The sequence below is a fragment of the Roseateles sp. T103 genome, from assembly GCF_057219915.1.
Genome location: NZ_JBXVVS010000007.1, coordinates 114,914 through 170,340, shown reverse-complemented (window position 1 = coordinate 170,340; position 55,427 = coordinate 114,914). Strand labels below are relative to the sequence as shown.

At 68.1% G+C, this 55,427-nt stretch carries 52 protein-coding genes (2 of these 52 running past the window's edge); 33 read left to right on the top strand and 19 right to left on the bottom strand.

The window, feature by feature from the left end; all coding sequences use genetic code 11:
* The 3 genes from AC2EBS_RS17755 to AC2EBS_RS17745 form a co-directional block, all read left to right on the top strand.
* On the top strand, positions 1–793 hold the 3' portion of the coding sequence (locus AC2EBS_RS17755) for an ATP-binding protein (RefSeq protein ID WP_484729786.1). The gene continues 590 nt to the left of window position 1, outside the view; only the last 793 of its 1,383 coding nucleotides appear in the window; its start codon lies off the left edge, out of view; the stop codon is at positions 791–793.
* Between the two features lie 88 nt (positions 794–881).
* Entirely contained in the window at positions 882–1,646 is a 765-nt protein-coding gene (locus AC2EBS_RS17750; protein WP_484729785.1) for a substrate-binding periplasmic protein, read from the top strand.
* A 137-nt stretch (positions 1,647–1,783) separates the two neighbouring features.
* Complete coding sequence (locus tag AC2EBS_RS17745; RefSeq protein ID WP_484729784.1) at positions 1,784–3,373, top strand: thioredoxin family protein; 1,590 nt, start codon at positions 1,784–1,786, stop codon at positions 3,371–3,373.
* 79 nt (positions 3,374–3,452) lie between these two features.
* Here AC2EBS_RS17745 and AC2EBS_RS17740 read toward each other — a convergent pair whose 3' ends face one another.
* From AC2EBS_RS17740 to AC2EBS_RS17720, 5 genes are all read right to left on the bottom strand, one after another.
* Positions 3,453–5,666, bottom strand: coding sequence for a putative bifunctional diguanylate cyclase/phosphodiesterase (locus AC2EBS_RS17740; protein WP_484729783.1), 2,214 nt, complete (start codon positions 5,664–5,666; stop codon positions 3,453–3,455).
* Between the two features lie 190 nt (positions 5,667–5,856).
* A complete protein-coding gene (locus AC2EBS_RS17735) occupies positions 5,857–7,596 on the bottom strand; it encodes a putative bifunctional diguanylate cyclase/phosphodiesterase (RefSeq protein ID WP_484729782.1) in 1,740 nt (579 codons plus the stop codon).
* Entirely contained in the window at positions 7,589–9,142 is a 1,554-nt protein-coding gene (locus AC2EBS_RS17730) for a methyl-accepting chemotaxis protein (RefSeq protein ID WP_484729781.1), read from the bottom strand. Before AC2EBS_RS17730 ends, AC2EBS_RS17735 begins: the two co-directional genes overlap by 8 nt.
* A 177-nt stretch (positions 9,143–9,319) precedes the next feature.
* Positions 9,320–10,171, bottom strand: coding sequence for a Crp/Fnr family transcriptional regulator (locus tag AC2EBS_RS17725; RefSeq protein ID WP_484729780.1), 852 nt, complete (start codon positions 10,169–10,171; stop codon positions 9,320–9,322).
* A gap of 121 nt (positions 10,172–10,292) precedes the next feature.
* Entirely contained in the window at positions 10,293–10,655 is a 363-nt protein-coding gene (locus tag AC2EBS_RS17720; protein WP_484729779.1) for a hypothetical protein, read from the bottom strand.
* 236 nt (positions 10,656–10,891) lie between these two features.
* Between AC2EBS_RS17720 and AC2EBS_RS17715 the strand changes: the two genes are divergently transcribed.
* The 8 genes from AC2EBS_RS17715 (at position 10,892) to AC2EBS_RS17680 (ending at position 18,630) form a co-directional block, all read left to right on the top strand.
* Positions 10,892–12,232 (top strand): DUF1800 domain-containing protein, encoded by a 1,341-nt coding sequence (locus tag AC2EBS_RS17715; protein ID WP_484729778.1) that lies wholly within the window; start codon positions 10,892–10,894, stop codon positions 12,230–12,232.
* 5 nt (positions 12,233–12,237) lie between these two features.
* Positions 12,238–13,431: a DUF1501 domain-containing protein gene (locus AC2EBS_RS17710; RefSeq protein ID WP_484729777.1), complete on the top strand. Its 1,194-nt coding sequence runs from the start codon at positions 12,238–12,240 to the stop codon at positions 13,429–13,431.
* Between the two features lie 36 nt (positions 13,432–13,467).
* On the top strand, positions 13,468–13,950 hold the full coding sequence (locus AC2EBS_RS17705; protein WP_484729776.1) for a DUF3106 domain-containing protein: 483 nt from the start codon (positions 13,468–13,470) through the stop codon (positions 13,948–13,950).
* Between the two features lie 5 nt (positions 13,951–13,955).
* Positions 13,956–14,609 (top strand): RNA polymerase sigma factor, encoded by a 654-nt coding sequence (locus AC2EBS_RS17700; RefSeq protein ID WP_484729775.1) that lies wholly within the window; start codon positions 13,956–13,958, stop codon positions 14,607–14,609.
* On the top strand, positions 14,606–14,944 hold the full coding sequence (locus tag AC2EBS_RS17695) for a hypothetical protein (protein ID WP_484729774.1): 339 nt from the start codon (positions 14,606–14,608) through the stop codon (positions 14,942–14,944). The genes AC2EBS_RS17700 and AC2EBS_RS17695 overlap by 4 nt, the downstream gene beginning before the upstream one ends.
* Before the next feature lie 133 nt (positions 14,945–15,077).
* The gene (locus tag AC2EBS_RS17690; protein ID WP_484729773.1) at positions 15,078–16,628 is read left to right on the top strand and encodes an alpha/beta fold hydrolase; all 1,551 of its coding nucleotides are present in this window, start codon (positions 15,078–15,080) and stop codon (positions 16,626–16,628) included.
* Positions 16,625–17,449 (top strand): ABC transporter ATP-binding protein, encoded by an 825-nt coding sequence (locus AC2EBS_RS17685; RefSeq protein ID WP_484729772.1) that lies wholly within the window; start codon positions 16,625–16,627, stop codon positions 17,447–17,449. The genes AC2EBS_RS17690 and AC2EBS_RS17685 overlap by 4 nt, the downstream gene beginning before the upstream one ends.
* Positions 17,446–18,630, top strand: a complete 1,185-nt coding sequence (locus tag AC2EBS_RS17680) for an ABC transporter permease (RefSeq protein ID WP_484729771.1) — start codon at positions 17,446–17,448, stop codon at positions 18,628–18,630. Before AC2EBS_RS17685 ends, AC2EBS_RS17680 begins: the two co-directional genes overlap by 4 nt.
* A 266-nt stretch (positions 18,631–18,896) precedes the next feature.
* Here AC2EBS_RS17680 and AC2EBS_RS17675 read toward each other — a convergent pair whose 3' ends face one another.
* Positions 18,897–19,187 carry a hypothetical protein gene (locus AC2EBS_RS17675; RefSeq protein WP_484729770.1) on the bottom strand — a complete coding sequence of 97 codons (291 nt, stop codon included), beginning with the start codon at positions 19,185–19,187 and terminating at the stop codon, positions 18,897–18,899.
* A gap of 293 nt (positions 19,188–19,480) precedes the next feature.
* On the opposite strand from AC2EBS_RS17675, the gene AC2EBS_RS17670 reads away from it, so the two are divergent.
* The 5 genes from AC2EBS_RS17670 to AC2EBS_RS17650 all read left to right on the top strand — a co-directional run bounded on the left by AC2EBS_RS17670 (position 19,481) and on the right by AC2EBS_RS17650 (position 24,310).
* Entirely contained in the window at positions 19,481–20,203 is a 723-nt protein-coding gene (locus AC2EBS_RS17670; protein ID WP_484729769.1) for a helix-turn-helix transcriptional regulator, read from the top strand.
* A 116-nt stretch (positions 20,204–20,319) separates the two neighbouring features.
* Positions 20,320–20,472, top strand: a complete 153-nt coding sequence (locus AC2EBS_RS17665; RefSeq protein WP_484729768.1) for a hypothetical protein — start codon at positions 20,320–20,322, stop codon at positions 20,470–20,472.
* Between the two features lie 25 nt (positions 20,473–20,497).
* On the top strand, positions 20,498–21,751 hold the full coding sequence (locus AC2EBS_RS17660; protein ID WP_484729767.1) for an HlyD family secretion protein: 1,254 nt from the start codon (positions 20,498–20,500) through the stop codon (positions 21,749–21,751).
* Entirely contained in the window at positions 21,744–23,966 is a 2,223-nt protein-coding gene (locus tag AC2EBS_RS17655) for a peptidase domain-containing ABC transporter (protein WP_484729766.1), read from the top strand. Before AC2EBS_RS17660 ends, AC2EBS_RS17655 begins: the two co-directional genes overlap by 8 nt.
* A 104-nt stretch (positions 23,967–24,070) precedes the next feature.
* Positions 24,071–24,310 carry a DUF2061 domain-containing protein gene (locus AC2EBS_RS17650; RefSeq protein WP_484729765.1) on the top strand — a complete coding sequence of 80 codons (240 nt, stop codon included), beginning with the start codon at positions 24,071–24,073 and terminating at the stop codon, positions 24,308–24,310.
* A 26-nt stretch (positions 24,311–24,336) separates the two neighbouring features.
* On the opposite strand, the gene AC2EBS_RS17645 is transcribed toward AC2EBS_RS17650, so the two are convergent.
* Positions 24,337–24,603 (bottom strand): YkgJ family cysteine cluster protein, encoded by a 267-nt coding sequence (locus AC2EBS_RS17645; RefSeq protein WP_484729804.1) that lies wholly within the window; start codon positions 24,601–24,603, stop codon positions 24,337–24,339.
* A gap of 150 nt (positions 24,604–24,753) precedes the next feature.
* Between AC2EBS_RS17645 and mnmG the strand changes: the two genes are divergently transcribed.
* The 4 genes from mnmG to AC2EBS_RS17625 all read left to right on the top strand — a co-directional run bounded on the left by mnmG (position 24,754) and on the right by AC2EBS_RS17625 (position 29,235).
* Positions 24,754–26,742: a tRNA uridine-5-carboxymethylaminomethyl(34) synthesis enzyme MnmG gene (gene mnmG / locus AC2EBS_RS17640; RefSeq protein WP_484729764.1), complete on the top strand. Its 1,989-nt coding sequence runs from the start codon at positions 24,754–24,756 to the stop codon at positions 26,740–26,742.
* A 14-nt stretch (positions 26,743–26,756) separates the two neighbouring features.
* Positions 26,757–27,413 (top strand): 16S rRNA (guanine(527)-N(7))-methyltransferase RsmG, encoded by a 657-nt coding sequence (gene rsmG / locus AC2EBS_RS17635; RefSeq protein WP_484729803.1) that lies wholly within the window; start codon positions 26,757–26,759, stop codon positions 27,411–27,413.
* A gap of 231 nt (positions 27,414–27,644) precedes the next feature.
* Positions 27,645–28,415 carry a ParA family protein gene (locus AC2EBS_RS17630; RefSeq protein ID WP_484729763.1) on the top strand — a complete coding sequence of 257 codons (771 nt, stop codon included), beginning with the start codon at positions 27,645–27,647 and terminating at the stop codon, positions 28,413–28,415.
* A 31-nt stretch (positions 28,416–28,446) separates the two neighbouring features.
* Positions 28,447–29,235 (top strand): GNAT family N-acetyltransferase, encoded by a 789-nt coding sequence (locus AC2EBS_RS17625; RefSeq protein ID WP_484729762.1) that lies wholly within the window; start codon positions 28,447–28,449, stop codon positions 29,233–29,235.
* Between the two features lie 27 nt (positions 29,236–29,262).
* Here the strand turns inward: AC2EBS_RS17625 and AC2EBS_RS17620 are convergent, their stop codons facing one another.
* Positions 29,263–29,697 carry a GNAT family N-acetyltransferase gene (locus tag AC2EBS_RS17620; protein WP_484729761.1) on the bottom strand — a complete coding sequence of 145 codons (435 nt, stop codon included), beginning with the start codon at positions 29,695–29,697 and terminating at the stop codon, positions 29,263–29,265.
* Positions 29,697–30,638: an N-acetyl-gamma-glutamyl-phosphate reductase gene (gene argC / locus AC2EBS_RS17615; RefSeq protein WP_484729760.1), complete on the bottom strand. Its 942-nt coding sequence runs from the start codon at positions 30,636–30,638 to the stop codon at positions 29,697–29,699. Before argC ends, AC2EBS_RS17620 begins: the two co-directional genes overlap by 1 nt.
* 67 nt (positions 30,639–30,705) lie before the next feature.
* Between argC and AC2EBS_RS17610 the strand changes: the two genes are divergently transcribed.
* From AC2EBS_RS17610 to AC2EBS_RS17585, 6 genes are all read left to right on the top strand, one after another.
* Positions 30,706–31,272 (top strand): RBBP9/YdeN family alpha/beta hydrolase, encoded by a 567-nt coding sequence (locus AC2EBS_RS17610; RefSeq protein ID WP_484729759.1) that lies wholly within the window; start codon positions 30,706–30,708, stop codon positions 31,270–31,272.
* 15 nt (positions 31,273–31,287) lie between these two features.
* Entirely contained in the window at positions 31,288–32,202 is a 915-nt protein-coding gene (locus AC2EBS_RS17605) for a ParB/RepB/Spo0J family partition protein (protein ID WP_484729758.1), read from the top strand.
* Between the two features lie 487 nt (positions 32,203–32,689).
* Positions 32,690–34,612 (top strand): PrkA family serine protein kinase, encoded by a 1,923-nt coding sequence (locus AC2EBS_RS17600; RefSeq protein WP_484729757.1) that lies wholly within the window; start codon positions 32,690–32,692, stop codon positions 34,610–34,612.
* A 16-nt stretch (positions 34,613–34,628) separates the two neighbouring features.
* The gene (locus AC2EBS_RS17595; protein ID WP_484729756.1) at positions 34,629–35,912 is read left to right on the top strand and encodes a YeaH/YhbH family protein; all 1,284 of its coding nucleotides are present in this window, start codon (positions 34,629–34,631) and stop codon (positions 35,910–35,912) included.
* A gap of 134 nt (positions 35,913–36,046) precedes the next feature.
* Complete coding sequence (locus AC2EBS_RS17590) at positions 36,047–37,561, top strand: SpoVR family protein (protein ID WP_484729802.1); 1,515 nt, start codon at positions 36,047–36,049, stop codon at positions 37,559–37,561.
* Positions 37,562–37,664: 103 nt separating this feature from the next.
* Positions 37,665–38,486 (top strand): PEP-CTERM sorting domain-containing protein, encoded by an 822-nt coding sequence (locus AC2EBS_RS17585; protein ID WP_484729755.1) that lies wholly within the window; start codon positions 37,665–37,667, stop codon positions 38,484–38,486.
* On the opposite strand, the gene AC2EBS_RS17580 is transcribed toward AC2EBS_RS17585, so the two are convergent.
* The gene (locus AC2EBS_RS17580; RefSeq protein ID WP_484729754.1) at positions 38,455–39,876 is read right to left on the bottom strand and encodes an FAD-binding oxidoreductase; all 1,422 of its coding nucleotides are present in this window, start codon (positions 39,874–39,876) and stop codon (positions 38,455–38,457) included. The two genes, AC2EBS_RS17585 and AC2EBS_RS17580, sit on opposite strands and share 32 nt — an antisense overlap.
* A gap of 197 nt (positions 39,877–40,073) precedes the next feature.
* Here AC2EBS_RS17580 and AC2EBS_RS17575 point away from each other — a divergent pair, with 197 nt between their 5' ends.
* A complete protein-coding gene (locus tag AC2EBS_RS17575; protein WP_484729753.1) occupies positions 40,074–41,228 on the top strand; it encodes a hypothetical protein in 1,155 nt (384 codons plus the stop codon).
* Between the two features lie 72 nt (positions 41,229–41,300).
* Here the strand turns inward: AC2EBS_RS17575 and AC2EBS_RS17570 are convergent, their stop codons facing one another.
* A complete protein-coding gene (locus AC2EBS_RS17570; protein ID WP_484729752.1) occupies positions 41,301–43,772 on the bottom strand; it encodes a penicillin acylase family protein in 2,472 nt (823 codons plus the stop codon).
* A gap of 166 nt (positions 43,773–43,938) precedes the next feature.
* On the opposite strand from AC2EBS_RS17570, the gene AC2EBS_RS17565 reads away from it, so the two are divergent.
* The 3 genes from AC2EBS_RS17565 to AC2EBS_RS17555 all read left to right on the top strand — a co-directional run bounded on the left by AC2EBS_RS17565 (position 43,939) and on the right by AC2EBS_RS17555 (position 46,516).
* Entirely contained in the window at positions 43,939–45,441 is a 1,503-nt protein-coding gene (locus AC2EBS_RS17565) for an OmpP1/FadL family transporter (protein WP_484729751.1), read from the top strand.
* A gap of 148 nt (positions 45,442–45,589) precedes the next feature.
* Positions 45,590–45,844 (top strand): hypothetical protein, encoded by a 255-nt coding sequence (locus AC2EBS_RS17560; protein WP_484729750.1) that lies wholly within the window; start codon positions 45,590–45,592, stop codon positions 45,842–45,844.
* Between the two features lie 96 nt (positions 45,845–45,940).
* Positions 45,941–46,516, top strand: a complete 576-nt coding sequence (locus AC2EBS_RS17555; protein ID WP_484729749.1) for a cob(I)yrinic acid a,c-diamide adenosyltransferase — start codon at positions 45,941–45,943, stop codon at positions 46,514–46,516.
* On the opposite strand, the gene AC2EBS_RS17550 is transcribed toward AC2EBS_RS17555, so the two are convergent.
* Positions 46,513–47,502 carry a helix-turn-helix transcriptional regulator gene (locus AC2EBS_RS17550; RefSeq protein WP_484729748.1) on the bottom strand — a complete coding sequence of 330 codons (990 nt, stop codon included), beginning with the start codon at positions 47,500–47,502 and terminating at the stop codon, positions 46,513–46,515. The genes AC2EBS_RS17555 and AC2EBS_RS17550 overlap by 4 nt on opposite strands.
* Positions 47,503–47,644: 142 nt before the next feature.
* On the opposite strand from AC2EBS_RS17550, the gene AC2EBS_RS17545 reads away from it, so the two are divergent.
* Positions 47,645–48,745, top strand: coding sequence for a hypothetical protein (locus AC2EBS_RS17545; RefSeq protein ID WP_484729747.1), 1,101 nt, complete (start codon positions 47,645–47,647; stop codon positions 48,743–48,745).
* Between the two features lie 39 nt (positions 48,746–48,784).
* Here the strand turns inward: AC2EBS_RS17545 and AC2EBS_RS17540 are convergent, their stop codons facing one another.
* The 3 genes from AC2EBS_RS17540 to AC2EBS_RS17530 form a co-directional block, all read right to left on the bottom strand.
* Entirely contained in the window at positions 48,785–49,006 is a 222-nt protein-coding gene (locus AC2EBS_RS17540; protein WP_484729746.1) for a hypothetical protein, read from the bottom strand.
* A 149-nt stretch (positions 49,007–49,155) separates the two neighbouring features.
* Positions 49,156–49,674: a GNAT family N-acetyltransferase gene (locus AC2EBS_RS17535; RefSeq protein WP_484729745.1), complete on the bottom strand. Its 519-nt coding sequence runs from the start codon at positions 49,672–49,674 to the stop codon at positions 49,156–49,158.
* A gap of 167 nt (positions 49,675–49,841) precedes the next feature.
* Positions 49,842–50,156 carry a nucleotide pyrophosphohydrolase gene (locus tag AC2EBS_RS17530; RefSeq protein WP_484729744.1) on the bottom strand — a complete coding sequence of 105 codons (315 nt, stop codon included), beginning with the start codon at positions 50,154–50,156 and terminating at the stop codon, positions 49,842–49,844.
* Between the two features lie 174 nt (positions 50,157–50,330).
* Between AC2EBS_RS17530 and AC2EBS_RS17525 the strand changes: the two genes are divergently transcribed.
* On the top strand, positions 50,331–51,452 hold the full coding sequence (locus AC2EBS_RS17525; RefSeq protein ID WP_484729801.1) for an SGNH/GDSL hydrolase family protein: 1,122 nt from the start codon (positions 50,331–50,333) through the stop codon (positions 51,450–51,452).
* A 32-nt stretch (positions 51,453–51,484) separates the two neighbouring features.
* A complete protein-coding gene (locus AC2EBS_RS17520; protein WP_484729743.1) occupies positions 51,485–52,189 on the top strand; it encodes an OmpW/AlkL family protein in 705 nt (234 codons plus the stop codon).
* A gap of 82 nt (positions 52,190–52,271) precedes the next feature.
* Here the strand turns inward: AC2EBS_RS17520 and queE are convergent, their stop codons facing one another.
* The 4 genes from queE to AC2EBS_RS17500 form a co-directional block, all read right to left on the bottom strand.
* A complete protein-coding gene (gene queE / locus AC2EBS_RS17515) occupies positions 52,272–52,919 on the bottom strand; it encodes a 7-carboxy-7-deazaguanine synthase (protein WP_484729742.1) in 648 nt (215 codons plus the stop codon).
* A gap of 94 nt (positions 52,920–53,013) precedes the next feature.
* Positions 53,014–54,144 carry a 6-pyruvoyl trahydropterin synthase family protein gene (locus tag AC2EBS_RS17510; protein WP_484729741.1) on the bottom strand — a complete coding sequence of 377 codons (1,131 nt, stop codon included), beginning with the start codon at positions 54,142–54,144 and terminating at the stop codon, positions 53,014–53,016.
* A 430-nt stretch (positions 54,145–54,574) separates the two neighbouring features.
* Positions 54,575–55,093: a pilin gene (locus AC2EBS_RS17505; protein ID WP_484729740.1), complete on the bottom strand. Its 519-nt coding sequence runs from the start codon at positions 55,091–55,093 to the stop codon at positions 54,575–54,577.
* A gap of 93 nt (positions 55,094–55,186) precedes the next feature.
* Positions 55,187–55,427, bottom strand: partial view of a fused MFS/spermidine synthase gene (locus tag AC2EBS_RS17500; protein ID WP_484729739.1) — the 3' end only. The gene runs 2,843 nt beyond the window's last position; 241 of the gene's 3,084 nt are visible here — the last part of the coding sequence; its start codon lies off the right edge, out of view — the gene reads right to left on this strand; its stop codon occupies positions 55,187–55,189.

The following is a 55,427-nucleotide window of genomic DNA, read 5'->3' as shown; positions in this document are numbered from 1 at the left end:
GCTGCAGCCGGTCGCGCTGGCCGACGTGCCGGCCGAGATGGCGCCGCTGCTGGAGGCGCTCAATGCGCTGTTCGCGCGCATCGCCGCGCTGCTGGAGTCGGAGCGCCGCTTCACCGCCGACGCGGCGCACGAGCTGCGCACGCCAATCGCCGCGATCCGCGCCCAGGCCCAGGTGGCGCTGGGCGAAAGCGACGACGCGCAGCGCCGCCACGCGCTGCAGGCCACGCTGCAGGGCTGCGACCGCGCCGCGCGCCTGGTCGAGCAGCTGCTGACGCTGGCGCGGCTGGAGTCGGGCCCTCAGACAGGACAGCCGGCGCTGGCACCGGTGGACCTGCGCGCGCTGGCGCAGCGCGTGCTGGCCGAGCTGGTGCCACAGGCGCTGGCACGCGGCCAGCAGCTGACGCTGGACGCCGACGCATCGGCCGCACCGCTGCGCGTGGCCGGCAACGAGACGCTGCTCGCCGTGCTGCTGCGCAATCTGGTCGACAACGCACTGCGCTACAGCCCGGCGAACGCGCAGATCGAGGTGCGCCTGGCTCGCGACGGCGAGCGCGTGCTGCTGCAGGTGGCCGACAGCGGCCCTGGCCTGGCCGACGAGCATCTGCAGCGCCTGGGCGAGCGCTTCTTCCGCGTACTCGATGCGCAGCAAAGCAGCGCGCAGAGCGGCAGCGGCCTGGGCTGGTCCATCGTGCGCCGCATCGCCGCCGCGCATGGCGCCGACGTGCAGCTGGTACGCAGTGCCGCGCTGGGCGGGCTGGAGGTGCGCATCAGCTTTTCCGCAGCTGGGCCCTGAGCCGGGGACAGGGTCGGCTTGCCCGCCGAAAGCCTGGACGGCTAAGCTTCGTCACCGCGCGTGTCAGGGCGCGCAAGGAGCACAAGGATTGCGTCGTCGGGAAATCATGGTTTGGGGCGTGGCGTTGCCCGCACTGCAGGCACGCCCGTCGGCGGCCGCGGGGCCTGCCGAACTGCGCCTGGTCACTGCCGATCTGCCGCCCTTTGCGATCGAGGACGGCGCCGGGCAACGGCGCGGCGCGCTGGTTGAGCTCAGCGAAGCGCTGCTGGCACGTGCCGGCCTGCCGGTGCGCGCCGAGTTCTTCCCCTGGGCCCGCTCGCAGCTGATCACCACGCTGGCACCGCGCGTGCTGATCGTGCCGCTGTCGCGTACGGCCGAGCGCGAGGCGCGCTTCCAGTGGCTGATCAAGCTCCACACCCTGCATCTGGTCTTTCTGACCCGCGTCGCTGATCCGGCCGTGCGGCACATCGAGCAGGCGCGCCGCCTGCGCATCGGCGTGCTGCGCGGCACGCCGGATCTGCGGCAGCTGCAGGCCCAGGGCTTCGAGCCCGAGCAGCTGACCCTGGGTGCGAGTCCGGAGGACGTGCTGCGCCTGCTGGAGCGCAGCCATGTCGACACGATCTTCGGCAGCGATGTGATGTATGGCGCCAAAGCGCAGAGCCGACCCGGGCTGAGCCTGCGTACCGGTCTGAAGCTGGCGTCCAACGACATCTGGCTGGCGGCCAGCGGCGGCATCGAGACCGACGAACGCCGCCGCCTGGAGGAGGCCCACGCCGCGCTGCTCAAGGACGGCAGCATCGAGCGCATCATGCGGCGCTACGGCCTGCGTGCCACCCCGGACGAGCCACGCTGAGCCGCCCGCGCGCAGCGCAAGCACATGCAAACCCGATCTAGGCGCGGGTTTGCGCTTGCAGGGAGAATCCCGGCCATCGTCAACACCGTCTTGACGACGGGGATCTCACAAGGATCAACGTCGGCACGCCTCCACGCATGAAACACGTCCACCGCACACAGCCGCTGCTCGGCGCCCTCGCCCTGGCCATCGCCCTGCTGGTCCAGGCCGGCCCCGTGCAGGCGACAGCGCCGGCTGCTGCCAGCGTCGCCTGGCTGCCCGCCGCCGCCGATGCCGACATCGAACGCGCCTTCGCGCAGGCTCGCGCCGAAAAGAAGCCGGTGCTGCTGTACTGGGGCGCCAAGTGGTGCCCGCCCTGCAACCAGCTCAAGGCCACGCTGTTCAACCGCCAGGACTTCATCGAGCAGTCGCGCGCCTTTGTCGCGGTCAACATCGACGGCGACCTGCCCGGAGCGCAGAAGCTGGGCGCGCGCTTCAAGGTGCGCGGCTACCCGACGCTGATCCTGTTCAGCGCCGAGGGCCAGGAGATCACCCGCCTGCCCGGCGAGGCCGATGCGCCGCGGGTGCTGGCGCTGCTGCAGGCCGGCATGGCCGGCGGCCGACCGGTCAAGGCCGTGCTGGCCGACGCGCGCGCCGGCGGCAAGAAGCTCTCGGCCAACGAATGGCGTCTGCTGGGCTTCTATTCCTGGGAGACCGACGAGCAGCAGCTGGTGCCCGCCAACGAGCGCCCCGGCCTGCTGGCGCAGCTGGCGCTGGCGAGCCAGGGCGTCGATAACGAGACGACGACGCGTCTGTGGCTGAAGGCCCTGGGCGCCAGCAACGAGAGCCAGGGCCTGAAGCCCGACGCTGCGCTGCGTGAGCGCGTGCGCACGGTGCTGAGCGATGCGAAAGCCACGCGCAGCCATGCCGACGTGCTGGGCAACGAAGCGCGCGACATCGTCGTGGCGCTGACGCCCGAGCCCGGCGCCGAGCGCAATGCGCTGGTCGCCGAGTACGACGCGGCGCTCAGGCGCCTGCAGGCCGATGCCACGCTGTCGCGCGCCGACCGCACGCAGGCGCTGATCGCCCGCGTGGCGCTGGCGCGCATCGACCAGCCCAAGGATGCGCTGCAACCGAAGATCAGCCCGGCGCTGCAGCAGGAGCTGCGCGAGCATGCCGCGCGCGCCGACCGCGAGATCCGCGACGGCTACGAGCGCCAGGCAGTGATCACCGCGGCGGCCTATCTGCTCGGCCAGGGCGGGCTGTGGAAGGAGTCCGACGAGCTGCTGAAGGCCAACCTCGCCAAGAGCCACTCGCCCTACTACCTGATGAGCCAGCTCGGCGGCAATGCGCGCCGGCAGGGCCGCCACGACGAGGCGCTGCGCTGGTACGAGGAGTCCTTCGCGAAGAGCGAGGGCCCGGCCACGCGCCTGCAGTGGGGCGCCGGCTATCTGACCGCGCTGGTGGATCTGGCGCCGCAGGACGCGGCGCGCATCGAGAAGACCGCCGCCCAGCTCTTCGCCGAGGCAGCCAAGGACAAGGGCGCCTTCTACGAGCGCAGCGCCCGCTCGCTGCAGCGCGTCGGTGCCAAGCTGGCGAGCTGGAACGCCGACGGCAGCCACCAGGCCGCGATGAACCGGCTGCGCCAGCAGCTCGACGGCATCTGCGCCAAGGTGGACACCGCCGACAAGCAGCGCGCCACCTGCGAGGCGCTGATCGTTGCCAAGCCGGCCGCGCAGAAATCCTGAACGGCAGCGCGCGCTGCGGCGACGCCGGCCCTTGCCGAAGCCGAGGCAGACGCCAAGTTCTCGTCTGCGCTGAATGTGCCTAGGTCCTGGCCCGCAGCCAGGCCTCGAAGTCGGCAGCGGCCATGGGCCGGGCGAACAGGTAGCCCTGCGCCTCGGCACAGCGGTTCGCGCGCAGGAAGTCGAGTTGCGCCTCGGTCTCGACGCCCTCGGCAACCACCGTCCACCCCAGGCCCTGTGCCAGGCCGATGACCGCGCACACGATGGGCGCACTGCCGTCCGCGTCGAGCACCTCGCGGATGAAGGACTGGTCGATCTTCAGCTTCGTCGCCCTGAAGCGGCGTACATAGGACAGGCTGGAATAGCCGGTGCCGAAGTCGTCAATCGCCAGGCTGACACCCAGGCTGGCGAGCCGGCCGAGACACTCCAGCACCTTGTCGGGTTCGACCATCAGCACCGACTCGGTGATCTCCAGCTCCAGGTCCCGCGGCAGCAGGCCCGCACTGCGCAGCGCATTCAGCACCTGGTGCTCGAGGTCGCCATGCCTGAACTGCCGCACCGACAGGTTGACTGCAATGCGCGGCAGCTCGAGCCCGGCGCGGCGCCAGGCAGCGAGCTGCCGGCAGGCCTCCTGCATCACCCAGCGGCCGATGTCCACGATCAGACCGCTGTCCTCGGCCAAGGGGATGAACACCGCCGGCGACACCGTGCCCAGCTCGGCGGACTGCCAGCGCAGCAGCGCTTCGACGCCACTGACGCGGCCGCTGGCGAGCTCGACCTGCGGCTGCCAGTGCAGGAACAGCTCGCCCCGCTCCAGCGCCAGGGCAAGCTGGCTGCGCACACGCATGCGCTCGGCCGCCTCGGCATCCATGCGCGCGTCATAGAAACGGTAGGCGCCTCGCCCGGCCGCCTTGGCGCGGTACATGGCGGTGTCCGCGCAGCGCAGCAGACTGGCAAAGTCGCCGGCGTCGTCCGGATAGAGCGCCACGCCTACCGACATCGACAAGGACAGCTCCTGGCCGGCGATGCGCAGCGGCTGGCGCGACGCCGCCATCACCTTCTCGGCGACCTGCTCCACATCCGACAGCGAGCCCACCTCGCCGAGCACGATGCTGAACTCGTCGCCCCCTTGCCGGCTGACCGTGTCACCAGAACGTAGCAGGCCCTGCAGGCGCTGCGCGACCTCGCACAGCAGCGCGTCGCCCGCCGCATGGCCCAGGCTGTCGTTGACCTCCTTGAAGTGGTCGAGGTCGACGAACATCAGGGCGATCTTGTGGCCATGCCGTTTGGCGACACCAATTTCGTGCTCGACACGATCGCGCAGCAGCGCGAGGTTGGGCAGGCCCGTCAGGGCGTCGTGATGCGCCATGTGCGCCAGTCGCGCCTGGCTCTCGGCCACCACGCGCTCGGCCGCCAAGAGCCGGTCGCGCTCGCCCAGCAGTTGCGTCTGCCGCAGCACGGCGAAGAGCAGCACGATCATGCCCGCGGCGATCAGGGGCTGGCGCGCGGCCGCCGGCATCGTGCCGCCCAGCAGCAGCAAGCCCACGGCCACGGAGCCCATCACCACCATGACCAGCGGCAACTGGCGCAGCACGCCCTCGCAGAGGCGATCGAAGCTGGCGCTGGTGTCAGCCTGGGGCGACCAGCCGATGAATCCCCAGGCCAGCAGCAGGGCCAGCAAGGAGAACGCCAGCCCCACCAGCGAGCCCGGTTCGATGCGCTCGGACAGCACCATCAGGTTCCACAGCATCCAGGTCAGCCCGAAGCCCAGCAGACCCAGCCAGATCGCGTTCCAGCGCCAGGTCCAGCGCTGGCGCAGATGCAGCTGCATCATCAGTCCGGCAACCGCCGCTGTCAGGTAGAGCACAGGATAAGCGCACAGCACCAGCAGCTGCCAGATGCTGCTCTGCGCGGCCCGGGGCAGGTAGAGCGTCAAGGTAAGGGCCGAGGCCGCGAGCGCGAAGCCGCCGATGTCCAGCAGCACCGCACGACGACTCGACACCTGCAGTTGCGCGCGCATCTTGACCCAGAAGGCCGCCAGCACCAGCGGCGCCACCGGCAGGAAGAACAGGTCCGATGGCGAGGGAAAGGGCGTCCAGTCGAGGTAGGCCTGCAGATTCCAGACCAGCTGACCGAGCGCGAGGCTGCTCAGAGCCATCGCCAGCAGGCGACGCACGGACACCATGGCGCGCTCGCCCACATGGATCGCGCGCCAGGCCAGCAAGGCGGCCAACGAAAAGGCCAGGGTCCAGTGGACGTTGTCGAGCAGCGTGGCGCGTTGCGGCGAGCCGCTCAACGTCGCGTCTATCCAGCAGGCCAGCGCTGCAATGGCTCCCGCCAACAGCAGTCCCGTGCTGGTTTGCGGTGAGCAGTGCTGCAGCCTAGCCACCGGATCATTCTAGGAAGCTGGTGCATTTGCCTTCTAGGGGCCCGCGCTAGCCTTACCGGCCCCGCCCGACACCGCCGCCGCTGCGCTGCGCAGCATGTCAGTACATGCTGGCCAGCCAGTCCTGGTGTGCTTGGTCTTCCAGCCGCTGCAGCAAGGCCGGCACCGCCTCGCCCGGCACGGCACGGGCAAACAACCAGCCTTGCAGCTCGTCGCAGCCCTCGCGTTGCAGGAAGGCGCATTGCGCCTCTTCCTCCACGCCCTCGGCGACAACCGCCTTGCCCAGGGTCTTGCCCAAGGCGATCACTGCGCGCGTCAGCACCGCATCCTCTTCCGACAGGGTCACCCCTTGCACGAAGCTGCGGTCCACCTTGAGCCGGCTCACCGGCAGCTGGCGCAGCTGGCCCAGCGAGGAGTAGCCCATGCCGAAGTCGTCCAGCGCCAGCTTCACGCCCAGCGCGGCGATCTGCTGCAGCAGCGCTCGTGCCTGCTCGCCGTTGCTCATCGCCGCGCTTTCGGTGATCTCCAGCTCCAGCAGCTCGGGCGGCACCTGCCAGCGCCCCAGGCATTGCTGCAGCCGCTCGGCGAAATCGGCCTGGCGCAGCTGGTGCACCGAGATGTTGACCGCCACGCGCAGTGCCAGCCCCTGGGCCAGCCAGGCGGCGATCTGCTCGCAGGCACGGTCCAGCACCCAGTCGCCCAGCGGGCGGATCAGACCGCAGCCCTCGGCCACCGCGATGAAGCGCGCCGGCGCGATCTCGCCCAGTTCGGCGTCGTACCAGCGCAGCAGCGCTTCCACGCCGACGACGCGGCCGCTGCGCGCGCTGATCTGCGGCTGGTAATGCAGGCTCAGTGCGACGGCCTGATGCTGCAGAGCGCGCTTGAGCCGCGCCTGCAGGCGCACGCGCTCCTCGATCTGCTGCGCCATGTCCTCGTCGTAGCAGAGAAAGGTGCCGCGGCCGGCGTCCTTGGCACGGTACATGGCCATGTCGGCGCGGCGCAGCAGCAGGTCGCCGTTGGCGCCGTCGCTGGGCGCGAAGACCACGCCAATGCTCGCGCCCGGCGAGATCTCATGATGGCCCAGGCGCCAGGGCTGGCCGATCGCGGCGAGCAGCTTCTCCACCACGGCACGCGTGGCCAGTGCGTCGCCCTGCTCGCGCAGCAGCACGGCGAATTCATCGCCGCCCAGGCGCGCCAGCACGTCGCCAGCGCGCAGCGCCGCGCGCATGCGCTGCGCCATCTCGCGCAGCAGCTGGTCGCCGACCTGATGGCCGTGGCCATCGTTGACCGACTTGAAGTCGTCCAGGTCGATCAACAGCAGCGCCAGCGGCTGGCCACCGCGCAGCGTCTGCGTGACCGCCTGCGCGAGCAGCTCGGTGAACATCGAGCGGCTGTACAGGCCGGTGAGCTCGTCGTGCATCGCCAGGTACTCGTTGCGCGCGTGCAGGGCCTTGATCTCGCTGATGTCGCGCACCACGGCCAGCGCCATGCGCTCGCCGCCGAGACGGAACACGCCCAGCGAGATGTCCACCGGTACCGGCATGCCGTCGCGGTGCTGCAGCGCCAGGTTGGGCACACGGCCCATGGGTCGCAGCTGCGGTGCGCCGAAGAAGCGGGCCAGGTGCTGCTCGTGGCGCACGCGCACATCGGGCGGTAGCAGCGCGGCGAGCGGCTGGCCGACGATCGCAGCGCCGTCGTGGCCGCTCAGGCTCTGGATGGCGCTGTTGGCGCAGACCACCTGGCCCTGCTCGTCCACCACCAGCACACCGTCCGGCACCAGGTCCACCCAGCGGACCAATTGCTCCCACGAATCCGGCGCCCCCGGAAGAACCTCAACCATTGCGGAATACGCCCACGGCCTTGCCCAGCCAGTCCACCTGGCCGCGCATGCTCTGCGCGGCGGCGACCGACTGCTCGGCCATGGCGGCGTTCTGCTGCGTCATCCGGTCCAGCGATTCCACCTGCTCATGCACCTGTTCGATGCCGCGCGCCTGCTCGGCGGTGGCATCGCTGATCTCGCCGATCAGGCGCGTGACCTGCTGCACCTGCCCGACCAGACCTTCCATGGCCTGGCGCGAGCCCTGCACCAGCTCGACGCCGGCGCGCACACGCGCGCCGCTGTCACCGATCAGCGCCTTGATCTCGCGCGCCGCCTCCTGGCTGCGCTGCGCCAGGCGCCGCACCTCGGCGGCGACGACGGCGAAGCCGCGGCCCTGCTCGCCGGCACGCGCCGCCTCCACCGCCGCGTTGAGCGCCAGCAGATTGGTCTGGAAAGCGATGCCATCGATCACGCCGATGATCTCGCCCACCTGGCTGCTGGAGCGACTGATCTGCTCCATGTTCTGCGCCACCTCGCCGACCAGGCCGCTGGCATCGCCGACCGCGCGGTCCATCGCTGCGGCGGAGCTGGCGGCCTCGGTGGCGGCCTGCGCGTTCTGGCCCACGCTGGCGGTCAGCTCGGTCAGCGCGGCGGCGGCCTCGGCCAGGCTCTGCGAGGTCTGGCCGGTGCGCTCGCCCAGCTCCTGATTGGCCACCTCGACCTGCCCGGCGGCGGACTGCAGGCCGGCAATCTGCTGGTTGACGTCGGCCACCAGCGCGCGCACGTTCAGGCCCGCCTGGTTGATGGAGCGCAGCATGCAGCCGATCGCATCGACACGGTCCAGCCGCACATTGGCGTCGAAATGCCCGGCTGCCACATCGGCCGCCTGGCGCGCCACCAGCTCCAGCGGCGCGGCCAGCTGGCGCTGCAACCAGAAGTCCAGCAGGCCGATGGCCACCGCGCTGCCCAGCGCCAGCGGCCACAGCGCCGGCAGCGCCAGACCGGCAAAAGCGCCCAGGGCCACGGTGAGCGGCCACAGCGGCCACAGACCCAAGCGGATGCGCGCCGCCACCGACAGGGTCTTGAGCTTGTCGCGCCAGGCCTGCAGGCCGCGGCGCAGCACCAGGCCGCGGTGGAAGGAAAGACCATGGGCCAGGCCTTCGCGGAAGCGCCGGTACAGCGCCTCGGCCTCCTGCACCTCCTCGCGCGTGGGCTGGGTGCGCACCGAGATGTAGCCACGCACCTTGCCGTGGCGCACCATGGGCGAGACATTGGCGCGCACCCAGTAGTGGTCGCCGTCGAGGCGGCGGTTCTTCACCAGGCCGGTCCAGGCCTGCCCCTGGCGCAGCGTGGCCCACATGTCGGCGAAGGCCTGCTTGGGCATGTCGGGATGGCGCACCAGCTTGTGCGCCTGCCCCATCAGGGCGTCGGGCGTGTAGCCGCTGACCTCGACGAAGGCGGAGTTGGCATATTCGATGTGGCTGTGCACATCGGTGGTCGACATCAGCGTTGCTTCAGGGGGGTAGTTGAACTCGCGCTGGGTCACTACCGACGGTTCGCCACTCATCGTGTCAATCTCCCTCGAATCCGGAATCTGCCCGCTGGTCTGCCGCTGCCAGAAAAGGTTTGCGGCCTCCATCGGCGTCAAGCTTCGGGGCAGGTGGCGCGAGGGAACAAGTGCATCTGACGGAAATCAAACAGGCCTGTGAGCCAGCTCACAGGCACGACGAAGGCGTCCCCGCGCTCAGTCGCGCTGCGCCGACAGATGCCTGAGCGCCTGCATGTCCAGATCCACGGTGTGGCGGTGGCGTCGGCGCACGAGGCCGCGCGCTTCGAAGGCCTTCCATTCGCGGTTGATGCTTTCGCGCGTCACGCACAGCAGCTCCGCGAGCATGGACTGGTTGGGCAGCTGGATCTGGCCAGGCGGCTGCATCTCCGCCAGCAGGCGCAGCGCCTGAGCCAGCCGCTGGCGCAGCCCCGCAATGCGGACCACCGCGCTCCAGTCCGCCAGGGTACGGATCACCTGCCGGGTATGTTGGTTCAGTACGGCTGCGCAGGTCGCCGACTGTCGCAGTTCTTGAAGCGGCGCCTTTGCGGCGAACTCGCAGACCGACACCGGCGTCAACGCCTCAACGGTGAATATCGAAGGCTGGGCAATGGCCGCGGACTGCCCGAGCAGATTGCCCGGACCGAAGACCGCAATCGCGCGCTCATCACCTTCACTGCCGGTCTGGCGCACGGCCAACAGACCAAACTTGACGAACTTCAGGCTACTCGCACTTTCGCCCTCGCGCTGCAGACGCGTGTTGACGCGATAGTTGCGCGTGACGGCAAGCTCGCTGTCGCGCGATGCACTGCAGCCGCTGAGCACATCGACCGGACACCGATCGGCCAGCACACAATGGCTGCAAGGCGGCGACGCCGGCTGCCGGCGCGCCGTCTCAGACCTTCCCTCGGATTCCATCAGTCCCTCTGCACGAGCCCCAACAGGCCAAGTCGCGTCATCGCGCTCGGCTCTGCTCTTTGCCTCCGCCAACCCTGATCCAAAAAACGGCCGATTCTGGGCCAGATCCCGACCACCAGCTGTGATCCACATCACAACGCCGAGATCATGCGCCGGGCCTGTCAGGGCCCGAGGCGTGCGGGGCCGGCACAAGCCCTTGGCCCCGGCCTTTCATTGCTGCCGGCGGACTCGGCAGAGGGAGATCACCCGGCCTTCAGGGCCGCTGCTGCGGATCGTGCTTCTGGCGCCGGATGGCGCGGCTGTTGTGGTCCTGCTGGTGTTCCATGCGGGCAGCTTCCCTGCGCGTCACCACGCCATCGGCCTCGGCACGCTGCTCCATGCGCGCCGTCATGGCTTGCTGGCGCTGCAGACGGCGCTGCTCGCGCGGGGTCAGCTCGCCGCTGGCGGCACCAGAGGCGATGCGCTCGGCCTGGCGGGCCTGGCGATTGTCGACACGCTGCTCCTGCGGCGTGGTGGCGGGGTCGGTCTGCGCCATGGCCTGGGCCGTCATCACCACATAGCCGGTCACCGCAACGACGAAAGTCAGCGCAACGGTCTTGATCAGGGTCTTGTTCATGCGGGCTCCTTGGAGGGCTGCGGCGCAGTCGCGTGCAGCCGTTCAGTCGATGGGACAGTGGGCGGGACCGGCGCGCCGGGCGACGCCGCGCGACGGTCTGGCCCTTGAACCCGGCGGCGGGGTCGGGCTTATGCGCCGCCGAGCGGCACGGTCGGATTTGCCGCCGCCGCGTAAGACGCCGGCGGCTCGCCGGTTCAAGCCGCAACACCACCCCGCGCTTGCGCCCTCTGCCCACCATGCATGCCGCCGCCCTTGCCGCCCATCGTTTTGGCTACGCCGAGACCAGCCTGCGCGCCCTGCAGCCCGATCCGCAGGGCTGGGTGCTGGCGCAGTTCCCGCTCAGCGGACCCGCAAGCAACGCCTTCGATGCCCGCGGCCTGGCCGACAGCGCCGAAGCGGTGCGCGTCACCCGCCAAGTGCTGAATGCAGCGCTGCGCCCCCTGGACAGCGAAGAGAAGCAGCGCCGCGAAGCACGCCAAGCGCTGCGCCAGCTGAACCAGCAGGGGCTGCAGCGCCGCTGGCAGCACATCGTCAGCACCGAGGCGCCGGTGGCGGAGCGCTGGCTGCAGTTCTGGGCCAACCACTTCTGCGTGGCGGCCACCAAGGGCAGCGTGCTGGGCCTAGTCTGGCCGCATGAGAACGAGGCGATCCGCCCGCATGCCCAGGGCCGCTTCGTCGATCTGCTCAAGGCCTCGACGCTGCACCCGGCGATGCTGCTCTATCTGGACAACGCGCAGTCCATCGGCCCCGACTCGCGCGCCGGCCGGCGACGCCAGCGGGGCCTCAACGAGAACCTGGCGCGCGAGCTGCTGGAGCTGCACACCCTCGGCGTCAATGGCGGCTACACGCAGGCCGACGTCACCGAGACCGCGCGGCTGCTGACCGGCTGGACCGTGCGTTTCGGCGGCGACGGCAAGGCCGGCTTCCAGGCCCCGCTGCATCAGCCAGGGCCGAAGACCATCCTCGGCAAGCGCTATGCGGAAGGCCCGCAGGCGCTGGACGAGCTGCTCGAGGATCTGAGCCGCCATCCCGCCACCGCGCGCCACATCGCCACCAAGCTGGCACGGCACTTCGTCACCGACGATCCACCTCAGGCACTGGTGGACGCGGTGGCGACGCGCTTTCGCGCCAGCGATGGCGATCTGCGCGCCACGGCGCGCGCGCTGTTTGAGCATCCGCTGGCCTGGAGTCCCGACCATGCACCCAAGTTCAAGCGTCCGGAAGAGCTGCTGCTGTCGGCGCACCGCATGCTGAAGCTGCCCTTCGGCGAAGCCCAGCTGCAGGCCGGCGCCCAGGCGGTGCAGGCGATGGGGCAAAGCCTGGGCCGCGCGCCGTCGCCGCAGGGCTGGCCCGATCGCAGCGAGGACTGGCTGTCGCCGGACGCGCTGTTCAAGCGCGTGCAGTGGGCCGAGCGCTTCGCCGCCAGCCATGCGGACAAGGCCGATGCGCGCCTGCTGGCCCGGCTGGCCCTGGGCGAGGACCTGAGCGAATCGACCCAGCAACAGATCGAGCGCGCCGAGAGCGGCGCTCAAGCGCTGGCCCTGTGGCTGGCCAGTCCCGAATTCCAGCGGAGGTGAGCACGATGCACCCGTTCGACAAGCTGCCGCGACGCGCGGCCCTGCAATGGCTGGCGGCCGGCCTGGGCGCCGCCGCCCTGCCCGCCCGTCTGGCGCTGGCCGCCAGCAGCAGCCAGGCCGAGGCACCGCGCCTGGTGGTGGTGATGCTGCGCGGCGCGCTCGATGGTCTGGCCGCCGTGCCGGCGCCGGGCGACCCGGCCTGGGCCGCACTGCGCGGCCAGGAAGCGCCGCCGGCCGGTGGCGCCGCCGCGCGGCCGCTGGACGGCACGATGTTCGCGATGCACCCGGCGCTGGAGTCGCTGCACCGCTGGTGGGGCGAGCGCCAGCTGCTGGTGCTGCACGCCATTGCCAGCCCCTATCGCGAGCGTTCGCACTTCGACGCCCAGCAGCTGCTGGAGAGCGGCGGCGAGCGGCCGTTCGCGCTGTCGACCGGCTGGCTGGGCCGGGCGCTGGAAGCCGTCGGCCAGCCGGCGGTGGTGCTGAGCCCGGCGATGCCGGTGGCGCTGCGCGGCTCGGACAAGGCCAGTACCTGGACACCCAACCGGCGCGGTGTCGGCGACGAGGACACGCTGGCGCGCATCGCCCGGCTCTATGGCAATGACAGGCAGCTGGCCGAGGTGTGGGCCAAGGCCCTGGCGCAGCAGGGCATGGCGCGCGAGGCGGGCATGCCCGAGATGGCCGGCGCCGGCAATGCCAACGGCTTCGCCGCACTGGCGCGGCAGGCCGGCAGCTTCCTGTCCGCCGAACGCGGCCCGCGCGTGGCCTGGCTGGAAACCGGCGGCTGGGACACGCATTCGCAACAGGCCAACCGCCTGCAGCGCCAGCTGGCCGGCCTGGACGAAGGTCTGGCCGCGCTGCGCGAATCGCTGGGCGCGCATTGGGCGCGCAGCACGGTGCTGGTGATGACGGAGTTCGGCCGCACTGCGGTGCTCAACGGCAGCGGCGGCACCGACCATGGCAGCGGCGGCGTGGCCCTGTTGGCCGGCGGTGCAGTGGCCGGCGGCCGCGTGCTGGCCGACTGGCCGGGGCTGGCGCCAGCGCAGCTGCTGGACGGCCGCGATCTGCGCCCGACGCTGGACATCCGCAGCGTGATCGGCGCGGTGCTGCAGCGCCAGTTCAGCCTGTCGAACGCGCAGCTGCAGGCCGGCGTGCTGCCCGGTGCGCCCGCGGCCGAGCGGCTCGCGCTTTGGCGCGCCTGAGCCCAGGCTGGCATCATGAATCAACGAAGTGCTGACATGACCATGTGCAAACGCCCTGTCGCCCATCACCCGCTTGCCCATCGCCCCCTGCGTGCCGCGCTGCTGCTGGGTCTGGCCGGCCTGATGGCATTCGGCGCATCGGCCAACCCCATCGAGGTGCCCGACCCCAAGGCCTGGGCCGCGCTGACGCCTGAGCAGCAGGAGCAGCGCCGGGCCGAGCTGCGCCGGCAGATGCAGCAGGCCACGCCGGAGCAGCGGCAGGCCTTCCGCCAGCAGCTGCGCCAGCGCCTGGAGACGCTGAGCCCCGAGGAACGCAAGGCGCTGGCTGCGCAGACCCGCGAGCGCTGGGAGGCGATGACGCCCGAGCAGCGGCAGCGCCGCATCGAGGAGCGCCGGGCGCAGGTCAAGGCCATGACACCCGAGCAGCGCCGCGAGCTGGTGCTAGAGCGTCGCGCCATGCTCGACAAGCTCAGTCCCGAGGAACGCCGCGCGCTGCGCGAGAAGCTGCCGCAGGACTGAACGCGATGTTCGATCCCGCCACCGAGACCGCCGCGCTCGATGCCACCCTGCCGGTGACCGCCAAGGCCACGGCGCGCGGCCGGCTGAAGCGCTGGCTGGGTCGGCTCGCACCGCCCGGCGACGACTGGCGCCTGTGGCAGCGCTCCTGCGCCGGCGACGCCGAGGCCGCCACCGCGCTGGTCCGGCAGCTCACGCCCCAGGCCCTGGGCCTGGCCCTGCAGCTGCTGCGCCAGCGCGCCGATGCCGAGGACGTGGTGCAGGAGTCCTTCCTGCGCCTGTGGAGCAGCCGCCCCAGCGACAGCCATGGCGCCACGCTGGCGACCTACTTCAACACCATCGTCATCAACCGCTGCAAGACGCTGCTGACGCAGCGCCGCGAGCTGACCGTCGAGCCCGAAGCGCTGACCGAGCTGGCCGATGCGCAGCAGCCCGACCCGCGCGGCGAGACCGGAGACGGCCCGCCTGCCGAGCGCCTGCGCGACGCCCTGCAAACCCTGCCGGCGCGCCAGCGCATGGCGCTGGCGATGTGGGCCTATGCCGACGCCTCGGTCCCCGAGATCGCCGCCGCACTGGAGATCGACAGCAATGCCGCACACCAGCTGCTGCACCGGGCCAAGCAGGCCATGAAGCTGCGCCTGGCCGTGGGAGAGAAACCATGAACCGCAACACCGAGCCGACCCCTATCGACGACGCCGAGCTGCTGCAGGCGCTGCGCCGCGCGCAGCCTGCCGCTGGCGGCACCGACGAGCTGCAGCAGCGCGTGCTGGCGCAGTGGCAGCAGCGCCATGCACGCCAGTCCGTCGATCAGCCGACGCTGCTGAGCCATGGCCCGGCGCTGCTGCTGGGCCTGACGCGCCGCCAACGCCTCGCGCGCGGCCTGCTGCTGCTCGCGCTAGGCCTGGCCGCGACCGCCTGGTGGCTGCGGCCGGACCCGACGCTCAACGAGCTGCTGCAGCCGGACGTGCTGTCGCAGATGGCGCTGGGCGAGTTCTGATCGGCGGCGGGCACACCGCCGGACGCCGCAGGCTTGCTGCCGTCCATCCGCTGCAGCTGCCATTCATGACACCGCGGCTGGACGCGCACTCGGCTGCATAGAGAATCCGCCCGTCTTCTGAAAGGACGGATGGATGCCCATGAAGCCAGTCTCCACCTTGCATGCCCGTGCCGGCCGGTGGCCGCGACGGAGCAGGCCCGCAGCGCCCGCCATCGCGGCGGCCCTGCTGCTGACCACGACGATAGCCCTTGCCGACCCGGTGCGCGCGGCCGCGCCCACCGCGCCGGCGGAGCCGACCCGGCCTTGCCGCATCGAGGGCTGGCCCAACGAGCTGCGCTGCGGCCAGGTCGAGCGGCCGCTGAACCCGGCCGAGCCGCAGGGCCGCAAGATCAGCGTGCACTACCTGCTGGTGCCGGCCAAGTCGCGCAGCAAGCTGCCGGACCCGGTGCTGTTCTTTGCCGGCGGCCCCGGGCAGAGCGCGGTACGCATCGCGCCGAAGATGATCACGGCCCTATCCAGCCTGAACAACCGGCGGGACCTGATCTTCATCGACCAGCGCGGCACCGGCCAGTCTGCGCCGCTGCAATGCCCGGATTCGCGCGCTCTGCCGATGGCCGAGGTGCTCAGCAGCGACGGCATGCAGCGCTTTCTGCAACGCTGCCTGGCGGAGCTGCAGCAGCTGCCGCATGGCGATCTGCGCTTCTACACGACCACGGTGGCGATGCAGGACTTCGATGCGGTGCGCCAGCAGCTCGGCATCGAGCGCTGGAATCTGATCGGCGCCTCGTACGGCACGCGGGCCGCGCTCGAGTACCAGCGCCAGTTTCCGCAGGCGGTGCGGCGCACCCTGCTTGACGGTCTGGCGCCACCGGACCAGGCGCTGCCGGCATCGATGGCGGTGGACTCACAGGCTGCACTGGAGCAGGTTTTCAAGGACTGCGAGCAGGACGCGCTGTGCCGGCAGACCTATCCGCGGCTGCGCGAGCGCTGGGAGGCGCTGCTGGGCAGTCTGCCGCGCGAGGTGGTGCTGCCCCATCCGCTGAGCGGCATCGGCGAGCGGGTACGGCTGGAGCGCGACGCGCTGCTGCGCGCGGTGCGCATGCCCCTGTACGTGCCGGCACTGACCGCCGCTGTCCCTGCGGCCATAGACGCGGCCACGCGAGGACGCTTCGATGGCCTGGCCGGTCTGGCTTCTGGCCTGGGTCTGGCGGGCCGCGACCGCATGTTCGAGGGCATGAACTTCTCCGTGGTCTGCGCCGAGGATCTGCCGCGCATGGGCGACGACAGCGCCGAGTCGGGCGAGGCGGGCCTGTATCGGCGCATCTGCGCGAGCTGGCCGCGCGGCCAGGTGCCGCCCGAGTTCTATCGCATCCCCGCTGCGCAGACCCCGGTGCTGCTGCTCAGCGGCGGCGCCGACCCGGTCACGCCGCCGCGCCACGGCGAGCGCGTCGCCGCTGCGCTGGGGGCCAAGGCCCTGCATCTGGTCGCACCCAGTGCCGGCCATGGGGTGATGCGCACCGCCTGCCTGCGCATGCCGCTGCTGCGCTTCTTCAACGCGCAGAGCGACGCCGAGGCCCTGGACATCAAGGCCGACTGTCTGCAGCAGCTGCCGCGCGCGCTGCCCTTCTACCCGCCGGGCACGCCAAGGCCCGCCCAGACCGCCGCTTCGGAGGTGGCACGATGATCGAGATCGACAAGCTTTCCAAGCGCTTCACCAGCAAGGGCCAGGCAGAGCGCATGTCGCTGTGGCGACGCCAGCCAGCCAAGCAGGTGCAGGCGGTGCAGGCGCTGAGCCTGCGCGCACCGGACGGGCAGATCACCGGCCTGCTGGGCCCCAATGGCGCGGGCAAGACGACCACGCTGCGCATGCTGGCTGGCATGTTCGCGCCGGACGAAGGCAGCATCCGGGTGGACGGCATCGACGTGCTGTCCCGGCCGCGCGAGGCCCTGGCGCGCATGGGAATCCTGGCCGATGCGCACGGCCTGTACCCGCGACTGACGGCACGCGAGAACGTCGTCTACTTCGGACGCCTGCAGGGCATGAGCGAGGCGCAGGCGCAGGCACGCGCCGAAACGCTGGCCGAGCTGCTGGACATGCGTGGCATCCTGGACCGCCGCGCCGAAGGCTTCAGCCAGGGCGAGCGCATGAAGACCTCGCTGGCGCGCGCGCTGGTGCATGACCCCAGCCATGTGATCCTGGACGAGCCGACCAACGGCCTGGACGTGCTGGCCACGCGCAGCCTGCGCGAGGTGCTGCGCCATCTGAAGAGCCCGGCCGGCGGCGGCAAATGCATCCTCTTCTCCAGCCACATCATGCAGGAGGTGGAGCAGCTCTGCGACCACGTGCTGGTTGTCGCGCACGGCCGCGTGGTGGCCGAGGGCAGCGTGGACGAGTTGCTCGCGCAGACCGGCCAGCAGCGCTTCGAGGACGCCTTCGTGCAGCTCGCGTTCGTCGAGCCGCCGCCACATCAGCAACAACGCAGCGCCATGGAGGCCCGGGCATGAGCCAGACCAAGTCATTCGCCCATTACCTGGGCCTGGTGTTCCGCAAGGAACTGATAGACGCGCTGCGCGATCGCCGCACGCTGCTGCGCACGCTGCTGCCCATGCTATTCCTGGGCCCGCTGATGATCTTCGGCCTCTCGGCCTTCATCGGCTCGCTGGAGGAGCGGGCCGAGCGACGCGAGATCCTCGTCGAGGGCATTGCTGCCGCACCCAGCCTGCAGAACTACCTGCAGCGCCAGGGCTACACGATCAAGGCGCCTCCGGCCGACTACGAGCAGCGTCTGCGCAAGACCCTGCTGCTCGAGGCGGTGGTGCGCGTGCCGGCAGCGTTCGAGGTGCAGCTGCAGAGCGGCGAGCGGCCGGTGCTGCAGATCGTCAGCGACAGCAGCAACCAGCGCGCCGAGATCAGCGCCCGGCAGGCGAGCCGCGTGCTCAGCGGCTTCGGCCAGGAGCGCGCCTCGCTGAACCTGATGCTGCGTGGCATCGCGCCGGATCTGCTGAACCCGGTGGAGATCGACGAGGTCAACCTCGCCGGCCAGCAGGCCCGCGGCGCGCAGCTGACCGCGATGATCCCGATGCTGATCATCATGGCCGTGCTGATGGGCGCGCTGACCGCCGCGCTGGACAGCACGGCGGGCGAGCGCGAGCGCGGCTCGCTGGAGCCGCTGCTGATGAACCCGGTGCCCGGCTTTGCGCTGGTGGCCGGCAAATGGGCGGCGGTGGCACTGCTGGGTGTGGCGGTGGCGCTGGTGGCGATCTTCAGCTTCGTGCCCTCGCAGCTGCTGATCCGCAACGACCAGCTGCAGGCCCTGTTCCAGTTCGGCATCGGCGAGGCCTGGCGCAGCTGGCTGCTGCTGCTGCCGCTGAGCGCCAGCTGCGCCGCGATGCTGATGGCCCTGGCTATCCGCACCAAGAGCTTCAAGGAAGCCCAGGCCAGCGCCGGCCTGCTGGTCAGCCTGTTCGGCCTGACACCGCTGATCGCGCTGCTCAACCCCGGCGGCGAGCAGGGCTGGTACCTCTGGGTGCCCGGCCTCGCCCAGACCACGCTGATGAACATGGTCATCAAGGGCGATCCGCTGCTGTGGAGCAAGGTGGCCCCTTCGCTGGCGGTCAGCCTGCTGCTGACGCTGGCATCACTGGCCCTGGTGGCGCGCTCGATGAAGCAGGCCGTGGCGCGCTGAGTGGCGAAGACGGCGGCACCGAGTCCGCAGGGACTGAGCCCGGACGGAGGCAGTCCTGAGGACTGTCCCTGCCTGGCAAAGGCCGGGACCGTCCCGGTCCCGGCTCGGCTCGGTCCAGCCTCAGCCTCGCCGCTGGCAGGCGACGCGTCCTTCGGCAGGCGTCACCGAGTCCGCTGGGACTGAGCCCGGACAGAGACAGTCCTGAGGACTGTCTCTGCCTGGCGAAGGACGGGACCGGCCCGGTCCCGGCTCGGCTCGGTCCAGCCTCAGTGCCGCTGTGCCAGCGCGCGCTGCACCTCGCCCTGCCAGGGCAGGGCGTGCACGATCTCGTTGAGACGGCGCACCAGTTCCAGCGGCGCGAGCACGCCGCCTTCGGTATCGACCAACTGCAGATTGGTGATCATTGCCATCGGGTCGGCGATCGCCACCACGCCATAGGGCAGGGACACCCAGTCCCAGGCCACGCCAGCGGCACCCGACTCGAATTCGCCACACCAAAGGGTTTGCCCTGAGGCGGGCCGTTCATGATCGCCGGCGACCAGCACCTTCGTGCTCATGTGCGCAAAATGCAGTCGCGGAATACCATCCGCCTTGCACAAAACTCGCGGCCATGCGTAGACAATCCAGGCAGGAGTCATCTTTTGAGATGAAGTTGAGGGAATTGGACCTGTAGCGGTCGCTTGACAGGAGTTTCGGCACAGACACGGCGTGTCGCTAGCTGTAAACCTTGTCAGGGATACTCGCAGGCCGAGGAGAAATCCACACCAGCGCCGATTTCATGGCGCACAGGTGACGGGTTAGTCGATACCAAGCTGTCAGACAAGCACATAACCGGATACGGTCGACGACGATGCTGCAAGGTGGCTACCAATCCGTGCTCGAAGCCCGCAGCCGCGAGGAGTTTCGCGGGGAGGTGGTCAAGTTCGCTCAAGAGCTGGGCTTTGACACGGTCTCAGCCACAGCAGTACAGGACGAAACACCGGGGCGCTCGCATTTCGAAGGTGTCGACAACATTCCGCAAAGCTTCGTCGACAAATTCGAAGACACCAGCATCTGGCATGTCGATCCTGTAGCACAACACTGCAAGCGCAGCAGCGTTCCCATCGTGTGGGACCAATCCACCTACCAGAGTCGGGGATTGGCGAACCAGTGGGAGGAGCAGGCCAGCTTTGGTCTATGCACCGGTATCGCTGTTGCGCTTCATATGCCAGAGGGTAGGCACTTCGTCATTGGCGTCGACCGCAAGGAGTCTCTGCCAAGTGACCGTTCAGTCTTGACCCGTGTGGTCGCTGACCTTCAGTTGTTCGCCGTGCATGCCCAAGAGGCAGCGTGGCGACTTCTCTTGCCGCACCACTTTGACTCCCAATCGCAACCGAAGACGAACCTCACCCCGCGCGAACTTGAGTGCCTGCGCTGGACAATGGATGGAAAGACTGCGTGGGAGGTTGGCACCATCCTAGGCATCACCGAGCGGACCGCGGTACTCCACATCAATAACGCCATGCACAAGCTGGATTGCACTAGCAAGCACCAAGCAGTGCTTAAAGCATTGCGCCTGGGCCTAATTCGCTGAACCGCGCTGGCGGCTTGCCGTTACTCCCTGTAAGAGTTGACAGTTACTTGGGCAGGGGTCCGACTGCTCCAATTTGATCAACGTAACTCGTACGTTGCATCAAACAGGAGCAAGCAATGGAAACCACCAACCAGAAGTTCGCTGTCACCAACCACGACTCGCACGAAGTCTTTGATGCGGATGAGCTGCAGGTGCTTCCACTTGAACAACTGGAGCACGTTGCGGGCGGCGATCTCGGTTCGACAGAAATGCCCACAAAGGGCTGGTGACAACCTGCCGCGCGCCTACCAATAGATGCTATTCCGATCCGAGGCGCGTTACCGATTTGACCAAGCACGCCTCGGCACCATCCAACTCCACCGCCCGCTGTCGCTGCACGTCCTGACGATCGCGGCGGTGGCGGCGGTGGCGGCGGTCGGAGTGTTTCTGTGCACGGCCGAATACACGCGCAAAGCGCGGGTGAGCGGCTATCTGGTGCCGGATCGCGGCGTGCTGCGCATCACACCGCCGCAGGCCGCGACGGTGGTGGCGCGACAGGTCAGCGAAGGTCAGCGCGTCAAGGCTGGCGACGTGCTGTTCGTGCTGGCGCTGGACGCCGGCAACGATCAGCTGGGCGACGGTATCGCGCGCAGCCTGGCCGAGCGGCAGCGCTCGCTGAGCGACGCGGCCGGCCAGCAGCAGCAGCTGGTGCGCAGCCAGGCGCAGGCGCTGGACTCGCGCATCGCCGCGCTGCAGCGCGAGCTGGAGCAGCTGGATGCCGAAGCGCGGCTGCATGCCGAGCGCACGGCGCTGGCGCAACAGTCGCTGTCAAGGCTCGAGGCCCTGGGTCGAGACCAGTTCGTCTCGAACGCGCAGGTGCAGCTCAAACGGGAGGAGCTTCTAGGCTTGCAGGCACAGCATCAGTCGCTCGCGCGTCAGCGCGAGGGGCTGCACAGGGAGGTGCTGGCACTGCAAGCCCAGCGGCGTGAGCTGCCCCTGCGCGGCGAGGTGCAACTGGGCGAGATCGCCAGGGATCTGGCGGGGCTGCAAGCCCAGGGCCTCGAGGCCGAGGCGCGGCGCCGCCTGGTGTTGCGCTCGCCCAGCGACGGCATCGTCAGCACGGTGCTGGCAGAGCCGGGCCAGCCGGTGACGGCCGGCATGGCTCTGGCCAATGTGCTGCCCGCCGATACGCAGATGCAGGCCCATCTGTATGCGCCGTCCAGCGCGGTGGGCTTTCTGCGCGCCGAGCAGGCGGTGCAGCTGCGTTACCAGGCTTTCCCGTACCAGAGGTTCGGGCAGCAGCAGGGCCGCGTGCTGCGCATCGCGCGCACGCCGCTGACCGCGACCGAGCTGGCTACACTGGCCCTGCCGGGCACGCTGACGCAGGGCCCGGCCAGCGAGCCGCTCTACCGCATCACCGTCACGCTGGACAGGCAGAGCGTCGCGGCCTACGGGGAGCAGCATGCGCTGACCGCCGGCATGCAGCTCGACGCCGATGTGCTGCTGGAGCGCCGCAAGCTGATCGAATGGATCTTCGAGCCATTGCTGAGCCTGGCCCACCGTGTCTGAACAGCCGCCCTCCTCGCCCCGGCACGCTTCTCCTGCTGGCGCACCTGCTGCCTCCTCTTCACCGTCAGCGTCGGCGTCGCTGCTGGCGCGCCTGGACCTGGGTCTGGGCCGTCGGCGCAAGGCACCGCTGGTGCTGCAGAGCGAAGCTGCCGAATGCGGGCTGGCCTGCCTGGCCATGCTTGCGGGCCATCATGGCCAGCACTGGACGCTGGCCGAGCTGAGGGAGCGCTTCGCCGTCTCGCTCAAGGGCGTGCGCATGTCCGGCATCGTGCGCATGGCCGAACAGCTGGGCCTGGTCAGCCGCGCGCTGCGCGCCGAACCTCAGCATCTGGCGCGGCTGGAGCTGCCCTGCATCCTGCACTGGGATTTCAACCACTTCGTCGTGCTCACGCGCGTGCGCGGCGACGAGGTGACGCTGCACGACCCGGCCCGTGGCGAGCGCCGCATGTCGCTGGCCGAGCTGTCCAAGCATTTCACCGGCGTGGCGCTGGAGCTGCGCCCGGGCGCCGATTTCACGGCCAAGGCCGCCGCGCCACGGGTGAGCTGGCGCCAGTTGCTGGGCCAGATCACCGGGCTGAAGCGTTCGATGGCGCAGATCCTCGCGCTGGCGCTGGCGCTGGAGCTGCTCGCCCTGCTCGCACCCTTCCTGCTTCAGTGGGTGGTCGACGGCGTGATCGTCAGCGCCGACCGCGACCTGCTGGTGACGCTGGGCATAGGCTTCGGCTTGCTGGTGCTGATCTCGGCCGGCATCGGCGCGCTGCGCTCGTGGGCGGTGCTGTATCTGTCAGCTTCGCTGAACCTGCAGTGGCTGGGCAATGTATTCGCGCACCTGATGCGCCTGCCGCTGGCCTGGTTCGAGAAGCGCCACATGGGCGACATCTGGTCGCGCTTTGCCAGCGTGCAGGAAATCCAGAAGACGCTGACCGGCCCCTTCATCGAGGCGATGCTGGACGGCGTGATGGTGCTGATCACGCTGGCGATGATGCTGGTCTACAGCCCGCGACTCACCGCGGTGGCGGCACTGGCGGTGGGCGGCTACGCGCTCTTGCGCTGGGCGATGTTCCGGCCGCTGCGCGAAGCCACCGAGGAGACCTTGATCCACGAGGCGCGGCAGAACAGCCATTTCCTCGAATCGCTGCGCGGCGCGCAGGCGATCAAGCTGTTCAGCGCTCAGGCGGACCGCGGCTCGCGCTTTGCCAATCTGGTGGTCGAGCAGATGAACGCCAGCCTGGTCGGCCGCAAGCTCGAGCTGTGGATGGGCGTGGGCAACAAGCTTCTGTTCGGGCTGGAGCGCGTGGCCATCGTCTGGCTGGGCGCGCTGCTGGTGCTGGACCGCGAGCTCTCGGTGGGCATGCTGTTCGCCTTCCTTGCCTACAAGGAGCAGTTCAGCCTGCGCCTGAGCGCGCTGATCGACAAGGGCGTGCAGCTGAAGATGCTGCGCGTGCAGGGCGAGCGTCTGGCCGACATCGTGCTGACCGCGCCGGAAGACCCGGGGCAGACCGGCGTCCAGGCCCTGCCGCTGCGGCCCACGTTGACGCTGGCCGACGTGCATTTCCGCTATGCCGAGGGCGAGGCGCCGGTACTGGCCGGCTGCAGCATCAGCATCGAGCCTGGCGAGTCGGTCGCCATCGTCGGCCCCTCGGGCAGCGGCAAGACCACCTTGCTCAAGCTCTTGCTTGGGATCCACCAGCCGCAGTCGGGCGAGATCCGCATTGGCGGCCAGCCTTTGGCACAGCTGGGCCTGCAGACCTGGCGAGCCTGCGTCGGCACGGTCATGCAGGACGACCAGCTCTTTGCCGGCAGCATCGCCGACAACATCAGCTTCTTCGATGCCGAGGCCGACGTCGCGTGGATCGAAGAGTGCGCCAAGCTGGCCTGCGTGCACGAGGACATCGTCGCCATGCCCATGGGCTACCAGACCCTGATCGGCGATATGGGCTCCAGCCTGTCAGGTGGCCAGCGCCAGCGGGTGCTGCTGGCGCGTGCGCTGTACAAGCGGCCGCAGTTCCTCTTCCTGGACGAAGCGACCAGTGCGCTGGACGTGGACCGCGAGCGCCAGGTGAATGCCTCGCTACGCCAGCTGCCGCTCACCAGGATAGTGATCGCTCACCGGCCTGAGACCATCGCTGCCGCTCAGCGGGTCATCACGCTGCAGCAGGGCCGGGTGGCGCAGGACCTGCGCAGCGTCGGCACCTCGCCCAGCCAGGCAGGCTGAGCCCCGCCGGCTATGGCGGCAATGGCCAGATTCAAATGGCCGCGAGCCTCGTAGAAGATTAGTATTTGGCTATCGAGAATCTGTACCGATAGCAAGGAGCCCTCATGGCCAAGACCGCCAGCTTCGGAGTGATGCACCTCGTCACCGCGTTCGGCGTGAGCTATGTGCTGACCGGCGATGTCGCCATCGCCGGCGCGATCACCTTCGTCGAGCCGGCCGTGAACACGGTGATGCACTACTTCCATGACAAGCACTGGCACCGCATCGCCGGCATGTTCAAGAGCGAGCCGCCAGCGGATCGCCTGAATGGCGGGGCGGCCGAACCTGCCCCTGCCGGGAGCTGAACGGGCCGCGCATCGCCGTCACCGCTTCAGGGCGCCGTCTGCTCTTCCATCCAGCCCAGCCAGCGCATCGCCTGCTCACGGCTCTCACCGCACATCAACTCGCTGGGCTGCAGCGAGCTGCAGACGGCTGGCCGCTCGGGCCGGCCGAAGATCTTGCAGCGATCCTGTTCGTCCAGCTGGATGCAACGCACGCCGGCCGGCTTGCTGACGCCATTGACGACGGGCATGCCGGGAATGGGCGAGCTGATCGAAGGCGCGATGCAGCAAGCGGCGCAGTGCGGGCGGCAGGCCATCGTCGACGTCTTGCTCATGATGCCCCGATTGTCGGCCAGCCCTGGCGCGAGCGCCGTGACTTGTCCACAGCCCCCCGCTAAAATCGGCCCCTCCCCCAATGCTTGTCCGCCCAGCGCCGCGATGATCTGCGCGCCCGGCCGGCTCCCGCCATGCTTTATCCGAAAGAGTTCGACGTCATCGTGGTCGGTGGTGGCCATGCCGGCACCGAGGCCGCCCTGGCCGCGGCACGCATGGGTGTGCAGACGCTGCTGCTGACCCACAACATCGAGACCCTGGGGCAGATGAGCTGCAACCCCTCGATCGGCGGCATCGGCAAGGGCCATCTGGTCAAGGAGGTCGATGCATTGGGTGGCGCGATGGCGGCAGCCACCGACGAGGGTGGCATCCAGTTCCGCATCCTCAACAGCTCCAAGGGCCCGGCCGTGCGCGCCACTCGCGCCCAAGCGGACCGCATCCTCTACAAGGCGGCGATCCGCCGCCGGCTGGAAAATCAGCCGAACCTGATGCTGTTCCAGCAGGCGGTCGACGACCTGATGGTGGAGGGCGACCGGGTCGTCGGCGCGGTCACGCAAAGCGGCATCCAGTTCCGCGCCCGTGCCGTCGTGCTGACCGCCGGCACCTTCCTCGATGGCCGCGTGCACATCGGCCTGCAGAACTTCAGCGCCGGCCGCGCCGGCGATCCGCCGGCGATCAGCCTGTCGGCCCGGCTCAAGGAGCTGAAGCTGCCACAAGGCCGGCTCAAGACCGGCACACCGCCGCGCATCGATGGCCGCACGATCGACTTCAGCCGCTGCATCGAGCAACCCGGCGACCTGGATCCGGTGCCGGTATTCAGCTTCATGGGCGACGCCTCGCAGCACCCGCAGCAGCTGCCCTGCTGGATCACGCACACCAACGAGCGCACGCACGAGATCATCCGTTCCGGCTTCGACCGCAGCCCGATGTTCACCGGCGTGATCGAAGGCGTGGGGCCGCGCTACTGCCCGTCGATCGAGGACAAGGTCAACCGCTTTGCCGACAAGGACAGCCACCAGATCTTCCTCGAGCCCGAAGGCCTGACGACGCACGAGTTCTACCCGAACGGCATCTCCACCTCCCTGCCCTTCGACATCCAGCTCGCCGCGGTGCGCTCGATGCCCGGGCTGGAGAATGCCCATATCCTGCGGCCCGGTTACGCGATCGAGTATGACTACTTCGACCCGCGCGAGCTGAAGAGCAGCTTCGAGACCAAGGCCATCGCCGGCCTGTTCTTCGCCGGCCAGATCAACGGCACAACCGGCTATGAGGAGGCCGCAGCACAAGGCCTGTTCGCCGGCATGAATGCGGCGCTACAGGTGAAGGATCAAGGCCCCTGGCTGCCAGGCCGCGACCAAGCCTATCTGGGCGTTCTGGTCGACGACCTGATCACCAAGGGCGTCACCGAGCCCTACCGCATGTTCACCAGCCGCGCCGAATTCCGCCTGCAGCTGCGCGAAGACAACGCCGACATGCGCCTGACTGAAGTCGGTCGACAGCTCGGTCTGGTCGATGACGCCCGCTGGGATGCCTTCAACCGCAAGCGCGATGCAGTTTCACGTGAAACAGAGAAGCTCAAGTCGACCTGGGTGCATCCCGGCATCCTGCCCGCGGCCGATGCCGAGCGCCTGGTCGGCAAGGCTCTGGAACGCGAGTACAACCTGCAGGATTTGCTGCGGCGGCCGGGCGTCGGCTTCGACACCGTCGCCGAAATCACCCGGATCGCCCGGCCGGACACTGCTGTTTCACGTGAAACGCTGGCGGCCGAACTGGGCCAGACCCTCGCCGATGCGGTGATCGAGCAGCTCGAGACCAGCGTCAAATACGCCGGCTACATCAACAAGCAGGTCGAGGACGTGGCGCGCGCCGCCCACTTCGAGCATCTGAAGCTGCCCGCCGAACTGGACTACAGCCAGGTCAGCGCGCTGTCCTTCGAGGTGCGGCAGAAGCTGGCCAAGCACCGCCCCGAGACCTTGGGCCAGGCCTCACGCCTCTCCGGCGTGACGCCGGCGGCAATCTCTTTGCTGCTGGTGCATCTGAAGAAGGGGCGCTTCAAGGGCTTCGAGGGCGACCCCCCGTCCGCCCCGATCAACAATGAAGCCGCGAGCGACGCCGCGGCATGAGCAGCACCACCCGCATGCCTGACCACGCCGGCAGCCTCCGCACCGAACTCGCCGCCGCCGCCGGACAACTCGGCCTGGCCCTCAGCGACGCACAGCTGGAGAAGTTGCTCGCCTACCTGGGTCTGATCCAGAAGTGGAACAAGGTCTACAACCTCACCGCGGTGCGCGAGCCGCGAGCCATGCTCACCCAGCACCTGGTGGACAGCCTCAGTCTGCTGCCGGCACTGCTTCGGCACGCCGGCAACGCACCGCTGCGGCTGATGGATGTAGGCAGCGGCGGCGGACTGCCGGGCGTGGTGGTGGCGATCTGCGCGCCGCAGATCGACGTCACCTGCGTGGACGCGGTGGCCAAGAAGGCCAGCTTCATCAAGCAGGTGGCCGCCGAACTCGGCCTGAAGAACCTGCATGGTGAACACAGCCGGGTCGAGGAACTGGCCACGCCGCCCTTCGACCTCATCACTTCGCGCGCCTTCGCGTCGCTGCTGGATTTCACCTCCCTAACCCGCCAGCACCTGAAGGCAGCCGGCATCTGGTTGGCAATGAAGGGCCAGCATCCCGCCGATGAACTCGCCGCCCTGCCCCCGGATCTCGACGTGTTTCACGTGGAACAGCTGCAAGTGCCCGGCCTGGACGCCCAACGCTGTCTCGTCTGGATCAAACCGCGCCATTGAGGCGCTGATCTTCTATCTTCCCGGGTACGATTGCCCGCCTAACACTCAAACCCTCGCAGCGAAGAAAACACCGCGCGGAGTCCGAGGATCCGGCTTTGCCAGGCCTGCGGACTCGCCCCCTCGAGGGGGCTTTGCTCGGACACAAGTAGTCCTAAGAACTGCTTGTGCCTAGCGATGGCCAAGGCCTCTGTGCCTTGGCGCGCGAAGCGCGTAGGGGGTGGACCTATCCATATGGCCAAGATCTTCTGCGTTGCCAATCAAAAGGGCGGGGTCGGCAAGACCACCACCACGGTCAACCTCGCCGCCGGCCTGGCCCTGGTCGGCCAGCGTGTGCTGGTGATCGACCTCGACCCGCAGGGCAACGCGACCATGGGTTCGGGCATCGACAAGCGCCAGCTGCCGCTGAGCGTCTACGACGTGCTGCTTGAATCGGCCTCCATCGCCGAGGCGCGCCAGCGCAGCGAGAAAGGCGGCTACGACGTGCTCGGTGCCAACCGCGAACTGGCCGGCGCCGAGGTCGAACTGGTCGAGCTGGAGCGCAGGGAAAAGCGCCTGAAGACAGCCATCAAGGAAGCCGAAGCCGACTACGACTTCGTGCTGATCGACTGCCCGCCTTCGCTGTCGATGCTGACGCTCAACGGCCTGTGCTCGGCTCACGGCGTGGTCGTCCCGATGCAGTGCGAGTACTTCGCGCTGGAGGGCCTGTCGGACCTGGTCAACACGATCAAGCAGGTGCATGCCAACCTGAACCCGGACCTGCAGATCATCGGCCTGCTGCGGGTGATGTTCGATCCGCGCATCACGCTGCAACAGCAGGTCAGCGACCAGCTCAAGGCGCACTTCGGCGAGAAGGTGTTCGATACCGTCATCCCGCGCAATGTCCGCCTGGCCGAAGCACCGAGCTACGGCCTGCCTGGCGTCGTGTTCGACCCGGCGTCCAAGGGCGCGCAGGCCTTTGTCGAGTTCGCGCGCGAGATGGTCAAGCGCGTGAAGGCGATGTAGCCGGCTGCTCGCCGTCTCCCCTCCCCCTGACATGGCCCAGGCGCCCGATGCAGACGAAGCGCTCGCGCGCCGCGCCGAGGAGGCCGGCCTCAACGCCAGCGCACCGCCCCAGCAGGCGCAGATCGATGGCTGGCTGATCCGCCTCTCCCCCGGCAAGGCCAAGCGCTCGCGCTGCATCAATGCGCTGGCCACCGGCACGCTGCCGCTGCCGGACCTGCTGGCCCAGTGCCGCCGCGCCTTCGACGCCGCCGACCTGCCGCTGATCCTGCGCATCACACCCTTCAGCCAGCCGGCCGACCTCGACGACCAGCTGGCCGCAATGGGCTGGACGGCCTTCGACGCCGCCGATGTGATGGTCCGTGCGTCGCTGGAGGATCTGCCCGCAGCTGCTGCATTGCCGGCGGACTTGCGCTTCGAGGCACGGCCCGCTGCCGACTATGCCGAGACCGTCGGCCGGCTGCGGGGCTCGACCCGACGCGAGATCGATGCCCACATCGAGCGCCTTGGCGCCTCGCCGGTACCCTACCAGGGCTTCGTGCTGATGCGTGGACCGACGCTGCTGGCCTGCGGGCAGTTCGCCCAGGAAGGCGACATCGCCGGCCTCTTCGACATCTTCACGCCGCCCGAGCAGCGCGGCCACGGCCATGCCGCCCGGCTCTGCACCGAACTGCTGCGTGCCGCCGCTGCCCAGGGCGTGCAGCAGGCCTATCTGCAGGTCGGCACCGATAACGCCGTCGCTCAGCGCCTCTACAAGCGCCTGGGCTTTGCTTTTGCCTACCGCTACCACTACCGCAGCGACGACCCGCGCGCCTGGGCCTGAGCCGGTCGCGCTGGCTTCGGTGAAGGCTCAGCGAGGCTGCCAGACCTTCAGCAAGGTATGGCGCGTCAACCCCGGCACATAGTCGTGCACATGGGCCACGCAGACATAGCCCATGTGTTCGGCAATGTCGGCCGCCTCATCGTTCAAGGTCTCGATCAGCGCATCGACGCAGCCGCGCTTCAGCGCCAGCGCCTCGATGCGCCGCAGGCACTCTGCCCCCAGTCCCTGGCCGCGATGCGCGGGCGCCACCCACCAGGCGGCGACATAGAGACGCTGGAACTCGGTACGGCCCCAGACGCCGGCGATCAGCTCATCGTCGTCGTACAGCGCGCAGGCAATGTCCTGCGCGTCGCTGCCCTGGGTCAGCTGCCGCGCCTGCAGCGCGACGCCCTGACGGATGGTCTCCCGCGCTGCCGGCGGCACCTGCTCATCGAGCAGCCATTGCCGCGTCGGCGCGACCATCAGAGGCCGAGTGCCTCGTCGACGCCCAGGTGCACATTCATGCTCTGCACCGCCGCACCGCTGGCGCCCTTGCCCAGGTTGTCCAGGCGCGCCATCACAAGGATCTGTGTATCGCTGCCAAAGACGAACAGGTCCACGCGGTTCGTGTCGTTGCAGGCCTGCACGTCGAAGAAGCCTTCTTCCAGCGTGGCGGCATCGCGCAGCGGCATCACGCGGATGAAGCGCTCGCCGGCGTAGTGCGCCTCCAGCGCCTGTTGCACGTCCTCGCCGCGGGCGCCGGCGCGCAGCTGATGCAGGTGCAGCGGCACGCTCACCGCCAGGCCCTTGTAGAAGTTGCCGACGATGGGCATGAACACCGGCGCAGTCCGCAGTCCGGTGTGCGCCATCATCTCGGGCAGATGCTTGTGCTTGAGGCCCAGCGCATAGGGGCGCGGCGACTCCAGCTTGGCGTCGCCGCCAGCCTGGTACTGCGCGATCATGCTCTTGCCGCCGCCCGAGTAGCCGGTGATCGAGGTCGCGCTGATCAGCGCGTCGGGGCCCAGCAGCCCGGCATCCACCAGCGGACGCACCGCCAGGATGAAGGCGCTGGCATGGCAGCCGGGGTTGGCGATGCGCTTGGCCTTGCGGATCGCGTCGCGCTGGCCCTTGCACAGCTCGGGCAGGCCGAAGGTCCAGCCCGGCACGGTGCGGTGCGCGGTGCTGGCGTCGATCAGGCAGGTGTTGGGGTTGCTGACCATCGCAGCCGCCTCGCGCGATGCCGCATCGGGCAGGCACAGGAAGGCCACGTCGGCCGCGTTGAGCAGGCGTGCGCGCTCGGCCGGGTCCTTGCGCTTGTCGGCGTCGATGCGCAGCACCTCGATGTCGCGACGCGCAGCCAGATACTCGTGAATGCGCAGGCCCGTCGTGCCCTCTTGTCCATCCACAAACACTGCGTACGTCATGACCTCTTCTCCAGCACAATCGACCGCCCGCCGACAGGCGAGCAAGCAAGGAAGCGAAGCATAAGGCATGACAAGCACCGCGTCCCCCGACACACCCATGGCGCAGCCCCGCGTGCTGCTGCTGCCGGGCTGGCTGAACTCCGACCCCGAGCACTGGCAGAGCCGCTGGGAGCGGCTGTTCGGCTACCAGCGTGTCGAACAGGCGGAATGGGTCTGGCCGCGCCGCGGCGACTGGATGGCCCGGCTGGACGAGGTGCTGCTCGCAGCCGAACGCCCGGCCCTGCTCGTCGCCCATTCGCTGGGTTGCCAGCTGGTGGCCAGCTGGGCCGAGCACTCGCAGCACACCGCGCGGGTCAGGGGCGCCTTGCTGGTCGCGCCGCCCGATACCGAGGCCGACAGCGCGCCGCCGCAGCTGCACAACTGGAAGCCGATACGCCGCAGCCGCCTGCCTTTTCCCGCAATCGCCGTGGTCAGCAGTGACGACCCGCACTGCGCCACCGAGCGCGCCGTCGCGATGGTGGCCGACTGGGGTGCCCAGCTGGTGATGGCCGGGCCGCGCGGTCACCTGAACACTGCATCCAATCTGGGCGACTGGCCCGAGGGTCAGGCCCTGCTGGCTCAACTCATCGGCTAAGAGACAATCGCGGCCATGGTCACCAAGAAACCCAAGGGCCTGGGCATGGGCCTCGAAGCCCTGCTCGGCCCCAAAGTCGCCGAAACGCCCACCACCGCGCGCGAAGGCGAACTCCCCAGCACACTGCGCCTGGAACAGCTGCAGGCCGGCAAGTACCAGCCGCGCACGCGCATGGACGAGGGCTCGCTGTACGAGCTGGCCGAGAGCATCAAGGGCCAGGGCATCATGCAGCCCATCCTCGTGCGCCCGATCGGCGCCGAGCAGAGCAAGGACGGCACGGCCCGCTACGAGATCATTGCCGGCGAACGGCGCTTCCGTGCCGCCAAGCTGGCCGGTCTGCGCGAGGTGCCGGTGCTGGTCAAGCCGGTGCCCGACGAGGCCGCGGCCGCGATGGCGCTGATCGAGAACATCCAGCGCGAAGACCTCAATCCGCTCGAAGAGGCGCAGGGCCTGAAGCGCCTGACCGAGGAGTTCGGCCTCACGCATGAACAGGCCGCGCAGGCCGTCGGCCGCTCGCGCAGCGCCGCCAGCAATCTGCTGCGACTGCTGCATCTGGCCGAGCCGGTGCAGAACATGCTGATGGCCGGCGACATCGACATGGGCCATGCGCGTGCGCTCTTGCCCCTGGACGGTGCGCACCAGATCACCTGCGCCACCGAGATCGCCGCCAAGAAGCTCAGCGTGCGCGAAGCCGAGAAGCTGGTGCAGCGCCAGGGCGCCGGCCGCCAGGCGCCACTGCTGCGCGTGAAGAACGGCAAGAGCCGCGACGTGCTGCGTCTCGAGGAAGAGCTGTCGGACTTGTTGACTGCGGCGGTGGAGATCCGCGTGAAGAAGCGCACCAAGCGCGGCGAGCAGGGCGAACTGGCGATCCAGTTCGGCTCGCTCGATGAGCTGAACGGCCTGATCGAGAAGCTGCGCGGCCCGCAATAGCCGCTGATCCTCGCTCAAGCGGCAGCGTCCTGCCGATGAAGCACCGAAGGCCGTGAACGATTCACGGCCTTTTTTGTGCCCGCCTCGCAAGCTGGCACGCGCCATGCAAGATGCTTCGCAAGCGCATCGCGCCGCATCGCACGGGGTCAGGTCTTGCTACCCAAGTGGGGGGTCGCCGCCCATCGGCGCCGCGGGTCTTGCGCGCAGGAATGCACGTACGGCGCTGCTCTGTGTCAACGAAGCCGCAGCGCGGCTTGTTAAAGGGGTCAAGACAGTCTTATTCTTGGTTTCACGTCACAGGCCTTTGCGCCACTCTGAAGCTCAGCAAGCAACAGCAGCACTTGCGACAACGCTGAACCTCGGAAAGCTCTGATGACGCCTCGGTCCTTGAGGGGGCGCCATCAGAACTTCCCAGACGACGACGTCGGATGCGGTCTCTCGATCGATCACGCGCGCCTCAGTCTGGTGTCGGACACAGGAGGCCAGCATGGACGTGATCAGCCATTTCGCCGCTCGCTACGAGCGCACTCGTGTCGAAGAGCTCTCGCTCGAAGAGTATCTGGCCGAGTGCAAGCGCAATCCCCTCGCCTACGCCACCGCCGCCGAGCGCATGCTCCAGGCCATCGGCGAGCCGCAGATGATCGATACGCGCAACGACCCGCGGCTGTCGCGCATCTTCGCGAACAAGACCATCAAGATCTACCCCGCCTTCGCCGAGTTCTACGGCATGGAAGAGGCGATCGAGCAGGTCGTCTCCTACTTCCGCCATGCCGCGCAAGGCCTGGAGGAGAAGAAGCAGATCCTCTATCTGCTCGGCCCGGTGGGCGGCGGCAAGAGCTCGATCGCCGAGCGGCTGAAGTACCTGATGGAGCAGGTGCCCTTCTACGCACTGTCCGGCTCGCCGGTGAACGAGTCCCCGCTGGGCTTGTTCAATGCCGCCGAGGACGGGCCCCTGCTGGAGAAGGAATACGGCATCCCGCAGCGCTACCTGAACCGCATCATGAGCCCCTGGGCGGTGAAGCGGCTCGAGGAGTTCGGCGGCGACATTCGCAAGTTCAAGGTCGTCAAGCGCTACCCCAGTGTGCTGCGCCAGATCGGCGTGGCGAAGACCGAGCCGGGCGACGAGAACAACCAGGACATCTCCTCGCTGGTCGGCAAGGTCGACATCCGCAAGCTCGAGACCTATGCGCAGGACGACCCCGATGCCTACAGCTACAGCGGCGGCCTGTGCCTGGCCAACCAGGGCCTGCTCGAGTTCGTCGAGATGTTCAAGGCGCCGATCAAGGTGCTGCACCCGCTGCTGACCGCCACGCAGGAAGGCAACTTCAAGGGCACCGAAGGCTTCGGCGCCATTCCCTTCGACGGCATCGTGCTGGCGCACAGCAACGAGAGCGAGTGGAAGACCTTCCGCAACAACAAGAACAACGAGGCCTTCCTCGACCGCATCTACATCGTCAAGGTGCCTTACTGCCTGCGCGTCAGCGAGGAGATCAAGATCTACGAGAAGCTGATCCGCGGCTCCTCGCTCGCCGAGGCCAAGTGCGCCCCGGGCACGCTGAAGATGATGGCGCAGTTCGCCGTGCTGACACGGCTGAAGGAGCCGGAGAACTCGTCGCTGTTCTCCAAGATGCTGGTCTACGACGGCGAGAACCTAAAGGACACCGACCCGCGCGCCAAGAGCATCCAGGAGTACCGCGACTACGCCGGCGTCGACGAGGGCATGAACGGCATCAGCACGCGCTTCGCCTACAAGATCATCTCCAAGGTCTTCAACTTCGATGCCAGCGAGGTGGCCGCCAACCCGGTGCACCTGATGTACGTGCTGGAACAGCAGATCGAGCGCGAGCAGTTCCCCGCCGAGCTGGAGCAGAAGTACGTCGGCCTGATCAAGGAGCAGCTGGCGCCGCGCTATGCCGAGTTCATCGGCAAGGAGATCCAGACCGCGTACCTGGAAAGTTATTCGGAATACGGCCAGAACATCTTCGACCGCTACGTCACCTATGCCGACTACTGGATCCAGGATCAGGAATACCGCGACCAGGACACCGGCGAGGTCTTCGACCGCGCCGCGCTGAACGCCGAGCTGGAGAAGATCGAGAAGCCCGCGGGCATCAGCAACCCCAAGGACTTCCGCAACGAGATCGTCAACTTCGTGCTGCGCGCACGCGCCAACAACCAGGGCAAGAACCCGGCCTGGACCAGCTACGAGAAGCTGCGCACGGTGATCGAGAAGAAGATGTTCTCCAACACCGAAGAGCTGCTGCCGGTGATCAGCTTCAACGCCAAGGCCAGCGCCGACGAGGCCAAGAAGCACGAGAACTTCGTGCAGCGCATGGTCGACAAGGGCTACACCGCCAAGCAGGTGCGGCTGCTCTGCGAGTGGTACCTCCGGGTGAGGAAGTCCAGCTGAGAAAGCAGGTGGCGCGATGTCGCTCCAGCAAATCATTGACCGCAGGCTCTCGGGCAAGAACAAGTCCGTGGGCAACCGCGAGCGCTTCCTGCGCCGCCACAAGGAGCAGATCCGCGAGGCGGTGCGGCGTGCGGTGGACGGCCGCGGCATCCGCGACATCGAGCGCGGCGAGGACGTGCACATCCCCAAGAAGGACCTGAGCGAGCCGGTCTTCGGCCATGGCGAGGGCGGCGTGCGTGAGGTGGTGCGGCCGGGCAACACCGAGCATGTGAAGGGCGACCGCATCCCCAAGCCCAAGGGCGGCGGACAGGGCCAGGGCGGCAAGCAGGCCAGCGACTCCGGCGAGGGCGAGGACGACTTCGTCTTCCACCTCAGCAAGGAAGAGTTCATGCAGGTCTTCTTCGATGACCTGGCCTTGCCCAATCTGGCTCGCACCACGCTGGCCGACACGCCGGAATGGAAGAGCCACCGCGCCGGTTTCGTCAGCGACGGCACGCCGACCAATCTGCATGTGGTGCGCTCGATGCGCGGTGCACTGGGCCGGCGCATCGCTCTGGGCATGGGCAAGCGCCGCGAGCTGCGCGAACTCGAAGAACGTCTGGTGCTGCTCAAGCGCGAGGACGGCAGCAAGCCCGAAGCGCAGGCGCTGATCAAGGAGACCGAGGCGCGCATCGCCGAGCTGCGCCGCCGTCTGGGTGCGATTCCCTTCCTCGACCCCATCGACCTGCGCTACCGCAACCGCGTGCGCGTGCCGGTGCCGACCACGCGCGCGGTGATGTTCTGCCTGATGGACGTCAGCGGCTCGATGGACGAGGCGCGCAAGGACCTGGCCAAGCGTTTCTTCATCCTGCTTTATCTCTTCCTGACCCGGCACTACGAGAAGATCGACGTGGTCTTCATCCGCCACCACACGCAGGCGCAGGAGGTGGACGAGCAGAACTTCTTCCACGCCACCGAGACCGGCGGCACGGTGGTGTCCTCGGCCCTGGTGCTGATGGAAGAGATCATCCGCGAGCGCTACTCGCCGAGCGAGTGGAACATCTACGGCGCGCAGGCCAGCGATGGCGACAACTGGCACCACGACAGCAGCCGCTGCCGCGAGATCCTGGCCGACAAGATCCTGCCGCTGTGCCGCTACTTCGCCTATGTGCAGGTGGCCGAGGCCGAGCAGAACCTGTGGGAAGAGTACGAACAGCTGGCCGAGGAGGTGCCGCACTTCGCGATGCGCAAGGCGGTCGAGGCCTCGCAGATCTATCCGGTCTTCCGCGAGCTGTTCAAGAAGGAAGGGGCACCCGCATGAGCAGCCCGCTGAGCACCGACGCCACCAGCCTGATGACAGCGCCGACCACCAGTGGCGACAACCGTCGCCATCTGGGCCTGGGTGCCGACCGCAACGAATATGGCGGCCGCCGCCACCAGCCGCCGCTGCAGGAAATGAAGCCGTTGAAGCAGCGCCCCGACCAGCCGCTGCCCTCGCCCAGCGACTGGAGCTTCGAGCTGATCGACCAGTACCACGAGGTGATCCGCCAGACGGCCGAGCGCTACGGGCTGGACACCTATCCGAACCAGCTCGAGGTCATCACCGCCGAACAGATGATGGACGCCTACGCCTCGGTGGGGATGCCGGTGAACTACCGGCACTGGAGCTACGGCAAGGAATTCATCGCCACCGAGCGCAGCTACAAGCGCGGCCAGATGGGCCTGGCCTACGAGATCGTCATCAACTCCGATCCCTGCATCGCCTACCTGATGGAAGAGAACACCATGGCCATGCAGGCCCTGGTGATCGCGCATGCGAGCTACGGCCACAACAGCTTCTTCAAGGGCAACTACCTGTTCCGCATGTGGACCGACGCGTCGAGCATCATCGACTACCTGGTCTATGCGAAGAACTACGTCGCCGAGTGCGAGGAACGCCACGGCATCGAAGCGGTCGAGCTGATCCTCGATTCCTGCCATGCGCTGATGAACCATGGCGTGGACCGCTACCGCCGCCCGGCCAAGCTCTCGCTGGCGCAGGAGCGTGCGCGCCAGCAGGACCGCGAGGCCTATGCGCAGCGGCAGATCAACGACCTCTGGCGCACGCTGCCGCGCGCCAGCGACAAGGCCGACGACGAAGCCAAGGCCGCGCGCCGCTTCCCCGACGAGCCGCAGGAGAACATCCTCTACTTCATCGAGAAGAACGCGCCGCTGCTGGAGCCCTGGCAGCGCGAGCTGGTGCGCATCGTGCGCAAGATCGCGCAGTACTTCTATCCGCAGCGCCAGACCCAGGTGATGAACGAGGGCTGGGCCACGTTCTGGCACCACCGGCTGCTGAACCAGATGTACGACGACGGCTATCTGTCGGACGGCATGATGATCGAGTGGCTGAAGTCGCACACCAATGTGGTCGCGCAGCCGCCGATGGCGCATCTGAACCCCTATGCGCTGGGCTTCGCGATGTACAGCGACATCAAGCGCATCTGCGAGAACCCCACCGAAGAAGACCGGCGCTGGTTCCCCGACATCGCCGGTGCGCCCTGGCTGCCCACGCTGGACCACGCGATGCGCAACTTCAAGGACGAGAGCTTCATCGGGCAGTACCTGAGCCCGCGACTGATGCGCGAGTTCCGCCTCTTCGCCATCCTCGACGACGCCAACAAGAGCGAGTACGAGATCTCCGCCATCCACGATGATGCCGGCTACCAGCATGTGCGCGAGGCCCTGTCCAAGCAGTACGACCTGGGCAGCCGCGAGCCCAATATCCAGGTCTGGAACGTCAATCTGCGCGGCGACCGCTCATTGACGCTGCGCCACACCCAGCACATGGAGCGGCCCCTGCACGACAGCGCGCAGGAGGTGCTCAAGCATGTGGCGCGGCTGTGGGGCTTTGACGTGCACCTGGAGAGCGCCAACGGCCGCGGCGACATCACGCAGCGCTGGAGCGCGCGCGGACCGCAGACGCACTGAATAGCATCGGGGCCTTGCCCCTCATCTCGGGGGGCGCTGAGCCTTTTCGTCCCCCGGCATGGCGTAGGCAGACAGGAACAACCACTGTCTGGAGAGTCCTGTCATGCCCTACACGCTTCACCCCCCTGCTCGGCCCCCTATCGCCCGCCCAGGCCACGGCAGCTATCGCCTGCTGTGCGCAGCGCTGCTCGTCCTGAGTGCGCTGCCGGCTGCCGCATCACCGATGCTGCTGCGCGTCCAGGGCCTGTACACGCCCAGCAATGCGCCCGCGTCGGGAGCGGCGCTGGCCCAGGCAATCAACGGCGCCAGCAGCTGGGCCGCGATGGGCACGGTGGCGATGGCGCTGGAGCTGCGCTATGACAACCTGCTCACCGGCACATCCTTCAATCCATCGCTGGGCACTTTCACCTGGAGCTACGACACGGTGCAGGCCCTGCATCTGCAGCTGGGCAACGCCAACTTCTACAGCGAGGCCGCCGACGGTGCCTCACTGGGCCGCATCGTGCTCGGGCCTGCGGCGGTGACGGCGCCCGAGCTGAAGACAGGGGGCTTCGACGGCTTCCTGTTCAGCCTGAGTCAGGCCTGGTCGCGCAGCGGCACGCCGTCGGTCTACAGCTTTCCGGGCGCCACGCCGCAGAGCTCGGCCAACGGCCTCTACGACTACTACTTCCGCGCCGCCTACGATGCCAGCCTGTCCAACCGGATCATGGACTTCTGGGCCATCCATGCCGCGAGCGATACGCTCTACAGCGGCCTGCCCACCGGGCGCTGGCGCATGACGGGCTTCACCGTCGAGTCCATCCAGGACAGCCCGCCGACCGACCCGCCGCCAAGCAATGGCGTGCCCGAGCCGGGCAGCCTGGCGCTGGCTGCGGTCGGCCTGCTCTCGCTGTTCAGATCGCGAAGATCTTGCCGGGGTTCATGATGTTGCGCGGGTCCAGCGCGGTCTTCAGCTGCCGCATCAGCGCCACCGTGCCGTCGCCGGCCTCGTCGACCAGGAAGCCCTGCTTGTGCAGGCCGATGCCATGCTCGCCGGTGCAGGTGCCTTCCAGGCGCAGCGCGCGATGCACCATCTGGTCGCTCAGGCGCTCGGCGGTCTCTCGCTCGGCAGGGATGGCCGGGTCGATCAGGTAGCCAATGTGGAAATTGCCGTCGCCGACATGGCCGACGAGGAAATAGGGCAGGCCGGCCTCGTCGGCCTCGCGCACCGATTCGTTGATGCTCTCGGCCAGGCGCGAGATCGGCACGCAGGTGTCGGTGGTCACGCAGCGGCAGCCCGGCTTGGTCTGCAGCGCCGACAGATAGGCATGGTGACGCGCGGTCCACAGCCGCGTGCGTTCCTCGGGCGTCGTGGCCCAGGCGAAATCCTCGCCACCGAACTCGCGGGCGATCTCCTGCACAGTCTGCGCCTGCTCAGCCACGCCGGCCGGCGAGCCGTGGAATTCCATCAGCAGCATCGGCGCCTCGCGCAGGCCCAGCTTGTCGTGCAGGTTCACCGCGCGCACCGCGTTGGCGTCGAGCAGCTCGCAGCGCGCGATCGGCACGCCCAGCTGGATGATCTGTATCGTGGTCTGCACCGCGGCATCGATGCTGGGGAAGAAGCAGATCGCCGCCGACACCGCCTCGGGCAGCGGGAAGATGCGCAGCGTCACCTCGGTGATCACGCCCAGCGTGCCCTCGCTGCCGACGAAGACGCGTGTGAGGTCGTAGCCCGCGCTGCTCTTGCGCGCCCGCGAGCCGGTGCGCACGATCTCGCCGCTGGCCGTCACCACCGTCAGGCCCAGCACCGCCTCGCGCATCGTGCCGTAGCGCACCGCGTTCGTGCCGCTGGCGCGCGTGGCCGCCATGCCGCCGATCGAGGCGTCGGCGCCGGGGTCGATGGGGAAGAACAGCCCGGCATGGCGCAGCTCGGCATTGAGTTGGTTGCGCGTCACGCCGGCCTGCACGGTCACCGTCAGGTCCTCAGCATTGACGCGCAGGATCTGCTTCATGCGCGAGACGTCGAGGCTCACGCCGCCCTGCACCGCGAGCAAATGGCCTTCCAGCGAGGAGCCCGCGCCAAAGGGAATCACCGGCACGCCGTGCTGATGCGCCAGCGCCACCACCGCGGCGACGTCCTCGTTGCTCTCGGCGAAGACCACGCAGTCCGGCGGCTCCACGTCGAAAGGCGACTCGTCGCGGCCATGCTGCTCGCGCACCGCCAGCGCGGTGGAGCAGCGTTCGCCGAAACGCGCGCGCAGCGCCTGCAGCATCGCCTCGGGCACCGGGCGCCGCTCGGCGTTCAGCAGGGCAGTGGGGTCGTGGGGGGCATTCATCGCGGCACTCCAGGCCGCCCCAGCGGCGACCGACAGCATCGATTCTAGGAAAGCGCCCCCTGCCGGCGTGCGAGCTGCAGTCCGGCCAAGTCGGCCATGAGCCTTTTGCTGAGGTGACGCGGCGTAAGTGGACAAGGAGGCCCAGCAAAGCCGGGTCGCCGTGGATTCGACGAAACCCCAGACAAGGACTGCCGCTGATGCTGATGATCCACAAGCCCACCGCCCGTCGCGCGCAGCTGCGCTGCGCGCCTCTGCTCGCCGCCGGCTGCCTCGCCGTCATGAGCCTGCCCGCGCTGTCCCAACAGGAGCCGCAGCCCGCCGCCGCCAGCGCGCCCGCCTCGGCGCCGACGCTGACCGTCCCCAGTGACATCAAGCCCGTCACGCTCGCCACCGACGATCTGGACATCGAGGATGGCGCCGCGCTGCGCGGGCTGAAGCGCGTGGCGCTGGCCGGCGTGGCGGTCTATGTGGTCAACGAGGCCTCGGCTGGCGGCTCGGCCGGCGCCGTCTATCGCGACCGCACGATGGCCTCGGTCAACACCTCGCTGAAGGTCGTCGGCCTGGATGCCGCGCGGCTGCAGGCGCTGGCCGACCAGGCCCATGATCGCATCACCGCCGCGCTGCGCGCCCGCGGCATCGAGGTGCTGCCGCCGGCTGAGCTCAAGGCCCTGCCCGCCTATGCCGAGCTGGCCGCGATCGGCGAGCTGCAACCGATGCCGCTGGACGCCCGCGGCGGCAAGGGCCAGGTGTTCAGCGGCCACGGCCTGCCGCTGATCCATCAGAGTGAACAGATGTGGCACAACCGCACCGTCGGTGGCCTGTTCGGCGCCAAGGTCGAGGACCGCTTCGCCGGCCTTGGCGACAACCTCGCTGCCGCGATGCGCAAGCCCAAGCTCGACGCTGCGCTCGAAGGAATCAGCAAGAGCAGTGGGGGTGCCGCGATCGTGATGGCCCGCCTGGTGCTGACCGCCGCGCAGGTCAAAGGCTCGGGCGGCGCCTGGGCGCTGAGCGCCTCGACCTCGGTGCGCAACAGCCTGTTCATGCCGGCCTGGACCAACCGGCTGTGGGTGCGCCGCCCCGACGGCCAGGTGGGCCGCGTCTCGCTCAAGCATGCGCTGGCCTCCGAGCACGCGCTGGGCGAGCTCGTCGACGTCACCAGCACCGGCACCAAGGCGGCGAACATCGCGCTCACCGCCTTCACGATGCTGGCCGCGATGAGCGGCACCGGCCGTGGTGTGGTGGCCAGCAGCCAGGACCTCGAGCTGCGCAGCTCGCCGGAGCTGTTCGAAGCGGTGGCGCTGCCGCAGATCCACGGTGTCGTCGATGGCCTGGCGCGCGCCCTCGAGCCCTGAGCCCAGCGCCCACGAAAAAGGGCCGGCAGTGCCGGCCCCTGGGCGAAAGAGTCAGCGTCTCGCGACTGCCGCTTACTCGCTGAGCATCATGCTGCGGTAGTTCGGATCGGCCTTGATCTCGGCCTCGCTGAAGGGCAGCTTGGCCCACTTGGCTCCCTTGAGGAAGATGTCCGAGTAGAGCTTGGTCTGGTCCGAGAAGTGCTGCGACAGCAGATGGCTGCTCTGCGAATAGGTCAGGATGCCTTCGGCCACCGGGCCATTGGCATCGAAAGTGACCCATTGCATATAGCTGTTGCCGTAGACCGGGTCGCCGTACAGGCCGGCGCTGAGATTGCCGCGGATGTTGTTGAAGGTGTAGCGGCCGCCGGGGAAGGGGATGGGGGCGCTGTCGCGCACGATCACCTGCTTGCGGGCATTGACCTCCTCCAGGGCGAACTTGTTGGCGTTGAACCACTGCACCGCGTCGGCCAGCAGCGTGACAGCCTTGGTGTCGGCGGTGTTGTAGCCGCGCGGCGTGTAGACCGGATCCGCCGGGTCATAGGGCACGCGCCACAGGCTCGCATCCTTCATCTCGCCCGACAGCTCGTAGAACTTGCGGAACAGCAGCGAGCCCGGATCAGCCATGCCCTCGGTCTTCTTCCAGATCGACAGCACGCCGCAGGCCTTGCTGAGGTCGGTCACCACGCCCTTGCTGTCTATGCCCGTCAGGATGCCGCCGCTGCAGCGCGCGGCCAGGAACTCGTCCAGCCACATCTCCGCCTTGAAGAAGCGGCTCTTGGCATAGACCTGCTGCAGATTAGCCACGGTGAAGCCGGTGCCGGGCAGGCCGTCCGTGCCCTTCATGCGATCCAGCACCTGGGCGATACCGGCGCGGGTGCGCTCGCCCTGCTCCCGGCCCTCGGCCACCGGACCGGTGGCGATGATCCTGGGGTAGCCGGCCAGGCGCACCTTGTCGTTGGGCAGCCAGTGGCTGTCGTTGGCGTTGACGATGTAGTCGTCGCGCAGCACATAGGGGCGCTGGCTGCTGGGGATGGCGCCGTTCCAGTTGCAGCTGCTCCTGCTGCCGTCCATCAGCACCAGGCCGCGGCTGGCCAGCAGGAACTGGCCCGTGGGGCTGTTCACGCAGCTGGCCAGCTGCGCATCGCTGACGTTGGCGGCCACCGAGTAGTTGGCGTAGAGCGCCTTGCCGTTCTTGTCGGCCGCCATGGTGTTGACCCAGGGCATCGCGCCGTAGGTGGCCAGCGACTCGCGCAGGCTCTCGGCGCTGGTGGACTTGCCGTTGAGCAGGGCCTGGTCGAGCAGCTTGTAGTTGCTGTAGTTGGCGTCGCGGATCGCGAAGGCCGCACCGCCCGACCAGCCGAAGGTGGCGCCGTCACTCAGCACCGGGCCGAAGTCAGTGCCGTACAGCGTGCGCTGGTGGGTCTTCAGCGTGCCATCGGGCTGCAGCGCCTCCACGCTGAGCGCGGTCTTCGTCATCGCCTTGTAGCCGCCGTCGATCTGGTAGCGCGTCGGGTCGGCCGGGTCCAGCTTGAGCTGGAACAGCGTGAAGCGGTTGTCGGTGGAGAAGGTGTGCGTCCAGGCCACGTCCTTGTTGAAGCCTATCAGCGGCACCAGCGTGCCCAGCAGGGTCGAGCCGAACACGTCGTACTTGCCGGGGATGGTGATGTGCAGCTTGTGCAGGCGCAGCGCACCCCACCAAGGGAAGTGCGGATTGCCCATCACGATACCCGCGCCGCTCTGTGTCACACCCTTGCCCAGACCGTAGCCGTTGGAGCCGATGGCATGCTCGAACAGCGCATTGGTGCCCTGCACCAAGGGACTGTTCAGCACCGCCAGTTGAGTGGCCGGTCGCTTCAAGGCCTTGGCGCTCAACGCTGCCACGCTGGTCGTGCCGGCAGGCTTGGGGCCGGGCGGCTGGGCCGAGCCGATCGCGTTGATGAACTGCATCGAGCTGCCCGCCATGGCAGCCTGGCTGAAACGCCAGTAGGCCTCGTCCTCGCTCATCGGCGTGACCCAGGCCGCACCCTTGCACTCGGCCGGCAGGCCGTTGACGCCCTTGTCGCGCAGATAGCGGTTGTAGCCGGCCACGAAGCCGCTGACCATGTCGCGCACCTCGGGGCTGCTGGCCGCCTTCATGGCCTGGGCCAGCGCGGGCGTCATCAGCAGCTTGTAGAAAAAGTCCGAGGACAGATTGGGCGTGAAGTCGCCGAACTGGCCCAGATAGGTGATGGGCACGCCCTTGGCATCCACGTCGCCGAAGAAGCGCGAGCGCTGCCCCCGCAGCGTCACCAGCTCCTGGGCAAACAGGCAGACATGGTCGTTCGCGAAGGCATAGCCATAGCCATAGCCGGCGCCCTTGAAGTCCGCCGCCTTGACGTGGGGAACGCCGTAGCTGGTGTAGCGGATCTCGGCCTGATAGGTCGGGTTGCTGGTCGGCGGCGTGCTGGACGCCGGGTCGCCACCGCCGCCGCAGGCGCTCAGCAGCACGGTGCCGGCCAGCAGCGCGGCCAGGGGTGACAGGGCATGGGGAATGCGCTCGCGCATGGGGTCTCCTTGAATCTGGGTCTTGTAGCTCTTCGCAGCACAGCCTTCGGGTTAGCGGCCATGGCTAGCGATGACTAGGAGGCTATCATCGCCGCGCTTAGGTCGCCCCTGTGGCCTACCCTCAGAACTGTCTTCCACACTCGAACGATCTATAGGAGCAAGCCCCATGCGCGCCGCTGTCAAACCCCTGCTGATCGCCCTGCTGGGCGCGCTGAGCACCTCGCTGGTCCAGGCCTCCGGCTACCACTTCGGCTCCCAATCGGCCTCGGCCCAGGGCACTGCGAACGCCAACGCGGCCGAGGCGGCTGATGCCTCGGTGCAGTTCTACAACCCGGCCGGCCTCACGCTGCTGGACGGCACGCAGGCCAGCGGCGTGCTGAACATCGTGCTGCCCAAGGGCCGCTTCACCGATGCAGGCAGCTTCACCCAATTCGGCTTGAGCACGCGCGGCGGCGCTCCGGGCGACTTCGTCGAGCCGGCTGCCGTGCCGCACGCCTACCTGAGCCATCGCCTGAGCGAGCGGCTGAGCGCCGGTCTCGGCTTCTTCGTGCCCTTCGGCTCCAAGAGCGAGTACGACAGTGCCTGGACGGGCCGCTACAACAGCATCGGCACCGAGCTGCAGACGCTCACCCTCAACCCCTCGCTGGCCTACAAGCTGAGCCCGGTGCTCAGCGTCGGCGCCGGCCTCAGCCTGCAGCACATCAGCGGCAAGCTGGCCAAGGGTGCCGACTTCGGCTCCGGCGCGATGGCGTCCATCGTCGAGGCCCAGGTGCGGGCCAACGCCGTGCCCGGCGTTCCCATCGAGATCATCCGCGCTGCGGTGATCAACCAGCTCGGCGGCCTGATCAAGACCGCCTCCGGCAATCCCAGCTATTCCGGCCGGGTCGATATCGAAGGCGATGACTGGGGCGCCGGCTTCAACCTCGGCCTGATGTACATGCCCGATGCCGACACCCGCTTCGGCATCGCCTACCGCTCTGCGATCAAGCACACGCTCAAGGGCGACGCCCGCTGGCAGGTGCAGACCGCCGCCGACAATCTGGCCACGCTGCTCAACAGCGTCCAGCCCGGCCTCGGCAGCCAGGTGCGCGCCAATCTGCTGGGCGCTTACACCGACAGCGCTGCGCAGCTGGCGGTGAAGACGCCGGAGTCGCTGTCCTTCTCCTTCTACAAGAAGCACGATGCGCGCACCGCCGTGATGGGCGACGTGACGATCACCCGCCACTCGCGCTTCCAGGAGCTGCGCGTGGACTTCGCCAACAACCTGCCCGACTCGGTCACGCCGCAGCGCTGGACCAACACCGTGCGCGCCTCGCTGGGCGTCAGCCACCAGTACAGCGAGAAGCTGGCGCTGCGCGGCGGCGTGGCCTACGACCAGTCGCCGGTGACCCAGGCCAACCGCACGCCCTCGATTCCCGATGGCGACCGCAGCTGGCTGTCAGCCGGCCTGAACTGGAAGTTCGACAACAAGCGTTCGGTGGACTTCGCGCTCAGCTACATCCACGTCGCCCCGGGCGAGATCTACAGCTACGACAACGGCGGCCAGCTCAACGCCGTGGGATCGGCCGTCTGCAATCCGGCCGCCAACACCTCGAGCTGCGCGACGGTGGTCGGTCGCTACAAGGTGAACTCCGCCCTCATCGGCATCCAGTACAACCACAAGTTCTGAGCCCGCGCACAGGGTCCGGAAGGGCCCTGTGGCTGGCGAAGGCTAAGCCGCGATACAAGCGGATTGGCTGAGTTCGCGCACAAGCCCCTTGCCGCCCGACCGCCATGGTGGGAGTATTGGCTAAGACCACTTCGAGGAGGCTTGCACCATGGCAGATACCCTGGACACCAGCACCGTGCTGCTCATCGCCTTGCTGGCTGTTGCCGTGCTTGGCGCAATCCGTTTCGACCTCTTCGGTCTGATCTGGCGCGAATGGCTGAAGCTGGGCAGCAGGAAACCCGAGCTGCCGCCCGGCCCGCCACCCTCTCACGGCCCCTACCATGGCAGCAGCGGCGCTCACGGGCACGATGAGAACGCCACGCACAAGCCTGCCGACTTTCACCGCAGCGGCAAGCGCGGCTGAGAGACGCGCGCCAGACCCTTCTCGCAAAAGCGTCTGGCGCATCAGGCAAGATGCGGGTCCTGTTGATCAACAACGATCCCGCATCAGCGCCCTGTCATGGCCAACCGACTTTCCCAGATCGCAACCCGCACCGGCGACGATGGCACGACCGGACTCGGCGACGGCAGCCGTGTGCCCAAGGACCATCTGCGCATCCAGGCCATAGGCGATGTCGACGAACTGAACTCCAACCTGGGCGTGCTGCTCGCCGAGCCGCTGCCTGACGATGTGCGCGAACTGCTGGTCACCATCCAGCACGAGCTGTTCAACCTCGGCGGCGAGCTGAGCATGCCCGGCTTCGCGCTGCTCAAGGACGAGGCCGTGCTGCGCCTGGACGAGGCGCTGGCCCATTACAACGAGACGCTGCCACGGCTGAAGGAATTCATCCTGCCGGCCGGCACGCGCAGCGCCGCCGTCGCCCACGTGTGCCGCACGGTGGCGCGCCGCGCCGAGCGAGCGGTGGTCACGCTGGCCGGCCACGAGACGCTCAATGCCGCGCCGCGCCAGTACCTGAACCGGCTGTCGGACCTGCTCTTCGTGCTGGCCCGCGTGCTCAACCGTGCCAATCTCGACGGCCTGGGCGGCGACGACGTCTACTGGCACAGCGAGCGGCTCAAGCGCGAGCAGGCCTAAGTGTCCAGCGCTGCGGCGGCTTCCCTCAGCCGTTTAGCGTAGGCTTGGCGCAGCGCCGCCGGCGCCCTCACCTCCACCTGCCCGGCATGGCGCAGCAGGTCCATCAGCAGCTCGGTCGCGTCCACATAGGGCACGCTGAGCTGCCAGCGGCCATCGTCCAGCCAGCGGCTGTGCTGCTCTGGGTGCCACTCCTCGTGTGAGACCCACTGCGCCGCCTCGGCGCTGAACACCAGCTCGGCCCGCTGCGCCTCGCCGCCGGCGAAGATGCCGTAGCCGCGGTCCAGCTCGGCCTCCAGCGCCTTCAGCGCCACCGGCCTGGCCTTGTCGGCCAACAGCTCGGCCGACTCGATCGCATCGAGCGCGAAGCGCCGCAAGCCTTCGCTCTGGTGGCACCAGGCATCGAGGTACCAGGTATTGCGGTAGTGCACCAGGCGCTGCGGCGAAACCAGGCGCTCGCTGACCGTGCCACCACCCTTGCCGCGCTTGCGATAGCGCAGCCGCAGCCGCCGGCGCTGCACCACCGCGCTGCCCACGGTCTCGAAGCAGTCGCTGGCCACGCGGCGACGCGCGGTGCTGATCAGCTTGACGCGCCGCGTCAGCTCCTGCGCCTCGGCCGCATCGCCACCGAGCATGCTGCTGATCTTGTCGAACATGGGCTGCAGATGGCGACTCAGGATGCCGTTCTCGTCCAGGCTCGACATCAGCTGATGCATGGTCAAGAGCGCGTGCAGCTCGCGCTCGTTGAACCACACGCCGGGCAGCTCGTGGCGGGCGCCGGCCGCGCCGCGCCACTGCTGGCCGAAGCGATAGCCGTTGCTGGACGCGTCGTACTCGATCGGCGCATCCAGGCGCTCGCGCAAGTACTGCAGGTCGCGCTTCAGCGTCGCGGGCGAGACCTCCAGGGCCTCCAGCAAGGCGGCGAAGCTCACGCACTCGCGCGAGCGGATCAGCATCTCTATCTTGTAGAAGCGCTCGGTGCGGTCCATGGTTTCGTCCGTCCCGTCCTGCTCGGTGTTTTCCCGCAACTCCAGGGTAGCTCACGCCATGAGCCACCTGCAGCTCAGACTGTGCCACAGGGTTGATTGATTCGGCAGCCCCTTACAGCAGCAATTGGAGCAGGAGCACACCATGGCACATCTCTTCGCAGCCGTTGAACACAAGCAGCATCAAGCCCCCGCGGCACCGGCGCAGCTGGAACTGGGCATGGCCGAGCAGGCACATCAGTCTTCGGCAGGCTCGCACTTGAGCGCCCACGAACGTCTGGGCTTCGAACTGGGCTGGGACCATGCGCACCATGGCATGACGCCGCCGACCGCGCATCTGTTCGCCACCTCGCCGCTGCGCCAGGGCTGGCTGGCTGGCCGCGCCACCTTCGGCCGCCGCACGCTCAAGGCCAGCCGCCACACCCGCCTGTGGCTGGCGCTGCGTAGCCATGCCTGGGCGCGCGGCCGCAGCTTCGAGACGCTGGAGCTGACGCCCAACTACCTGCAGCAGATCAGCGTCGAGCACTGCCCCATCACCCGCACGCTGCTCGACGAAAGCAATGCGTCGATCGACCGCGTGCGCGACGATGCCGGCTATGCCGCCGGCAATATCGCCATGCTCAGCCGCCAGGCCAACGCCGCTAAGGCAGCGCATGGCTGGTCCAGCGCCGCCGAGCTGGCTGCCAGCCTGAGCCAGGGCCCGTTCACCGAAGTGGCTGGCCTGGGCGCGGCCGAGTGGCAGCGCATCGCGGTGCTGTGCAGCTTCGTCACCGAGCTGCCGCACGAGCAGGCCGCCTGCATCCCGCTGCATGTGCTGCCGCCGAACCGGCTGCGCCTGTTCAACCCCATCCAGGCCCTGCAGGCTCTGGTGACGCGCCAGCTGGCCACGCCGGGCTGGAGCCAGCGCCTGGCCCGCATCGAGGCCCTGCTGCCGGCCGACGAGGCGCTGCGCGGTGATTTCAACCGCTTCGTGATGGCGCTGGTGCCGCGCGTGCTGCGCAACAGCAAGGACGCGCTGCTGGCCACGCACGAGATCCGCTGGGCGCTGGAAGACGCGTGGAGCGATGCGTTGGTGATGAAGCGCTGGACGCGCTTCGCCATGCAGTTGAGCGCCACGCAAGCGGAAAGCCTGGTGCAGCGTGCCGCTGCCAAGCGCCTGACCACCGTGCATGTGCAGCGCCATGCCGCGCCGCGGGCCACCGAAGGTTGGGCGCTGGAGCGTCGCGGTTACCGCGCCGCTGCCTGAAAACGGTCTGGCGTAGCGAGCAAGACCGGATCACCCGGCCTAGCCGGGCAGCCCTTGATAGAGCTTCTCCAGATTGCCGTACTGATCCTGCAGCGCCACATGGTGGCCCATGGAGCCGAACCACTCGGCCCACTGCTGAGCCATCTTCTTGCTCGGCAGCCAGGGACCGGTGCGTTCCAGATGGACGCGGTAGCCGCGGCGCTCATGGAAGACCACGCGCCACATCCCACCTGCAATCTGTCTGTCGAATCCGCTGCTCATTTTCTTGGTGAATCTAGCATCACCTGGCACTCATATCGGCTGCTCGAGCGCGAAGCTGTGCGTAGAAGTTCGCACCGGCAGGACGATTGGCCGCCTGATCCCTAGACTGCTAGCAAGACCTGACCCTGCTGGTCCGTGGCTCTCGCTGCTCAGACCAGCGAACGCTGCAAGCGCAGCTCTTCGAGACGCACACCACCCACCTCGGCCGTCTTGGCGCTGCCGAGATCGCGCTTGAAGCCCGCCTGCTCGAAGAAGCGCAGCGCGCGTTCGTTGCGCAGCCAGGTCCACAAGGTGACCTTGGTGCAGCCCTCTTCCTGCAGGCCATCGCGCGCGGCATCCCACAGCGCCAGGCCCACGCCCTTGTCCCAGTGCTCAGGCTTGGCATAGATCGCCCAGATCTCGCCCGTGCTCGAGGGCGTGCCCTTGTCGCGCGAGCGATCGAAGCCGACGAAACCCATCATTTCGTTGTCGACATGAGCCACCAGCACCTGGGGCTCGCACATATCGATGGCCTCGCGCCAGAAAGCCTGGCGCTTCTGCACCGACAGCGCATCCAGATGCGCGTCCGGGAGCAGGCCCCGGTACGCGCCTTGCGAAGAAGAGACATGGATCTCGGCAATGGCCTTGGCGTCACGCAACGTGGCGGGACGAACCTGAATACTCGACATACGCAACCAGAAAAAGCGAAAGGGCAAACCCGGCACTCCGCTTGAGCGCCGGTGTGTTGCACAGAAATCGAAGCGGCGAATTTTCTCTGCCATTGCGCTGAAGTCCGGCGCTTGACAGCAGGAAATTTCCCGATCTCGCCCGCGGACCGGGCCGTCGCACCTGCTGCTCAGGGCGGCGGATACTTCAGCGCGTTCTTCGCCAGCTTGCGCTCGACGGCCTGCTCGATGTCCACGCCGCTGTGGTCGGCGATCTGCAGCAGGTAGAGCAGCACATCGGCGATCTCCTCGCCCAGGTGCTGGTGCCGTTGCGCATCCGCAGCGATGGCCACAGACTCCTCCGGCGTGAGCCACTGGAAGATCTCCACCAGTTCGGCCGCCTCCACCACCATGGCCATGGCCAGGTTCTTCGGCGTCTGATAGGGCTCCCAGCGTCGCGCCGCGGCGAACGCGCGCAGCCTGCGCTGCAGATCGGCAATGTCCATGGCCTCAGTGTGGCACGGCCTCGCGCATGCATGGGGTAAGCACTCGGTTCGGCCCGATGGCTGCCTCGCTAGAGTAGTCATCGCTAGCTAGCAACAACAAGACATCGGACCTGCCCCTCCGCGGTGGCGGCAAGGCAGGGCCGATACCCACGGAGACAGCAAGCCATGAATGCGATGCACCAGCGAATGCTGGCCCTGGCGGCCAGCCTCGTCCTCGCCGCCTGCGGCGGCGGCGGCGCGGATACCACCCCGGCCGACACCGGCGTCAAGTCGGTCAAGGTCTTTGGCGACAGCCTGGCCGACTCGGGCACCTTCGGCCTGAAGTTCACCGTGCAGGGTAGCGACTCGCTGATCTTCCCCGAGCGCGTGGCGCAGAGCTATGGCCTGAGCCTGTGCCCCTTCTACCTCTTCACCGGCACCACCTTCACCGTCAACAGCAAGACCGGCTGCACCAACTACGCGATCGGCGGCGCGGTGATCAACCACAGCAACCCGGCCGATCCGCGCGGCATTCCTTTGCAGCTGGCCACGGCCGGCAGCTTCAGCGCCAATGACCTGCTGCTGATCGACGGCGGCGGCAACGATGCGGCGGCCCTGGTCGGCGCCTACCTCAATGCGCCGCGCGACCAGGCCGCGAGCTACGCAGCCCTGCTCGGCACGCTGCTCACGCCCACGCAGGTCGGCACTGCACTGGCCGGTGGCGCGGCCGGCATGGCCAATGTCGGCGGTGCCTATATGCAGGCGCTGGCCGCGAAGTTCCACACCTCGATCAAGAGCAGCGCGCTGGACAAGGGCGCCCGCCGTGTCGTCGTGCTGAACATGCCGGGCATCACCAACACGCCACGCTTCCAGTTCGTGCTCGATGCCATTGCTGCCGCCAATGGCGGCGGCGCCACCGGTGCCGCGGCACGCGGCCAGGCCGAAGCCCTGTTCAAGGGCTGGGTCGAGGCCTTCAACGCCGAACTAGCCAAGCGCTTCGAGGGTGAGACGCGCGTCGCGATCGTGGACTTTTATACCGGCTTCAACGACCAGGTCGCGATGCCGGCGCAGTTCAGCCTCACCAATGTGAAGACTCCGGCCTGCCCGATCACCGGCGTGGGCAGCGACGGTCTGCCCAGCTACACCTTCCCGACCTGCACCGCGGCGGCGCTCTCCGCCTCGCCACCGGCCGGCGCCAGCGGCGCCGACTGGTGGAAGAGCTATGCGTTCTCGGACAGCTTCCATCCGACGCCTTACGGCCATCAGCTGCTCGCCCAGCTGATCTCCAAGACCCTGGCCACCAAGGGCTGGCTGTGAGCCGGCAGCTGCAGCAGAGATCGGAGACCGCAATGAAGAAGCACATCAAGCACGCTCACAAGACCGCTCTCGTCACGCTGGGCCTCGTCTCGGCCGGCCTTTGCGCAGTGGGCAGCGCGCAGGCGCAGAGCCTGGAACTCAGCCGCTTCAGCGCACGCGTCGGCATGACCACCATCATGCCCTCTGTGGACAGCGGCAACCTCAGCGCACCCAGCTTTGCCGGCACCAAGATCGATGTGGGCAATGCCACGATGGCCAGCGCAGGCATCAGCTATGCGCTGACCGACAGCATCGTCGTCGACCTGCCGCTCGGCCTGCCCTTCAAGCACAGGATCGTCGGCGATGGTGCGATCGCCGGCGTGGGCACGCTGGGCACGGTGCAGGCCCTGCCGATCACGATGACGGTGCAGTACCGCTTCGGCAATCGCGACTCGATGATTCGGCCCTATGTCGGCGTGGGCGGCACCTATGCCCGCTTCTTCCGCTCGCGCGGCACGGCAGCGCTGTCCGGTCTCACCGGCGGTTCGCCCGCCAAACCGACCACGCTGAGCATGGACAACGCGGGCGGCCCGGCCGCACAACTGGGCGCCATGGTCCGCCTGGACAAGCGCTGGTCCGTCGATGCATCGATCACCAAGGTGCGTCTGAAGACCACGGGAACGCTGTCCACCGGCCAGACCATAGACACGCGCCTGGACCCGGCAGCCGTGACGATCGCCTTCGACTACTCGTTCTGATCGGCAACTTATCCCGGGCAAGCCACAGCTTGCCCCGGGATCATCCACAGACTTGTCCACACGTGCTGCCGCACTGGCTGCATCAGTCGATGCCAACGACCTTGTGCATCTGCACCGACAGCCGCCACTGCGGATGGGCCATGCAGTAAGCCACTGCCTCGCGCGTGTGCTGGCGCTGCAGCACCGAATCCAGCGGCTGCAGGAAGAAGTGCTTGAAGTCCAGCCCTTCGAAGAGCTCCGGCCGCGCCAGCGGCTGGGGATAGACCAGCTTCAGTTCATCGCCTGAACGCAGCACCAGCTCCGCATCGGCCTTGGGGCTGACGCAGATCCAGTCCAGGCCCGGCGGCGCCGGCTGGGTGCCATTGGTCTCGACCGCGATCTCGAAGCCGCGCGCATGCAGGGCTTCGATCAGCGGCGTGTCCAGCTGCAGCAGCGGCTCGCCGCCGGTACACACCACATAGGGCTTGCCCGGCAGGCTGCCTGAGGCATCCCTGGGCCACTTCGCGGCAATGGCCTCGGCCAGCTCGGCCGCGGTAGCGAACTTGCCGCCGCCCTGACCATCGGTGCCGACGAAGTCGGTATCGCAGAAGCTGCATACCGCACCCTCGCGGTCCTGCTCGCGCCCGCTCCACAGATTGCAGCCGGCAAAGCGGCAGAACACCGCGGCACGACCTGCCTGGGCGCCCTCGCCCTGCAGCGTGTAGAAGATTTCCTTGACGGCGTAAGTCATGTCTGCCCCTCGTCGAATGGGACCATTCGCCGATCCCCCGAGGGGATGAGGGCCGGCTTGGGAGCGGCCCGGCGCTCGGCCCTGGCTTCTGGTTTCACACCGGAATCAGCGCTTCGCTGTCTTCGGTGCTGACGATAGATCCCGAGCCGCGCGTCTCGTACATGTCCACGCGGTCCAGCTGCGGCAGCGCGCCGCGGCCCTTGTCCAGCACCCAGGCAGCCAGGCTGGCGGTGTCGCCATCGGGCAGATCAGCGATCTCGTACAAGGGCCGGTGATCGATGGCCTTGAAGATCGGATCGAAGCGCGTCTTCACATCGCCGTAGTCCACCGTCCAGCCCATCACTGCATCCAGCTCGGCGCTGAGGTGCAGGCGCAGCGTGTAGGTGTGGCCGTGGATGGCTGCCAGCGGACTGCCGGCAGGAGCGTTTTTCAGTCGGATGGCGCTGTCCAGCGTCAGCTCCTTCCAGATGCGGTAGCGCTGCCCGTCGTAGTTGGCGCCGCTGCTGCCGGTCTCGTAGACGGTGACCCAGCTCAGCTCCGGCAGCTGCGGCTTGATGCGGTCCCACAGCCAGGAGGAGATCACTTCGCTGGTCGGGTTGGTCAGGCCGTCGATCTCGTTGAGGCACTGGTAGTTCAGCTGTATCTGGAACGGCGCCCAGATCTCGTCCAGGTGGTCGTAATCGATGGCCAGGTCGCGCTCACCCAGGTCCTGGTTGGCATGGACGATGACCTCGAAGCCATGACCATGCATGCGGCCGCACTTGTGGCCCAGCGGCACATTGGGCAGCTTGTGGGCAGCCTGGAAGCGATAGCGCCGCCAGACATGCGCCTGACCATTGGCATCCAGGTCCACGCCGGTCTGCGCCGTGCTCTGCACGCCGACCTGCAGGATGCCAGGGACGCCGAACTCCTGCTCCAGACGATGGCGTATCCAGCGCGCGATGTTCTCGTCGGTGGGCTGTTCGATCTGTGCGTTCAGAAGCGCATGGTCCAGCGGCGCGACGCAGGCCTCCAGCCGGCGACGCAGTTCTTCCACCTCGGCCCCCGCGAAAGGTGCCCAGCCCGCCGGCAGTGCAGCCCGCACGGTGGCGAAGTAGCTATGTCCATGCAGCCCGTGGCTGCGATGCGTGTCAGGCAGCGCCGGGATATGGCAGGCCGACTCGAAACCGCAGGAAGCCGAGTAGGTGGTGCTAACGGTGATGGCGGGATGGGTGGGGGTGCTCATGTGCTGCTGCATCGCGGGCCGCAGTGTGACACGACTGCTGGGCCGGGCAGACAGCGGCGCGGCATACCCGACACAGACGCACAACACGCGCAAGCTGGGCAGTCCACAGCTGTATTCAATGTATTCAGATCAATACGTGGTGGTGGTGGTAGAGGCCCGCTCGCGCTGTGGACAAGCCCAAAAACACGCCGCGTGCCAAGCACTTGGCCGCACGCGAACCCTGTGCGCGGTACCCGGGTTTGGCCGCGCGCGGAAGTACAACAACTTGGTGGGAAGGCGTTTTGCTGTGGATAAGGCCCGTCTTGCGCAAGACTTGTCCCCAGGCTTGTACCTTGACAGGCGGGCAAAAAGAAAGCCGGGCAACTGGCCCGGCTTCTGGACAAGAGGTCACTCAGCAACCATGCAGCCTCGCGTGCATGAGACTGAAACATCATTGAACGAGCTTGGTGATTTCAGGGCGTGATCCAGACAAAGTCCATGTCAGGCCAGCAGCGGGATTGCAGACGCCTTCGAAAAGAAGGATGTCGTCGCTCTTCAGGGAACCAATGGCCTTGAGCTTCACTTCGATCCTTGCCTGCGTGGCACTTGAGCCGCTTGCTTCAATGCTGTTGACGACCTTTGACGAGGCGAATGCCGCTGCATCGGCCAGCCTCAGGCTCGCGTTGTTCGCGCCATTGAGGTAGGCGCCGGTGCAAGCCTCGCCCAACGCCAGCTTGGCAGTGGAAGCCAAGGAGATGGCTTCGCTGAGTCGAGAGCGGGTGACGTGGCTGTTGTAGGTCGGCAGCGCTATGCCGACCAGCACAGCAACGAGCGCGCATGCGAGCAGTACTTCGAGCAGTCCGAAGCCACCCTGCATCAGTGGTCGAGGCTGTGCATTGTTTTCAAGTGGTCTGGCCATTGCCGAAATCAGTGGTCGAGGCTGTGCATTGTTTTCAAGTGGTCTGGCCATTGCCGAAGTGTGAGGTGGGTCTGCTGCTTTCCACTGTCTGCACATATCTTCCGTCTGCTGGGCCGTTGGTGATTTCGGAGATGGGAGTCTTGCTTAGCGGCTGTCAGCCGCGCAAGCGGGCTCATTGGTGCTCCATGTTTTCAGGAAGTCTCGCAGAGCATTCATTGGACCGCGAGGCACTTGTTGGCCGAGCCCTGACTCCCATGTCGATACCGCGTCGCGCTCCCCGCTCGCCAAGCTGGCCAGCATGCCCAATACGAGGTATTGCTCGCGAAGTCGCGGGGTTGCATTTCCACCGTCCCGGCCCAGCAAGTGCCTGGCCTTTGCTGCAGCG

Coding starts and splice junctions, on each gene's coding strand:
- AC2EBS_RS17745 (WP_484729784.1), top strand. CDS start 1,784: ATGAAACACGTCCACCGCACACAGCCGCTGCTCGGCGCCCTCGCCCTG.
- AC2EBS_RS17735 (WP_484729782.1), bottom strand. CDS start 7,596: ATGGTTGAGGTTCTTCCGGGGGCGCCGGATTCGTGGGAGCAATTGGTC.
- AC2EBS_RS17730 (WP_484729781.1), bottom strand. CDS start 9,142: ATGAGTGGCGAACCGTCGGTAGTGACCCAGCGCGAGTTCAACTACCCC.
- AC2EBS_RS17725 (WP_484729780.1), bottom strand. CDS start 10,171: ATGTGGATCACAGCTGGTGGTCGGGATCTGGCCCAGAATCGGCCGTTT.
- AC2EBS_RS17720 (WP_484729779.1), bottom strand. CDS start 10,655: ATGAACAAGACCCTGATCAAGACCGTTGCGCTGACTTTCGTCGTTGCG.
- AC2EBS_RS17715 (WP_484729778.1), top strand. CDS start 10,892: ATGCATGCCGCCGCCCTTGCCGCCCATCGTTTTGGCTACGCCGAGACC.
- AC2EBS_RS17710 (WP_484729777.1), top strand. CDS start 12,238: ATGCACCCGTTCGACAAGCTGCCGCGACGCGCGGCCCTGCAATGGCTG.
- AC2EBS_RS17705 (WP_484729776.1), top strand. CDS start 13,468: ATGACCATGTGCAAACGCCCTGTCGCCCATCACCCGCTTGCCCATCGC.
- AC2EBS_RS17700 (WP_484729775.1), top strand. CDS start 13,956: ATGTTCGATCCCGCCACCGAGACCGCCGCGCTCGATGCCACCCTGCCG.
- AC2EBS_RS17695 (WP_484729774.1), top strand. CDS start 14,606: ATGAACCGCAACACCGAGCCGACCCCTATCGACGACGCCGAGCTGCTG.
- AC2EBS_RS17690 (WP_484729773.1), top strand. CDS start 15,078: ATGCCCATGAAGCCAGTCTCCACCTTGCATGCCCGTGCCGGCCGGTGG.
- AC2EBS_RS17685 (WP_484729772.1), top strand. CDS start 16,625: ATGATCGAGATCGACAAGCTTTCCAAGCGCTTCACCAGCAAGGGCCAG.
- AC2EBS_RS17680 (WP_484729771.1), top strand. CDS start 17,446: ATGAGCCAGACCAAGTCATTCGCCCATTACCTGGGCCTGGTGTTCCGC.
- AC2EBS_RS17675 (WP_484729770.1), bottom strand. CDS start 19,187: ATGAGCACGAAGGTGCTGGTCGCCGGCGATCATGAACGGCCCGCCTCA.
- AC2EBS_RS17670 (WP_484729769.1), top strand. CDS start 19,481: ATGCTGCAAGGTGGCTACCAATCCGTGCTCGAAGCCCGCAGCCGCGAG.
- AC2EBS_RS17665 (WP_484729768.1), top strand. CDS start 20,320: ATGGAAACCACCAACCAGAAGTTCGCTGTCACCAACCACGACTCGCAC.
- AC2EBS_RS17660 (WP_484729767.1), top strand. CDS start 20,498: ATGCTATTCCGATCCGAGGCGCGTTACCGATTTGACCAAGCACGCCTC.
- AC2EBS_RS17650 (WP_484729765.1), top strand. CDS start 24,071: ATGGCCAAGACCGCCAGCTTCGGAGTGATGCACCTCGTCACCGCGTTC.
- AC2EBS_RS17645 (WP_484729804.1), bottom strand. CDS start 24,603: ATGGCCTGCCGCCCGCACTGCGCCGCTTGCTGCATCGCGCCTTCGATC.
- mnmG (WP_484729764.1), top strand. CDS start 24,754: ATGCTTTATCCGAAAGAGTTCGACGTCATCGTGGTCGGTGGTGGCCAT.
- rsmG (WP_484729803.1), top strand. CDS start 26,757: ATGCCTGACCACGCCGGCAGCCTCCGCACCGAACTCGCCGCCGCCGCC.
- AC2EBS_RS17630 (WP_484729763.1), top strand. CDS start 27,645: ATGGCCAAGATCTTCTGCGTTGCCAATCAAAAGGGCGGGGTCGGCAAG.
- AC2EBS_RS17625 (WP_484729762.1), top strand. CDS start 28,447: ATGGCCCAGGCGCCCGATGCAGACGAAGCGCTCGCGCGCCGCGCCGAG.
- AC2EBS_RS17620 (WP_484729761.1), bottom strand. CDS start 29,697: ATGGTCGCGCCGACGCGGCAATGGCTGCTCGATGAGCAGGTGCCGCCG.
- argC (WP_484729760.1), bottom strand. CDS start 30,638: ATGACGTACGCAGTGTTTGTGGATGGACAAGAGGGCACGACGGGCCTG.
- AC2EBS_RS17610 (WP_484729759.1), top strand. CDS start 30,706: ATGACAAGCACCGCGTCCCCCGACACACCCATGGCGCAGCCCCGCGTG.
- AC2EBS_RS17605 (WP_484729758.1), top strand. CDS start 31,288: ATGGTCACCAAGAAACCCAAGGGCCTGGGCATGGGCCTCGAAGCCCTG.
- AC2EBS_RS17600 (WP_484729757.1), top strand. CDS start 32,690: ATGGACGTGATCAGCCATTTCGCCGCTCGCTACGAGCGCACTCGTGTC.
- AC2EBS_RS17595 (WP_484729756.1), top strand. CDS start 34,629: ATGTCGCTCCAGCAAATCATTGACCGCAGGCTCTCGGGCAAGAACAAG.
- AC2EBS_RS17590 (WP_484729802.1), top strand. CDS start 36,047: ATGAAGCCGTTGAAGCAGCGCCCCGACCAGCCGCTGCCCTCGCCCAGC.
- AC2EBS_RS17585 (WP_484729755.1), top strand. CDS start 37,665: ATGCCCTACACGCTTCACCCCCCTGCTCGGCCCCCTATCGCCCGCCCA.
- AC2EBS_RS17580 (WP_484729754.1), bottom strand. CDS start 39,876: ATGAATGCCCCCCACGACCCCACTGCCCTGCTGAACGCCGAGCGGCGC.
- AC2EBS_RS17575 (WP_484729753.1), top strand. CDS start 40,074: ATGCTGATGATCCACAAGCCCACCGCCCGTCGCGCGCAGCTGCGCTGC.
- AC2EBS_RS17570 (WP_484729752.1), bottom strand. CDS start 43,772: ATGCGCGAGCGCATTCCCCATGCCCTGTCACCCCTGGCCGCGCTGCTG.
- AC2EBS_RS17565 (WP_484729751.1), top strand. CDS start 43,939: ATGCGCGCCGCTGTCAAACCCCTGCTGATCGCCCTGCTGGGCGCGCTG.
- AC2EBS_RS17560 (WP_484729750.1), top strand. CDS start 45,590: ATGGCAGATACCCTGGACACCAGCACCGTGCTGCTCATCGCCTTGCTG.
- AC2EBS_RS17555 (WP_484729749.1), top strand. CDS start 45,941: ATGGCCAACCGACTTTCCCAGATCGCAACCCGCACCGGCGACGATGGC.
- AC2EBS_RS17550 (WP_484729748.1), bottom strand. CDS start 47,502: ATGGACCGCACCGAGCGCTTCTACAAGATAGAGATGCTGATCCGCTCG.
- AC2EBS_RS17545 (WP_484729747.1), top strand. CDS start 47,645: ATGGCACATCTCTTCGCAGCCGTTGAACACAAGCAGCATCAAGCCCCC.
- AC2EBS_RS17540 (WP_484729746.1), bottom strand. CDS start 49,006: ATGAGCAGCGGATTCGACAGACAGATTGCAGGTGGGATGTGGCGCGTG.
- AC2EBS_RS17535 (WP_484729745.1), bottom strand. CDS start 49,674: ATGTCGAGTATTCAGGTTCGTCCCGCCACGTTGCGTGACGCCAAGGCC.
- AC2EBS_RS17530 (WP_484729744.1), bottom strand. CDS start 50,156: ATGGACATTGCCGATCTGCAGCGCAGGCTGCGCGCGTTCGCCGCGGCG.
- AC2EBS_RS17525 (WP_484729801.1), top strand. CDS start 50,331: ATGCACCAGCGAATGCTGGCCCTGGCGGCCAGCCTCGTCCTCGCCGCC.
- AC2EBS_RS17520 (WP_484729743.1), top strand. CDS start 51,485: ATGAAGAAGCACATCAAGCACGCTCACAAGACCGCTCTCGTCACGCTG.
- queE (WP_484729742.1), bottom strand. CDS start 52,919: ATGACTTACGCCGTCAAGGAAATCTTCTACACGCTGCAGGGCGAGGGC.
- AC2EBS_RS17510 (WP_484729741.1), bottom strand. CDS start 54,144: ATGAGCACCCCCACCCATCCCGCCATCACCGTTAGCACCACCTACTCG.
- AC2EBS_RS17505 (WP_484729740.1), bottom strand. CDS start 55,093: ATGGCCAGACCACTTGAAAACAATGCACAGCCTCGACCACTGATTTCG.